General features: G+C 35.0%; 59 protein-coding genes, 1 tRNA gene and 1 pseudogene (2 of these 61 cut by a window edge). 38 read left to right on the top strand and 23 right to left on the bottom strand.

What is annotated here, in order from left to right; translation table 11 throughout:
* The 3 genes from B4N66_RS10595 to B4N66_RS10585 all read left to right on the top strand — a co-directional run.
* Positions 1 to 552: part of a gliding motility-associated C-terminal domain-containing protein coding region (locus tag B4N66_RS10595; protein ID WP_291094650.1), annotated on the top strand (this coding region is incomplete at its 5' end). 777 nt of the annotated region lie to the left of the window's left edge; the window shows 552 of its 1,329 annotated nt.
* 52 nt (positions 553 to 604) lie between these two features.
* Positions 605 to 1,516 (top strand): PorP/SprF family type IX secretion system membrane protein, encoded by a 912-nt coding sequence (locus B4N66_RS10590; RefSeq protein ID WP_291094649.1) that lies wholly within the window; start codon positions 605 to 607, stop codon positions 1,514 to 1,516.
* Positions 1,517 to 1,529: 13 nt separating this feature from the next.
* A complete protein-coding gene (locus tag B4N66_RS10585) occupies positions 1,530 to 3,470 on the top strand; it encodes an OmpA family protein (RefSeq protein WP_291094648.1) in 1,941 nt (646 codons plus the stop codon).
* A gap of 88 nt (positions 3,471 to 3,558) precedes the next feature.
* Here B4N66_RS10585 and B4N66_RS10580 read toward each other — a convergent pair whose 3' ends face one another.
* Entirely contained in the window at positions 3,559 to 3,831 is a 273-nt protein-coding gene (locus B4N66_RS10580) for a hypothetical protein (RefSeq protein WP_291094647.1), read from the bottom strand.
* A gap of 286 nt (positions 3,832 to 4,117) precedes the next feature.
* Positions 4,118 to 5,752 carry an ABC-F family ATP-binding cassette domain-containing protein gene (locus tag B4N66_RS10575; RefSeq protein ID WP_248434354.1) on the bottom strand — a complete coding sequence of 545 codons (1,635 nt, stop codon included), beginning with the start codon at positions 5,750 to 5,752 and terminating at the stop codon, positions 4,118 to 4,120.
* Between the two features lie 248 nt (positions 5,753 to 6,000).
* Here B4N66_RS10575 and B4N66_RS10570 point away from each other — a divergent pair, with 248 nt between their 5' ends.
* Complete coding sequence (locus tag B4N66_RS10570) at positions 6,001 to 7,224, top strand: MFS transporter (RefSeq protein ID WP_291094646.1); 1,224 nt, start codon at positions 6,001 to 6,003, stop codon at positions 7,222 to 7,224.
* On the opposite strand, the gene B4N66_RS10565 is transcribed toward B4N66_RS10570, so the two are convergent.
* The 9 genes and pseudogenes from B4N66_RS10565 to B4N66_RS10525 all read right to left on the bottom strand — a co-directional run bounded on the left by B4N66_RS10565 (position 7,225) and on the right by B4N66_RS10525 (position 15,365).
* Positions 7,225 to 7,530, bottom strand: coding sequence for a type II toxin-antitoxin system RelE/ParE family toxin (locus B4N66_RS10565; protein ID WP_291094645.1), 306 nt, complete (start codon positions 7,528 to 7,530; stop codon positions 7,225 to 7,227). It lies immediately after the preceding gene.
* Between the two features lie 3 nt (positions 7,531 to 7,533).
* Entirely contained in the window at positions 7,534 to 7,779 is a 246-nt protein-coding gene (locus tag B4N66_RS10560; RefSeq protein ID WP_291094644.1) for a hypothetical protein, read from the bottom strand.
* Positions 7,780 to 7,809: 30 nt separating this feature from the next.
* The gene (locus B4N66_RS10555; protein ID WP_112086990.1) at positions 7,810 to 8,028 is read right to left on the bottom strand and encodes a putative signal transducing protein; all 219 of its coding nucleotides are present in this window, start codon (positions 8,026 to 8,028) and stop codon (positions 7,810 to 7,812) included.
* 59 nt (positions 8,029 to 8,087) lie between these two features.
* Positions 8,088 to 8,699 (bottom strand): DEAD/DEAH box helicase, encoded by a 612-nt coding sequence (locus tag B4N66_RS10550; protein ID WP_248434358.1) that lies wholly within the window; start codon positions 8,697 to 8,699, stop codon positions 8,088 to 8,090.
* An 84-nt stretch (positions 8,700 to 8,783) separates the two neighbouring features.
* Positions 8,784 to 9,947 (bottom strand): sigma-54-dependent transcriptional regulator, encoded by a 1,164-nt coding sequence (locus tag B4N66_RS10545; RefSeq protein WP_291094641.1) that lies wholly within the window; start codon positions 9,945 to 9,947, stop codon positions 8,784 to 8,786.
* 868 nt (positions 9,948 to 10,815) lie between these two features.
* Positions 10,816 to 12,285, bottom strand: a pseudogene (locus B4N66_RS10540) (potassium/proton antiporter); the annotation flags it as partial.
* Positions 12,282 to 13,133: a mechanosensitive ion channel family protein gene (locus B4N66_RS10535; RefSeq protein ID WP_291094640.1), complete on the bottom strand. Its 852-nt coding sequence runs from the start codon at positions 13,131 to 13,133 to the stop codon at positions 12,282 to 12,284. The pseudogene B4N66_RS10540 and the gene B4N66_RS10535, both read right to left, overlap by 4 nt.
* A gap of 1 nt (position 13,134) precedes the next feature.
* The gene (locus B4N66_RS10530; protein WP_291094638.1) at positions 13,135 to 14,442 is read right to left on the bottom strand and encodes an ABC transporter permease; all 1,308 of its coding nucleotides are present in this window, start codon (positions 14,440 to 14,442) and stop codon (positions 13,135 to 13,137) included.
* Positions 14,442 to 15,365, bottom strand: coding sequence for an ABC transporter ATP-binding protein (locus B4N66_RS10525; protein WP_248436777.1), 924 nt, complete (start codon positions 15,363 to 15,365; stop codon positions 14,442 to 14,444). Before B4N66_RS10525 ends, B4N66_RS10530 begins: the two co-directional genes overlap by 1 nt.
* A gap of 380 nt (positions 15,366 to 15,745) precedes the next feature.
* Here B4N66_RS10525 and B4N66_RS10520 point away from each other — a divergent pair, with 380 nt between their 5' ends.
* From B4N66_RS10520 to B4N66_RS10500, 5 genes are all read left to right on the top strand, one after another.
* Positions 15,746 to 16,354: a hypothetical protein gene (locus B4N66_RS10520; RefSeq protein WP_291094635.1), complete on the top strand. Its 609-nt coding sequence runs from the start codon at positions 15,746 to 15,748 to the stop codon at positions 16,352 to 16,354.
* A gap of 128 nt (positions 16,355 to 16,482) precedes the next feature.
* Positions 16,483 to 17,631: a HEPN domain-containing protein gene (locus tag B4N66_RS10515; protein ID WP_291094633.1), complete on the top strand. Its 1,149-nt coding sequence runs from the start codon at positions 16,483 to 16,485 to the stop codon at positions 17,629 to 17,631.
* Between the two features lie 88 nt (positions 17,632 to 17,719).
* Complete coding sequence (locus tag B4N66_RS10510; protein WP_291094631.1) at positions 17,720 to 18,169, top strand: hypothetical protein; 450 nt, start codon at positions 17,720 to 17,722, stop codon at positions 18,167 to 18,169.
* A gap of 205 nt (positions 18,170 to 18,374) precedes the next feature.
* Positions 18,375 to 19,031: a hypothetical protein gene (locus B4N66_RS10505; protein ID WP_291094627.1), complete on the top strand. Its 657-nt coding sequence runs from the start codon at positions 18,375 to 18,377 to the stop codon at positions 19,029 to 19,031.
* Between the two features lie 244 nt (positions 19,032 to 19,275).
* A complete protein-coding gene (locus tag B4N66_RS10500; RefSeq protein ID WP_291094624.1) occupies positions 19,276 to 20,547 on the top strand; it encodes a PKD domain-containing protein in 1,272 nt (423 codons plus the stop codon).
* Between the two features lie 170 nt (positions 20,548 to 20,717).
* Here B4N66_RS10500 and dnaJ read toward each other — a convergent pair whose 3' ends face one another.
* Together dnaJ and B4N66_RS10490 are read right to left on the bottom strand one after the other, a co-directional pair.
* A complete protein-coding gene (gene dnaJ / locus B4N66_RS10495) occupies positions 20,718 to 21,830 on the bottom strand; it encodes a molecular chaperone DnaJ (RefSeq protein WP_291094622.1) in 1,113 nt (370 codons plus the stop codon).
* A 57-nt stretch (positions 21,831 to 21,887) separates the two neighbouring features.
* Positions 21,888 to 22,463: a nucleotide exchange factor GrpE gene (locus B4N66_RS10490; RefSeq protein ID WP_291094619.1), complete on the bottom strand. Its 576-nt coding sequence runs from the start codon at positions 22,461 to 22,463 to the stop codon at positions 21,888 to 21,890.
* Positions 22,464 to 22,642: 179 nt separating this feature from the next.
* Between B4N66_RS10490 and B4N66_RS10485 the strand changes: the two genes are divergently transcribed.
* A complete protein-coding gene (locus tag B4N66_RS10485; protein WP_291094616.1) occupies positions 22,643 to 23,302 on the top strand; it encodes a YceI family protein in 660 nt (219 codons plus the stop codon).
* Between the two features lie 54 nt (positions 23,303 to 23,356).
* Here the strand turns inward: B4N66_RS10485 and B4N66_RS10480 are convergent, their stop codons facing one another.
* Complete coding sequence (locus B4N66_RS10480) at positions 23,357 to 24,262, bottom strand: TIGR01777 family oxidoreductase (protein WP_291094614.1); 906 nt, start codon at positions 24,260 to 24,262, stop codon at positions 23,357 to 23,359.
* Positions 24,263 to 24,356: 94 nt separating this feature from the next.
* Positions 24,357 to 24,812, bottom strand: coding sequence for a DUF4442 domain-containing protein (locus B4N66_RS10475; protein ID WP_291094612.1), 456 nt, complete (start codon positions 24,810 to 24,812; stop codon positions 24,357 to 24,359).
* Positions 24,813 to 24,954: 142 nt separating this feature from the next.
* Between B4N66_RS10475 and B4N66_RS10470 the strand changes: the two genes are divergently transcribed.
* The 5 genes from B4N66_RS10470 (at position 24,955) to B4N66_RS10450 (ending at position 29,321) form a co-directional block, all read left to right on the top strand.
* Entirely contained in the window at positions 24,955 to 25,380 is a 426-nt protein-coding gene (locus tag B4N66_RS10470; protein WP_291094609.1) for a DUF4870 domain-containing protein, read from the top strand.
* A 90-nt stretch (positions 25,381 to 25,470) separates the two neighbouring features.
* On the top strand, positions 25,471 to 25,800 hold the full coding sequence (locus B4N66_RS10465; protein ID WP_112086973.1) for a PadR family transcriptional regulator: 330 nt from the start codon (positions 25,471 to 25,473) through the stop codon (positions 25,798 to 25,800).
* A gap of 5 nt (positions 25,801 to 25,805) precedes the next feature.
* Positions 25,806 to 27,539: a PspC domain-containing protein gene (locus tag B4N66_RS10460; RefSeq protein ID WP_291094606.1), complete on the top strand. Its 1,734-nt coding sequence runs from the start codon at positions 25,806 to 25,808 to the stop codon at positions 27,537 to 27,539.
* Positions 27,540 to 27,541: 2 nt separating this feature from the next.
* Complete coding sequence (locus B4N66_RS10455; protein WP_291094603.1) at positions 27,542 to 28,282, top strand: head GIN domain-containing protein; 741 nt, start codon at positions 27,542 to 27,544, stop codon at positions 28,280 to 28,282.
* A 202-nt stretch (positions 28,283 to 28,484) separates the two neighbouring features.
* Entirely contained in the window at positions 28,485 to 29,321 is an 837-nt protein-coding gene (locus B4N66_RS10450) for a GIN domain-containing protein (RefSeq protein WP_291094602.1), read from the top strand.
* Between the two features lie 53 nt (positions 29,322 to 29,374).
* Here the strand turns inward: B4N66_RS10450 and trxB are convergent, their stop codons facing one another.
* Entirely contained in the window at positions 29,375 to 30,322 is a 948-nt protein-coding gene (gene trxB / locus B4N66_RS10445; RefSeq protein WP_291094599.1) for a thioredoxin-disulfide reductase, read from the bottom strand.
* 165 nt (positions 30,323 to 30,487) lie between these two features.
* On the opposite strand from trxB, the gene B4N66_RS10440 reads away from it, so the two are divergent.
* The 15 genes from B4N66_RS10440 (at position 30,488) to B4N66_RS10370 (ending at position 44,367) form a co-directional block, all read left to right on the top strand.
* A tRNA-Pro gene (locus B4N66_RS10440) sits at positions 30,488 to 30,565 on the top strand.
* A 709-nt stretch (positions 30,566 to 31,274) separates the two neighbouring features.
* On the top strand, positions 31,275 to 31,472 hold the full coding sequence (locus B4N66_RS10435) for a hypothetical protein (RefSeq protein WP_291094597.1): 198 nt from the start codon (positions 31,275 to 31,277) through the stop codon (positions 31,470 to 31,472).
* 76 nt (positions 31,473 to 31,548) lie between these two features.
* Complete coding sequence (gene udk / locus B4N66_RS10430) at positions 31,549 to 32,157, top strand: uridine kinase (protein WP_291094594.1); 609 nt, start codon at positions 31,549 to 31,551, stop codon at positions 32,155 to 32,157.
* 2 nt (positions 32,158 to 32,159) lie between these two features.
* Complete coding sequence (locus B4N66_RS10425; protein ID WP_291094592.1) at positions 32,160 to 32,507, top strand: FtsB family cell division protein; 348 nt, start codon at positions 32,160 to 32,162, stop codon at positions 32,505 to 32,507.
* 3 nt (positions 32,508 to 32,510) lie between these two features.
* Positions 32,511 to 33,863, top strand: a complete 1,353-nt coding sequence (locus tag B4N66_RS10420; protein ID WP_291094590.1) for a methylmalonyl-CoA mutase subunit beta — start codon at positions 32,511 to 32,513, stop codon at positions 33,861 to 33,863.
* Between the two features lie 218 nt (positions 33,864 to 34,081).
* Positions 34,082 to 36,205: a methylmalonyl-CoA mutase gene (gene scpA, locus B4N66_RS10415; RefSeq protein ID WP_291094588.1), complete on the top strand. Its 2,124-nt coding sequence runs from the start codon at positions 34,082 to 34,084 to the stop codon at positions 36,203 to 36,205.
* A 73-nt stretch (positions 36,206 to 36,278) separates the two neighbouring features.
* Complete coding sequence (locus B4N66_RS10410; protein ID WP_291094586.1) at positions 36,279 to 36,845, top strand: GNAT family N-acetyltransferase; 567 nt, start codon at positions 36,279 to 36,281, stop codon at positions 36,843 to 36,845.
* Positions 36,846 to 36,940: 95 nt separating this feature from the next.
* On the top strand, positions 36,941 to 38,071 hold the full coding sequence (locus B4N66_RS10405) for a methionine aminotransferase (RefSeq protein WP_291094583.1): 1,131 nt from the start codon (positions 36,941 to 36,943) through the stop codon (positions 38,069 to 38,071).
* Between the two features lie 74 nt (positions 38,072 to 38,145).
* Complete coding sequence (locus B4N66_RS10400; protein WP_291094581.1) at positions 38,146 to 39,027, top strand: SDR family oxidoreductase; 882 nt, start codon at positions 38,146 to 38,148, stop codon at positions 39,025 to 39,027.
* A 116-nt stretch (positions 39,028 to 39,143) separates the two neighbouring features.
* Positions 39,144 to 39,908 carry a ParA family protein gene (locus B4N66_RS10395; protein WP_291094579.1) on the top strand — a complete coding sequence of 255 codons (765 nt, stop codon included), beginning with the start codon at positions 39,144 to 39,146 and terminating at the stop codon, positions 39,906 to 39,908.
* A 6-nt stretch (positions 39,909 to 39,914) separates the two neighbouring features.
* Positions 39,915 to 40,817, top strand: coding sequence for a ParB/RepB/Spo0J family partition protein (locus tag B4N66_RS10390; RefSeq protein ID WP_291094577.1), 903 nt, complete (start codon positions 39,915 to 39,917; stop codon positions 40,815 to 40,817).
* Entirely contained in the window at positions 40,817 to 41,380 is a 564-nt protein-coding gene (locus B4N66_RS10385; protein ID WP_324523082.1) for a DUF5683 domain-containing protein, read from the top strand. The genes B4N66_RS10390 and B4N66_RS10385 overlap by 1 nt, the downstream gene beginning before the upstream one ends.
* Positions 41,380 to 42,081 carry a 4-hydroxy-tetrahydrodipicolinate reductase gene (gene dapB / locus B4N66_RS10380; protein ID WP_291094575.1) on the top strand — a complete coding sequence of 234 codons (702 nt, stop codon included), beginning with the start codon at positions 41,380 to 41,382 and terminating at the stop codon, positions 42,079 to 42,081. The genes B4N66_RS10385 and dapB overlap by 1 nt, the downstream gene beginning before the upstream one ends.
* A gap of 117 nt (positions 42,082 to 42,198) precedes the next feature.
* On the top strand, positions 42,199 to 43,752 hold the full coding sequence (gene lepB / locus B4N66_RS10375) for a signal peptidase I (protein ID WP_291094572.1): 1,554 nt from the start codon (positions 42,199 to 42,201) through the stop codon (positions 43,750 to 43,752).
* A 3-nt stretch (positions 43,753 to 43,755) separates the two neighbouring features.
* Positions 43,756 to 44,367, top strand: a complete 612-nt coding sequence (locus B4N66_RS10370) for a WbqC family protein (protein WP_291094569.1) — start codon at positions 43,756 to 43,758, stop codon at positions 44,365 to 44,367.
* 1 nt (position 44,368) lies between these two features.
* Here the strand turns inward: B4N66_RS10370 and B4N66_RS10365 are convergent, their stop codons facing one another.
* The 7 genes from B4N66_RS10365 to B4N66_RS10335 all read right to left on the bottom strand — a co-directional run bounded on the left by B4N66_RS10365 (position 44,369) and on the right by B4N66_RS10335 (position 50,958).
* Positions 44,369 to 45,421: an endonuclease/exonuclease/phosphatase family protein gene (locus tag B4N66_RS10365; protein ID WP_291094566.1), complete on the bottom strand. Its 1,053-nt coding sequence runs from the start codon at positions 45,419 to 45,421 to the stop codon at positions 44,369 to 44,371.
* A gap of 263 nt (positions 45,422 to 45,684) precedes the next feature.
* On the bottom strand, positions 45,685 to 46,557 hold the full coding sequence (locus tag B4N66_RS10360; RefSeq protein WP_291094563.1) for a rhomboid family intramembrane serine protease: 873 nt from the start codon (positions 46,555 to 46,557) through the stop codon (positions 45,685 to 45,687).
* Between the two features lie 41 nt (positions 46,558 to 46,598).
* Positions 46,599 to 47,420: a rhomboid family intramembrane serine protease gene (locus tag B4N66_RS10355; protein ID WP_291094560.1), complete on the bottom strand. Its 822-nt coding sequence runs from the start codon at positions 47,418 to 47,420 to the stop codon at positions 46,599 to 46,601.
* Entirely contained in the window at positions 47,417 to 49,267 is a 1,851-nt protein-coding gene (gene mutL / locus B4N66_RS10350; protein ID WP_291094557.1) for a DNA mismatch repair endonuclease MutL, read from the bottom strand. The genes B4N66_RS10355 and mutL overlap by 4 nt, the downstream gene beginning before the upstream one ends.
* Positions 49,267 to 49,560 carry a hypothetical protein gene (locus B4N66_RS10345; RefSeq protein ID WP_291094554.1) on the bottom strand — a complete coding sequence of 98 codons (294 nt, stop codon included), beginning with the start codon at positions 49,558 to 49,560 and terminating at the stop codon, positions 49,267 to 49,269. The genes mutL and B4N66_RS10345 overlap by 1 nt, the downstream gene beginning before the upstream one ends.
* A 139-nt stretch (positions 49,561 to 49,699) precedes the next feature.
* On the bottom strand, positions 49,700 to 50,179 hold the full coding sequence (ribH, locus tag B4N66_RS10340; RefSeq protein WP_291094552.1) for a 6,7-dimethyl-8-ribityllumazine synthase: 480 nt from the start codon (positions 50,177 to 50,179) through the stop codon (positions 49,700 to 49,702).
* 2 nt (positions 50,180 to 50,181) lie between these two features.
* The gene (locus B4N66_RS10335) at positions 50,182 to 50,958 is read right to left on the bottom strand and encodes a tetratricopeptide repeat protein (protein WP_291094550.1); all 777 of its coding nucleotides are present in this window, start codon (positions 50,956 to 50,958) and stop codon (positions 50,182 to 50,184) included.
* 178 nt (positions 50,959 to 51,136) lie between these two features.
* On the opposite strand from B4N66_RS10335, the gene recF reads away from it, so the two are divergent.
* The 8 genes from recF to gap all read left to right on the top strand — a co-directional run.
* The gene (gene recF / locus B4N66_RS10330) at positions 51,137 to 52,216 is read left to right on the top strand and encodes a DNA replication/repair protein RecF (RefSeq protein ID WP_291094546.1); all 1,080 of its coding nucleotides are present in this window, start codon (positions 51,137 to 51,139) and stop codon (positions 52,214 to 52,216) included.
* A 47-nt stretch (positions 52,217 to 52,263) separates the two neighbouring features.
* Positions 52,264 to 52,938 carry a DUF2461 domain-containing protein gene (locus B4N66_RS10325; RefSeq protein ID WP_291094543.1) on the top strand — a complete coding sequence of 225 codons (675 nt, stop codon included), beginning with the start codon at positions 52,264 to 52,266 and terminating at the stop codon, positions 52,936 to 52,938.
* A 9-nt stretch (positions 52,939 to 52,947) separates the two neighbouring features.
* Complete coding sequence (gene murB / locus B4N66_RS10320; protein WP_291094541.1) at positions 52,948 to 53,961, top strand: UDP-N-acetylmuramate dehydrogenase; 1,014 nt, start codon at positions 52,948 to 52,950, stop codon at positions 53,959 to 53,961.
* Positions 53,962 to 54,033: 72 nt separating this feature from the next.
* A complete protein-coding gene (locus B4N66_RS10315) occupies positions 54,034 to 54,237 on the top strand; it encodes a membrane or secreted protein (protein ID WP_248433062.1) in 204 nt (67 codons plus the stop codon).
* Between the two features lie 15 nt (positions 54,238 to 54,252).
* On the top strand, positions 54,253 to 55,359 hold the full coding sequence (locus B4N66_RS10310; protein WP_291094538.1) for a glycosyltransferase: 1,107 nt from the start codon (positions 54,253 to 54,255) through the stop codon (positions 55,357 to 55,359).
* On the top strand, positions 55,350 to 55,898 hold the full coding sequence (locus B4N66_RS10305) for an RNA polymerase sigma factor (RefSeq protein WP_291094535.1): 549 nt from the start codon (positions 55,350 to 55,352) through the stop codon (positions 55,896 to 55,898). Before B4N66_RS10310 ends, B4N66_RS10305 begins: the two co-directional genes overlap by 10 nt.
* Before the next feature lie 117 nt (positions 55,899 to 56,015).
* Complete coding sequence (lipA, locus tag B4N66_RS10300; RefSeq protein WP_291094532.1) at positions 56,016 to 56,888, top strand: lipoyl synthase; 873 nt, start codon at positions 56,016 to 56,018, stop codon at positions 56,886 to 56,888.
* A 71-nt stretch (positions 56,889 to 56,959) separates the two neighbouring features.
* Positions 56,960 to 57,671, top strand: partial view of a type I glyceraldehyde-3-phosphate dehydrogenase gene (gene gap / locus B4N66_RS10295; protein ID WP_291094530.1) — the 5' portion only. Its footprint extends 281 nt past the window's final position; only the first 712 of its 993 coding nucleotides appear in the window; its start codon is at positions 56,960 to 56,962; the stop codon falls past the right edge of the window.

Below are 57,671 nucleotides of genomic sequence, written 5' to 3'. Positions count from 1 at the left end.
TCATGTATTGGAGATATAACAACTGTTAATTTAGATGAATTACTTCCTGACGGAACAACCGGAGGTGTTTGGGTTGATGTAAACAACACAGGAGCTTTAAATGGAAATATTTTCAGTCCGAATGAAGTTTCTTCAATTGGAAATTATATCTTGCAGTATGAAATTACTGAAGGTGATTGTCCAAGAGTATATGAAGTTACAATGAATGTAAACGATGACTGTCTTGTATTCCCATGTGATGCGATTGTTATTCACAACGCTTTTTCACCAAATGGAGACGCATTGAATCAGTATTTCTCAATTGAAAATATTGAAAATACTGAGTGTTATACAAGTAACACTGTTGAAATCTATAACCGTTGGGGCGTGTTAGTCTATGAAGTAGAAAATTATAACAACAATGATAGACGATTTGAAGGAATTTCAGAAGGTAGAGCCACTCTAAACAAAAATGCAGAGCTACCAACAGGAACATATTTCTATATCATTAATTATACTACTCCAGAAGGAAATGTTGAAAACAAATCCGGATATTTATACCTAACAAGATAAAATTAAACTCCTGAGGGTCACCCCGCCCTCAGGTTTCTAAAAAAGAAACAAAATGAGAACAAAATTTTTATTTATCGCTTTGATGTTTACAGGTTTTGCGGCACTTGCACAACAAGACGCACAGTACACGCAATACATGTACAACACAATCAACGTGAATCCGGCCTACGCGGGATCAAGAGGAGTAATGAGCATTTTTGGATTGCACAGAACCCAATGGGTTGGATTAGATGGTGCTCCGGTTACAAATGCTGCCTCGATTAACACACCAATCAACAATAGTAATCTTGGAGTTGGTCTTTCATTCGTAAATGACAAAATCGGTCCTACTAATGAAAATGCAATATCTGCTGATGTATCCTATACGGTTCAAACCTCAGAAACTTTCAAACTTTCTTTTGGTGTAAAAGGAACAGCTAATTTATTTAATCTAGATGTAAACAAATTAAACCCTCAAGATGCAGGTGATCCGCAATTTCAAAATTTGGACAACAAGTTTACTCCAAATATTGGAGCAGGAGTTTATTTTCACTCAGACAAAATGTATGTTGGGCTTTCTGTTCCAAACTTTTTTGAAACAAAACGTTATAGCGACAACGATGTGGCTATCAATGCTGAGCGAATGAACTTCTATCTTATTGCCGGTTATGTATTTGATTTGACTTATAACCTAAAATTCAAACCTGCATTATTAACCAAAGCCGTAGAAGGTGCTCCATTGCAAGTGGATGTTTCTGCCAATTTCTTATATAATGATAAGTTTATGTTAGGAGCTGCTTGGCGTTGGGATGCTGCCGTGAGTGCCATGGCTGGTTTCCAAGTTACAGACGGGCTTTTCATTGGTTATGGTTATGATCATGAAACTACCCGATTAAGACGATTTAATTCAGGTTCGCATGAGATTTTCTTACGCTTTGAATTATTCACAAAACACAATAAAATTGTATCACCTAGATTCTTCTAATAAAGCAACAGTCATGAAAATTAAATTTATATACATCGCCTTGTTTAGTTTTATTGCTGTAAATGTTTACTCGCAAAAAGCAGGTGAACGAAAAGCTACTAAAAACTATGACAAATTCGCTTACATAGATGCTATTAAAACCTATGAACGAATTGCAGAAAAAGGGTATAAAACACCTGATATGTTGCAAAAAATAGGGAATGCCTATTATTTTAATGCCGACTTAGTGAACGCAGAAAAATGGTATGGAGAACTTTTTGCAATGTCCCAAGACGTGGAACCTGAATACTATTTCCGTTACGCACAATCATTAAAAACGGTTGGAAATTATGCCAAAGCTGATGAAATGATGGCAAAATTCAACGAGAAAAGCGGAAACGATAAACGTGGTCTTTTAGCAAAAGAACAAAAAGATTACCGCGAAGCCATCAAAAAGAATTCAGGTCGTTATGACATTGAAGATGCAGGAATCAATTCTGAATACTCAGATTACGGACCGGCATTCTTTATGGACAAAGTGGTTTTTACCTCCACCCGTGATACCGGAAACTTTTCTAAAAGAAAACACACATGGACAGATCAATACTTTTCTAATTTATATGGTGCTGATTTGAGTGCAGAAGGTGCTCTTTCCAACACCGATAGATATGGCAAAAAATTGAATTCTAAATTCCATGAATCAACTCCGGCTTTTACAAAAGATGGCAAAACTGTTTATTTTACCCGAAATAATTATTTAAATGGTAAAAAAGGAAAAGATGCCAACAAAGTCACTTTATTAAAAATTTATAAAGCTACTTTGGTGGATGAAAAATGGACAGACATTAAAGAACTTCCATTTAACAGCGACAGTTATCAAGTGGCTCATCCTTCTTTGAGTGCAGATGAAAAAACTTTGTACTTTGCTTCTGATATGCCAGGAACAAAAGGTTTATCTGATATTTTTAAAGTTGATATTTTAGCCCCAGATTCCTATGGAACTCCTGTGAATTTAGCTGATATTAATACCGAAGGTCGCGAAACATTTCCATTTATTACTTCAGATAACGAACTGTATTTTGCTTCAGACGGTCATCCCGGATTAGGTGGTTTGGATATTTTTGTGTCTAAATTAGAAACTGATGGAACATTCAAACAAGTACACAATATTGGAGAACCAGCAAATAGTCCGCATGATGATTTTGCATTGATTATCAACAAAGCCAACAAAAGAGGATTTTTATCTTCTAACCGTCCAAACGGAGTTGGTAATGATGATATTTATAAATTCCTTGAAACAAAAGAATTGCAATTTGATTGCGAACAATTGTTGGCTGGAATTGTAACCGATGAAGAAACCGGAGCCATTTTACCAAATACAAAACTGACTTTGTTTGATGAGAATTTCAATAAGTTAAAAGAAACTATCTCAGGTCCGGATGGTCGTTATGACTTTGGTGAAGTGGAATGTGAGAAAAAATATTACGTTCGTGCAGAACAACCGGAATATACCACAAAAGAAGTACCTGTGATTATAGGAAAAGAAAGTGGCACAACTGAACTTCCGATTGAATTGGAAAAAGCAGTGAAAAGCATTCCAATTGGTGGCGATTTAGCGGATGTATTTGGAATCAACCTAATCTATTTTGATTTAGATAAATGGAACATCAGACCGGATGCTGCAATTGATATTGCTAAAATCTTAGATGTATTGAATGAATATCCAAATATGAAAATCGATATTCGTTCGCACACCGATAGTCGTCAAACGCATCGTTACAACGAAGTGTTGTCTGACAGAAGAGCAAAATCTACTCGTGATTGGTTAATCAAAAACGGTATTGCTGCAGATCGTTTAACTGCTAAAGGATACGGAGAAACACAATTGGTAAACAAATGTGCTGATGGTGTAGAATGTACCGAAGCCGAACACCAATTGAACAGAAGAAGCCAATTCATTATTACTGCTTTATAAATACTTGTTAATTTAAATTACATTACGAAAACATCCCGTTAGATTTAACGGGATGTTTTTTTATACGACTGTTTTGTCATTAAATTAATTAAGAACTCATTCGCATTATTAACCTGATAATAGCAATAATGACGATAATTCCCCACAGAATATTTTTCCATCCTAAACCGGACTCTTCAGTTACTTCATTTGAAAAACTTTCTTGTTGACGAAGTGATTTATCCATTTCTTTTTCTGAAGGTTTAAATTCAGGGCAAGAATCAACAAAGGTTGGTTTTTGAAGTGTTAGTCCGCACACTAAGCCTTCTGCGGAATATTTTTGGTTTTCGCAAAGTTTACAAAATTTCAATCGTTGATCCATAGCTGTAATTTTAAAATTTTTCAAATATAATTTAAAATCAATAACTTATGATTGTGTAAAGAAATTTAGAATGATTATAATCAAATTGCTTTTGTGCACGGAGGTGCGTGAGGGATTGAAGTGGGAAGCCCGGAACAAAAAAACACCAATTTTCTCAGGCCAAAAAAGCGACCAAAGGAAGCTCTTTTTTGGGTTTAAGAAAATGGTGTTTTTTGTGATCCCGATAGCTATCGGGATGTAACGACAAGCCCGACCCTTGTGGGCACGCCCATATTATTTTTAAAGCTTATTTTTCGATTTCGCGAAGATTTTCCATTTTTTTCATCGCCAAGAATCCTTTGATGTCTTCAAAATGTTCTTTGACGCGTTTGTTGCCAAATTCAAAGACTTTGGTCGCCAAGCCGTCGAGGAAATCACGGTCGTGGGAAACGAGGATCAATGTGCCGTCAAAATCCCGTAACGCATCTTTGATGATGTCTTTGGTTTTCATATCTAAGTGGTTGGAAGGCTCATCGAGAATGAGCAAATTCACCGGTTCGAGCAACAATTTTATCATTGCCAAACGAGTTTTTTCGCCACCGGAAAGTACTTTTACTTTTTTGGTGATGTCGTCGCCGTGGAACATAAATGCTCCCAAAATATTTTTGATTTGCGTTCGAACGTCGCCCACCGCAATGTCGTCGATAGTTTCAAAAATGGTTGCATTTTCGTCTAATAATGACGCTTGATTTTGTGCAAAATAACCAATTTGTGCGTTGTGACCGATTTCTACGCTTCCGCCGTTGATTTCAATTTCTTTCATGATAGCTTTGATCATGGTTGATTTTCCTTCGCCATTTTTACCGACGAAAGCAACTTTGTCTCCTCTTTCGATGACGATGTTGGCATCTTTAAAAATCAGTTTGTCGCCATACGATTTTTCTAAATCTTTTACGATTACCGGATATTGACCGGAACGAATGGCCGGTGGGAATTTTAATTTTAATGCCGATGTATCGACCTCATCGACTTGCACCAAAACGAGTTTTTCAAGCATTTTTACACGGGATTGAACGGCATCGGTTTTAGAAAAAGTTCCTTTGAAACGATCGATAAACGTTTGGTTATCGGCAATCATTTTTTGTTGTTCGTCGTAGGCTTTTTGCTGATGAATTCGTCTGTCTTTTCTAAGTTCTAAGTAATGAGTGTATTTTGCTTTGTAGTCATAAATGCGTCCCATTGTGACTTCAATAGTTCGATTGGTGATGTTATCCACAAACGCTCTATCGTGCGAAATGACCACAACTGCTTTGGCTGAATTGATTAAAAAATCTTCTAACCACTGAATACTTTCGATGTCCATGTGGTTGGTTGGCTCATCGAGAAGAATCAAATCGGGTTTGCGAAGAAGGATTTTGGCTAACTCAATTCGCATTCGCCAACCTCCTGAAAATTCGGAGGTCTGACGTGTGAAATCGGTTCTTTCAAATCCTAGTCCGGTTAATATTTTTTCTACTTCGGCTTCGTAATTGATTTCTTCAATGGCATAAAATTTCTCGCTTAAGTCGGAAACTTTTTCGATTAATTTCATATACTCATCACTTTCATAATCGGTTCTAATCGTTAATTGCTCATTGATTTCGTCGATTTCAGATTTCATTTTGAAGATTTCTCCAAATGCTTTTGACGCTTCTTCCATCACAGTTGAACCATCTTGCGTTAACAAATGCTGTGGCAAATAGGCAACTACGGCATCTTTTGGTGCAGAAACATTTCCGGTTGACGGTTTACTTTCGCCTGCAATTATCTTTAAAAGTGTGGATTTTCCGGCACCGTTTTTTCCCATCAAGGCAATTTTATCGTTTTCGTTGATGGCAAAAGAAACATCGCTGAACAAAGTGGTTCCGCCAAAGTGAACGGAGATATCGTTTACTGTAATCATTGTGGATTATTCGATTGTTAGATTATTTGATTATTCGAATGCTCGAATTTTTTTCAAGGTGCAAAGATAATCGATTTGTGGAATCTTGAAGTTTGAAAATGATAATTAGTATGACAATTATTTTTGGTATTGCTAAAATGCGTCAACAATTGTTGAAAAATAGCTAATTCGTTTGCCAATGAAATCAAAATCAAGCGTAAACCCTATTTTTTTAATTAATTTTGCTACCTCAATCAGCCAATAAACCTATGCCTTTATTTGACTACAGTTTTCTCGGGAAGATTATTCCGCAACAAAAGCATAAAAAAAGCTATCGGAAAGCGAAACAAACGTATTTGAACAGAATTCGTTTGGCGATGTCTTTTTTCTATTTTGGAATGGGATTTTGTTTTGCTTCTTGGGCGAGTAGAATTCCGGATATTAAATCGTTTTTGAATTTGAGCGAAGGAGAATTGGGTACGATTTTATTTGCTCTCCCAATTGGTCAATTAACAGCGATGCCTTTTTCAGGAAAATTAGTTACCCGCTTTGGAAGTAGAAAAGTATTGCTATTTTCTTTAATTCTGTATGCATTTTGCTTAACAAATATTGGATTGGCAGAAGAAACGTGGCAATTGGCTTTAGGTTTGTATTTATTTGGAATTTGCGGAAATTTCAGTAACATTTCCATCAATACGCAAGGCGTTTATACGGAACAAGTTTTCGGAAAACCTATTATGGGTTCTTTTCATGGATCGTGGAGTTTAGCCGGATTTTGCGGAGCTTTGGTTGGATTGGTGATGTTGGCTTTTAAACTTACTCCCTATCAACATTTCATCATCGTGTTTGCAATTGTTGGTTTAATCGTTTTTATCAATTATCGGTTTTTGATTAAAGTGAAAGCGGTTAAAAAGGAAATTGACATTGCAAAACCTAAATTTAAAATGCCTGACAAGTCGTTGATTTGGCTTGGCGTAATTGGTTTTTGTTGTATGGCAAGTGAAGGAATTATGTTTGATTGGAGCGGTGTTTATTTTAAAGATATTGTCAAGGCACCAGGAGCTTTAGTGATTTTAGGTTATACTTCGTTTATGATAACAATGGCTTCCGGACGATTTTTGAGTGATATTTTAGTTCGTAAATACGGTGCAAAAAATATTCTAATTGTGAGTGGTATAACTATTTCGTTGGGATTGTATACTGCTGTTGTTTTTCCGTTTTTGATTCCGAGTACGATTGCATTTATGATGGTTGGCTTTGGTGTTTCAAATGTTATTCCCATCATTTATAGTGCGGCAGGAAGAAATACAACGATTCCAACCGGAGAAGCGTTGACAATTGTAACCGGAATTAGTTTCTTAGGATTTTTGATTGGACCGCCAGTTATTGGTCACATTGCTGAACTCACCAGCTTGCGGTATTCGTTTGGTTTTATTGGAATTTTTGGCGTTTTTATTTCGGTTTTGACTTATTATTTGAAGATTTTTAGGTGATTACTCTTTGCCTTTCAGTATGATAGGGTTTTGACGAGTATCAAAAATTTGAAGAATTCTAATTTCAGATTCAGATTGAATTTTATAGATTATCTTATAATTTCTTACGACAATTCTTCTGTAAGGCTCACCAAGAATTTCGTCAACTTGATATTGTTGTGTAAACTTTATGTTCTTTGTATTTGTAACAATATCGTTAATGACATTTTTTGCTCCTTGTGGCGATTTTAATTTTATGAAATCATAAATTAATTTTAAATCAGTTTTTGCATTATTATCCCAAATAATTCTAATTTGACTCTGCATCTTCTACCAATTCTCAATTTCTTTTTCTAAATCTTCCATTGTGGTATATTTTCCCGAGGATATTCTTTCATCAGCTTCATTGACCATATTGATGTATTCTTGCTTATCAATTGGATAACCACTGACGGTATGAGCAACAACTTCATTATCTATTATTGATTTAAAAGCAATTAATTTTTTTAGCTTACTTTCATCTTTAAGATGAAGCAACCAATCTAAAAGTTCCGATTTTTTTGCAGCTAAATCCATACTAATCAATTTAATAACAAATATACAAATTTAAATACTCATTCTAAATTTCTCAACAACTTCCGTCACTTTACCATAATATTTTTCGTCAATAAATAATTCTACGGCTAAATCCAAGTTGCCAAAACCACCCAAACGAGCGGATTGAATGTTGTCTTTTTGGAGTACTTCTACCCCTATTTCTTCTATTTTTTCTTTTAATGCGGAAGCTAAAATTTGACTTCCGGAAAATATTTTCATCATTCCCATAGTATTCGGTTTTAAGGTTTAAAAGTTGCGGGTTGCGGGTTGCGGGTTTTTTCGGTTAACTAATCTGCTTCGAAGAAGACGGGTTCTATCATTATTTTATCGGCTAATACTTCAACTCTTTCAGTAATCGTTGAACAAAAGAAAACCCGTTGTGTTTTTTCTACGCTTAATGAAAGTCGGAGAATGATGGCATCCATTCGGTTTCTAAACATCACTTCGGCATCATCCACTACAAACATTTTGATGGTATTCATATTAAATCCCGCAGATGAAAACATATCATTAATTTTAGTTGGTGTTCCAATTAACACATCCATTCCTAACGAGATTTGGTTTTTATCATAATCAATATCACCTTTTTCGTGAACGCCAATGACTCTTAAATCAAGGAAATCACCAAACTTTTCAAATAAATCAACCATTTCGGTTACTTTATCTCTGTTTTCTACTACGATTAAGGCTCGTGTGCTTTCACCGACAGCTTTTTCCAATCGTTGAATAACATTCAGCACCAAAGTCGTCGTTTTACCACTTCCGCCAGGAGATTGAATAACTGCATCTGCCCCACTTTTTAAAGTAGAAAACGTTTCTTGTTGAATTTCATTCGCTTCAGTTAAACCCAATTCGATAAGGGCTTGTTGAAGTTTTGGGTTTATTTTTTTTAATTGCATATTTTAAAAGGTGATGGGTGATGGGTAAATGGTGATGGGTGATGGGATTTCCTTTCACCTATTACTAATTACCTTTTACCATTTTTATTTACTAGCAAACATCTTCACATCATTCTCCGAAATTTCACTTCCGCCAAGAATAATCAAACGTTCTACCACGTTGCGAAGTTCGCGAATATTTCCGGTCCAATCGTATTCTTGCAATAATTTAATTGCATTGGCTGAAAATTGTTTGGCCGTATTTCCTTGTTCTTCCGAAATTTTGTTTGCAAAATGTTCAATCAATAACGGAATGTCATCTCTTCTTTGGTTTAAAGCCGGAACTTTAATTAAAATCACCGCCAAACGATGGTACAAATCTTCCCGAAAACGACCTTCGGTAATTTCTTTTTGTAAATCTTTATTTGTTGCGGCAATCACACGAACATTGACTTTTATATCTTTATCAGCACCAACTCGTTGTACCAAATTTTCTTGCAAAGCACGTAGAACTTTAGCTTGTGCGGCTAAACTCATGTCGCCAATTTCATCCAAAAAAATCGTTCCGCCATCAGCTGCTTCAAATTTTCCGGCACGGTCTTTCACGGCTGAAGTAAAGGCTCCTTTCACGTGTCCGAATAATTCACTTTCGATTAATTCAGACGGAATGGCAGCACAATTCACTTCCACAATTGGATAAGCCGCACGTTCGCTTTTTTCGTGCAATTGATGAGCCACCAACTCTTTCCCTGTTCCGTTTGGACCGGTAATAAGCACACGAGCATCGGTTGGAGCCACTTTTTCAATCATTTCTTTGATGTGATTAATCGGTTCCGATTGACCAATCATCTCATAATTTTTGCTGACTTTTTTCTTTAAAATTTTATTTTCAACCACCAATTGTTTTCGGTCTAATGCATTTCGAACCGTATTCAACAATCGATTTAAATCCGGTGGTTTTGAGATATAATCAAACGCTCCCAATCGCATTGTATTGACAGCCGTTTCCAAATCGCCGTGACCGGAAATCATCACCATCGGAATTTCGGGCTTTATTTTTTTAACGGCTTCAAGCACTTCTACCCCATCCATTTTGGGCATTTTGATGTCGCAAAGCACTAAATCGTAGTCTTCGTTTTTAATTTTTTCAACACCGGAAAGTCCGTCTTCAGCTTCTTCCACTTGATAGGTGTCATTTTCTTCCGAAAGAATTTTGGTTAACACTCTTCGGATGGCTGCTTCGTCTTCAATAATTAATATTTTTGGCATAATTCTAATTTTATATTTTTTAATCCACCAATGTCACTTCGTTGTGCGGAAGAATGATCATTGGAAATTTTCCTTCGTAAACAAATTCATTCGTAAAATAATTTCTAAACATTTTATCCGAAAAATTTCTTGCTCCTTTTTGAATCACTAATAGTTTGTTGGTATGATCTTCGGAACATTCAATCGTTTCTTTTAATTTTTCCTTATCGGAAATTACTCTATAAGTCACTTCAAATTCCATATTTTTAGGATGGTGCACTTTATCCAAAATATCTCGGGAAAGCAATTGATTATCCGAATTATTTGAAATCGTAAACAAATTTACTTTTTCCAAATTAGGAAAAAATTCAATCGTTTTATTCAGAGCATCAAAGTTAAAGTTTTCCGTGTTACTGATTCCAACAAAAAACTCTTCTATATCAAACTTTGATTCTCTAAAGGGTAACGCAAAAACAGTGGAATTAATATTATCTGTAATTTGCGTAGCAATACTTCCTATTAAATGTTTTTTGATGTAACTCGTTCCTTTCAATCCAACAAAAATATAATCTTCATATTTCGGATTTTTGAGCTGCTCATACAATTGATTAATCTTTTCTTCCGAAACCAAAAACTCCACGTTTTCAGCAGGAAAATCTTCTTTCGCAATTTCCTTTAATTTGATTAATGCTTCGGTTTTATCTTTTCTGATGGCAATTAATCGCTCAGTAGCATCCATTATTTTAGGAAGAAAACTGTTCGATTGATGCACCAAACAAAATTTAATATCTTGATTATTAGCAATTTTTAACGCATTTTGTATGAGCGAATGACTCAATTCTGTAGTTTCTACAAAAATAATAAAACGTTTTTTCAATATAATTTCATTCCGTTTTAAACTTTCTTCAATAAAATCAATGCTTTCTTTTTTATCGGAAAGAACGATGAGCTTATCACCCGATTCCAAAATAGTCGAACCACTTGGTGTAATATACTTCTCATTCCGTTTAATCATCGTAATCAAAGCATTCTTAGGAAAACCAAGGTTTACGACTTTTTTTCCAACGGCAAAATCATTTTCAACTAAATTAATTTCACCGATTTCGGATTTTGGATTCTCATCAAAAAAGATTTCGAGTGGTCCTTTCAACTTCACTTTTTCCGGTAACGAAACGTGCAACCAATGAGCAAAAACAGACAACGTTGTTCCTTGAATTAAAATAGAAGTTAACGTAATTAAAAACACAATATTAAAAATCATTTCAGCCTTTTCAATTCCAGCCAAAAGCGGATAAGTAGCGAACACAATCGGAACAGCACCTCTTAATCCGACCCAAGAAATGAATGCTTTTTTTCTGTTCTTGATTTTAAATGGAATTAAACTTAGAAAAACACCAATTGGTCTGGCTACAAAAATCATAAAGGCAGAAATCAATAGTCCAACTCCAATAACCGGAACAATATTCGACGGAAAAACCAATAACCCAAGCGTTAAAAACAAAACGATTTGCATTAACCACGCCAAACCGTCGAACATTTTCAGAATTGTTTTTTTGTGAATGATATCCTGATTACCTAAATAAACTGCACATAAATAAATAGCTAAGAAGCCATTTCCACCCACAAAATCAGTTGCGGAAAACGTGATGAACATCAACGCAATCACCAAAACGGGATACAATCCTTCAAAATCTAATTTGAGACTATTAATAATGTATTTGCTCGCTTTTCCAAACAAAAGTCCGGCAATTGCACCAATAACCATTTGCTGAAGAAAAAGCGGAATGACCGACAAAATATTTTGGCTTTGCTCCTGATCTTGATTAATAACCAATCCTAAAAAAGCAATCGTTAACACATACGCCATCGGATCGTTACTACCACTTTCTAACTCTAACGTGGGTCGAATATTTGATTTTAAAGCTAAACTCTTCGATCTTAAAATAGAGAAAACCGCTGCCGCATCCGTGGAAGAAACAATCGAACCCAGCAACAACGATTCATAAATCGTAAAATCAGTAATGTAATAAACAAATGTTCCAACGGAAACGGCCGTAATCAAAACGCCTAACGTTGACAAAGCCACACCTTGCCACAAAATCGGTTTAATGGAACTCCAAGTCGTATCTAAACCTCCGGAAAACAGGATGAAATTCAGCGAAACAATTCCGATGAACTGAGCTAATTTTGGGTCATCAAATATAATTCCACCCGGTCCTTCAGAACCCGCCAACATTCCAATTCCAAGGAACAAAACTAATGTTGGAACCCCAAATTTATAGGAAGTTTTTCCGGCAATGATACTGATTAAAAGTAAAAGTGAACCGATTAATAATATATTTTCAATACTTAAATTCATTCACTTTTATTTTCCGGTTTAGAAATTAAATGCAAATCTCTTTGCGGGAATGGTATCGAAATATTGTTTGCTCTAAACTGTTTATCAATTTCAAATCGGAGTTCGCTTCGCACTCTCGGAATCGAAAGACCGTCGTCCACAAAGAAATAAAGTCCGAAATCAAGTGAAGAATCACCAAAATTCTCAAACATCACAATAGGTTCGTGCGTATCTAGTGTACTTTTATTATTTTTTGCACATTCCAATAAAATCTTCTTGACCAGTTCGGTATCAGAACCATACGCCACACCAACTGTAACGCTTTCGCGGATGATATCGCTGTTTTGTGTCCAATTGAACAAAACATCGGTCATAAATTTATGATTCGGAATGACCAAAACCCGTTCGTTTCTGGTCACTGCTTTGGTTGAACGAAGACTGATTTTTTCTACTTGGCAAACTCTTCCATCAATTTCAATAATATCACCAACTTTCAACGATTGATCGAGAATCATTAGAATTCCCGCAATTAAATCCTGAAATAATTGTTGCAACGCAAAACCTAAACCAATGAAAATCGCTGCCGAAGCCGTGAGCAAAACACTAATGTTAATACCCGAAGCATTCAACGTAAACATTATCACAAACAAATAAACCAAGTACTTGGCAAACTGAAAAATACTGACAAATTTATTTTTGTCTGCTACAGGCAAATTCCGTGTAGCAAATTTTCTGAAAAATTTTAATATAAAACTGGTAACAACAAACGCTACAATCAGAGCAACAACAGCACCTACAGTTAAGTTTACATCTTTTGTTTTGATTAAACTTAAACCGAAAATGTCTATTATTTTGTTTATGATTTCCATATTAATATTTCATCCATTTATATAATTCTTTCCAGGTTGGTTTCTTTCCGTACATCAAAATCCCAACACGGTAAATTTTCGCTGCAAACCAAACCACGCCTAAAAATGTAGCATACAGCAAAACCATCGACAGCACAAGTTGCTCCCACGGCACGCCAAAGGGAATCCGCATCAACATTACAATCGGCGACGTTAATGGAATTATCGAAAACACCGTTGCCACCGTTCCGTGCGGGTCATTCAACACCGTGAAAAATCCAATATAAACCCCCAAAATCAAAGGCAAAATAATCGGTAACAAAAACTGTTGCGAGTCGGTTTCGTTGTCCACTGCAGCACCAATAGCCGCATAAAACGAACTATACAAAAAGAATCCGCCAATAAAATAAATAACGAAAGAAATCAATAAAGTCACCAACGGCAAGCTCTTCAATTCTTCATAATACAAAGGCAATTTCTCCATCAAACCATTTTGGCTGGCTGCCGCAACAGCTTCTCCCGAAGCATCTGACGAAGCTCCCATTTGCATCCCAAAAACAGTCGAAAAAATAAAGAAAAGCACCAATCCCAAAATCGTCCAAATTAAAAACTGAAGAATTCCTGCCAACGAGTTTCCAATGATTTTACCCATCATCAACTGAAACGGTTTTACCGACGAAATAATAATTTCAATAATTCGATTCGTCTTTTCTTCAATCACACTTCGCATCACAAAATTGCCGTAAATAATAATGAACATCATAATTAAATAACCGAAAATTCCACCGATTACTAGTTTAATTTCGTTCAAACCCTTCACCGTATCTTCGCCCGAAGCTTTCTTCAAAACAATATCAACCTTCGATTTTGCCAAGCTAATTCGAGCCGTATCAATCGCTAATTTTTCATAATTATATTGTGTAATTTTCTTCTCAATCACATCCTCCACATCCAAAATATAATCCATCGACGGACTATCATTCGAAATAAACTGCACCTGATTTTGAACCGTCGATAAACTATCCGTTTTCGGAATATATATCAACCCTTCATAGCTCTCTTTCAGCACACTGTCTTTCACAAATTGCAAATCAATTTTCGACAAATCGTGATACGAATACTCTTCGTCATTCACAAATTCGTTTACAAAATTGCCGCCTTCGTCGTGAATCGCAATGCGTTTCAAATCAGCTTTCATAGAAGCCAAAAACCCAACAAAAACAGCAATTCCAACAAACAATAGCGGACTCAAAAAAGTCATCACAATAAACGATTTGTTGCGAACCTTGGCAATAAATTCTCTTTTGATAATTAAGCTCAGAATACTCATTAGTTTTGACTTACAGTTTTAATAAAAATATCATTAGCAGTTGGAATTTTCTCCACAAAATGCGTCACTTGACCGCGTTGTGTCAGCAATTGAAGCAACTCGTTTGGTGTCGCTGTTCCCAGTCCGATTTCTAACTTCAAATCATCGTTCAACGATTTAAAACTCGCCTGATCCACCGTGAATTTCTGCGTCAAATCATACATCAACCCTTCCACATTGGCGGTCACAATGCCCACCTCAAAATGGTTCGTTCTAAACTCGCGTTTCACATCCGTCAATTTGCCTTCAATCAGCTTATTCGATTTGTGAATCAACGCAATATCATCACACAATTCCTCCACACTTTCCATTCGATGCGTCGAAAAAATAATCGTCGCACCCTGCTTTTTCAATTCCAGAATTTCGTCTTTAATGATGTTCGCATTCACCGGATCAAACCCTGAAAAAGGCTCGTCAAAAATCAGCAATTTGGGTTTGTGCAAAACCGTCACCACAAACTGCACCTTTTGAGCCATCCCTTTCGAAAGCTCTTCAATCTTCTTGTTCCACCAGCCCTCAATACCAAACTTTTCAAACCAATAATCCAGCTGTTTTTTGGCCTCTTGTTTCGATAAACCCTTCAACTGAGCCAAATACAAACACTGCTCGCCCACTTTCATCGATTTATACAAACCGCGTTCCTCGGGCAAATAACCAATGTGCTGAATATGCTTGGGCTCAAGCCTTTCGCCATCCAACAAAATCTCGCCGCTATCCGGCATTGTAATCTGATTAATGATTCTGATAAGCGACGTTTTCCCGGCACCATTCGGACCCAAAAGTCCATAAATGCTCCCCTTCGGAACCGCCAGCGAAACACTGTTCAACGCAGTATAATCGCCATATTTTTTCACTACATTCCTAACTTCTAAGATGTTGCTCATACTAATTTTCGAGTTTTGGTAAATATAAGAAATAACAGCCAAAGCCGAAATAGAACCCCGTAAATAAAGTACATTTTTTTTAGGTGGGCGTGTCCCCGTTGCAGGAAATCCAAGTTCAAAAGAAATTAGTCTTCAGCAACGGGGTCGGGCTTTCCACTGCAAGTCCTCGCCCCAACTCCGCAAGCTCCGTCGTGGCTGTGGGCTTTCCGCTGCAATCCCTCACGCGGGTTGGGTGCTAGGAAGAGAATTTGAGAAGAGGAAGTGTTAAATTGTTCGGGATTTGGTATATTAGCAGGAATAAAAAATGGAGTAGCTATTATTTTAACCAACTAGGAGCTATTTAAATAACCTTTTAATAAATAAGATTAAATCTTAAAATCATGAATATACATATTGATTTTCCAGAGTATTATTCGGTAGAAGCTATACAAAAAGACATCAAACCTTTTCTTATAAATGGAATTCAGGTTGAATATAAAATAAAAGAGATGAGAGTTTTTGCAGCACTTGAATGGACAATTCCCACTGCAATTGTTGTATACATTTTAAAACCATATTTTGATGCTTTTCTAAAAGAAGCCGGAAAACAACATTTTGATGTTTTGAGCAAGAGCCTAAAATCTTTAATAAACAAAGGCAAAGAAATGAATGTCAAATTAATAACATCATCGGAAACCCCTGAAAAATTGAGTAAAAATTACAATCAATCTTTAGCTATTTCTGTTTTATTTGAGACTAAAAAAGGAAAAATCATAAAATTACTTTTTGATAATGATTTAGAAAAAGAAGACTGGGATTATGCAATTGATCAAATGATGGAATATGTTGTTGAAAATTATGAAAATGAAAGCACAAGCAAACTTTGTGATGTTATTAAAGATTTTAATAAAGAAAGGGCCTATAAAATTTATGCAATCATTGATAAAAAAACGAAACTTTTGAATATTTATGATGATAAAGAATTCATAAAATATAATCGGGAAAAATAAACATTGAGAATTATAATTTTGTTAATGAGTAATAAACCAAATCACAAAAAAATTAAGTTAAAGTTACTTATAAGATGATTATTAAAGGTGTTGAAAGGAAAAAGTATTGAATACTTAAATTAAACATAATGAGAAAATTTTTATGGTTTACGCATACAAATATTGATTGCACATCAAGAAAAGATTTTTCGTTTGATTTGACATCATATTTAAGTATTTTTATTGAAAATGAATTATGGAAAAAGAAGAGATATCGAACAGAGTATAACTATGAATTTGAAAGGGAAGATTTAGAAAAAATAAAATCATTAAAAGTAAATTTTCACATACAAAATTCACCATATTCAAATTTTCATGAATATGAGATAATCCTAAACGAATATTTCCAACTTGGAAAAGTTGAACAACTAAAAATAATTTCATCAGGAATATCTGAAGCTCTTCGAATTGGAGTTGTCGAGGTTGAATTTGAAACAAAACAAGTAATCCTTAAAAATTTAGAATATAAAGATGAGAAAAATTACGATAAAGTTTTTGAACATATTACTAAAGAAAATCTTGAATCTTCGAGAGAGTCTGACATAATAAAATCAATTGTTTCTGAATTTATCCAGTTTTTAACTTTCAATTTACATTTAAACTTTTTAACTCATACATATTCGTTCAGTTTCACAGACAAACCTAATCTTTCAGGCTTTTCTCTGGTGATTGAAAATGAGAATTATTTTTATGAAACCAATAGAATGGAATTGCTATCTCATTATATTCTTTATGAAGAAAAAAATGATAATTTGAATTATTTAATGCAAAAAACTTCAAGATTTTGGGTAAAAGATATTAATTCAATTCACTTTTTCTTAGATGCATTAAAAAGTAATTATGTAACTTCAACAAACTTTATTAAACTAGTATTTACACTAGAAACTTTTTTTGGTAAAAACATATCAAATGATTATGTTTCGCTTGTAGTGCCTTTAATTATTTCGCAAAATATAAGTGAAATGAAAAGAAATAGAGAAATTATTAAAAAATGTTTCTCTCTACGGAATGAAATTGTTCATGGTAATACACTTTTTGACTTTAATTTTTCTGCAAAACCCTTTTTCAAAGATATTAAAAATGATGAACTTTTTTTTGAATTAAAAAACTTGATTATTTATATTTTCTATTTTTATATGAATAATGATTTGTATTTAAGAACTAACAATGTAAATCTAAGTCATGAACTTATATTTGAATTTTTTCCAACTGGATTCAAACAAGAAAAAAAGAAATAAGTCCAATTTATGTAGCCATCCGCTCAACGAAGTCTCACGACTTCGCAGAAAAACTCTCAAAATGAAAACTTTCTAAAAATCCACAAAAATGATTGATGAAAAATTAGATTTTAAATTTCTTAAAATAAAAAATGGAAAACCTTTTTTTGCAATAATAAATCTTGAAATTATAAAGAGCGAAAGTGAAAATGAAATTATTGAAGAATATACTGGCGTAGGTTGGACAAGACAAGGATACCTAGAAAGTGTTCCTCCGAAAGGGTATGAACCTTGGAAAAAAGCAGTTAGAAGTGGATTAGAATTTGTTTTTTTACATAGCAGTCAGAAATGGAAAGTTACAATAAAAAAAGTAGAAGGAAGAGTTTGCACTGATACAAACCCAACAATTATTGGCTATACCACAATACTAGCTTTTTGCGAACAAACTAATTTGGAGTTAGCTATTGATATAAAAAGTAAGCTTGAAGATTTTACATTTAGGAGTTGGGAAAATGAAAACGATACAAAAATTCCTGATTTCATAAATTTTAGAATATGAAAATTAAATTCATATTCAAAGTCTCCAGCCTGTGTCATTTCGACGCAGGAGAAATCACATAACGCTTATAAATAATACGTTTTCTACTTTATGTGATTTCTCCTACGTCGAAATGACACGGTCAACAATGTTCTTCGTAATCGCGTACTGAACCACAACAACATAAACTTATTTAAATCGTTGTAAGTAAAAATTTAAAAACCATATGAAAATACTATTTTTTTTATTCATCCCTTTCTTTACTTTTTCTCAAAATGAAAGTATTGAGAAAATGAAAAAACTTCCTAAACTAGAATTTGAAAAAGCATTCAATGATAGTATTCAAAAATTAGAATCATTAGTTTTATGGAACTTTATAAAAACGGCTCAAGAAAGCGAAATAGATTTAAAAGATTATAATTCAACCTTTATAAAAAGATTTGAAATTGCAGAATCGTCAATTGAAATGATTTTTCTATTAGAAATACTAATTGATCAAAAAACTGAAAAATCATTGATAGAAAAATCATTAAACGACAAAAAAGAAATTTGGGACAAAGGCGAATGGGCTGAAAAATTCTGGAAAATCATTCGAGAAAATGATTTTAAAATTATAGAAAGTAATCATTACACCATCAATGAAAAAGGAGAAAAAAAGTATAACGTAAAACTTTTTATTGAAGAAAAAATAAAGCTAAATGAAATCGGTGAAAACCCACTTTTACAAGTTAATAATTCCATAACTAAATATTCAGAAAACACACTTTTGGAAACATTGGAAAAATTAGAAATCAAAGACATTCAAATTATTCCAAAACAAAAAAGCGTTTCTCTTTTCGGAAAAAGAGGAGCTGATGGAATGGTCAATGTGTTGACGAGGTAGAATATTCGTCCGCTTGTGTCATTTCGACGCAGGAGAAATCACATAACACTAAGCAAGATTCGTTAACAACTTTAAGTGATTTCTCCCTCTGGTCGAAATGACACGGTGAACACAGCTCTACGGAAGTAAATCTCCTCTCTCTGAATTCTCCCGACTTCGAGGTATCTCAAAAACCGCTCACTTAACAAATCATTTCAACCCATTTTTTTGTACCTTCCGCCTTGTAAATGCTTATCCATTGAACATGAAGATAAAATTACACTTAGTATGGTTGAGTTTTTTTGGTTGTTTTTCCATCATGTGCGGACAAAACAGTACGAAACGCACCTTATTTTTGGGAAACAGTTATACCGCTTCCAATAATTTACCACAAATGATTGACAATGTCGCTAACTCCACCGGCGATGATTTGATTTATGACAGCTACACACCCGGCGGTTACACGTTTATGGGTCACAGCACCAATGCTACTTCGCTAAACAAAATAGCTCAAGGCAATTGGGATTATGTGGTCTTGCAAGAACAAAGTCAACTCCCATCCTTTCCGGATTCACAAGTTGAAAACCAAGTGTATCCGTATGCTCAACAGTTAAATAATCTTATCAACCAACAAAACCCCTGTGCGGAAACCGTTTTTTACATGACTTGGGGAAGAAAAAACGGCGATGCTTCCAATTGTGTCAATTGGCCACCGGTTTGCACCTACACCGGCATGGATGATTTATTAAATGAACGCTACCGTTTTATGGCGGAAGAAAATGAAGCGATCCTTTCTCCGGTGGGTGCCGTTTGGCGATACATCAGAGCTAATTATCCAACCATCGAATTATACTCTTCCGATGGAAGTCACCCTTCTGTGGCCGGAACTTATGCCTCTGCGTGTAGTTTTTATGCCACTTTATTCCGAAAAAATCCTGAGCAAATTACCTTTACTGCCGGACTTTCAACTGAAGTAGCCACGGCTATTCGAACGGCTGCTAAAGTGATTGTTTTTGACCAACTTTTAGAATGGCACATTGGCGAATATGACCCGATTGCTAATTTTGTGGTTGAAGAATTGGGTGACGGACAATTTTCGCTTACGAACACCTCCGAAAACGCTACTTCCTATCACTGGAATTTTGGGGATGGAACGACTTCCACAGAGACAAATCCTTCGCATACTTATACAACTACGGGAGAATTTACCATTGAATTAACGGTAGAATCATGTGGAAAAACGGCTACTTATGCTCAAACAGTTATAGTGACTACTTTATCTTTGGGAGAAGTAGATAATCCAAAAAAAGAAGTACAAATTTACCCGAATCCGACACATGATTTTATAATGATTGAATCTTCAGAAGAGTACATTGGAAAATCCTTCTATTTAATTGATATCACGGGAAAAATGGTTGTGAAAGCAAATATCAACTCACTAAAGACATTTCATGATCTTTCCAATTTAACGGATGGCGTTTACTTTTTAAAGGTTAATGACAGCTCTAATTCTTCGGTTAAAATTGTGAAAAAATAAATGCATACTGCTTTTACAATGTCTGAAACTAACTTCATGGATTTCAATCTTCATGGTAATTCAAAACCAAAAAAAAACCCACCCTTATTTGCACAAGGATGGGAAAAATTGCTATGAAAAAGAATCTACTAGTTTCCTAGTAAAGTTCAAATGTAAATATTTTTTTCAAATTATGAAAACATATCCTTAACTTTTTCAAAAAAAGATTTGTCTGTTTTTTCAGGGTGCGGAATGAAGTTCTCATTCGTGAGCATTTTCTCAAAAAACTGGCGTTGCTCTTTGTTCAAAGTCTTTGGTGTCCAAACATTTATATGTACCAACAAATCGCCATTTCCATACGAATTAATACTCGGAATTCCTTTTCCTTTTAATCGCAAAATCTTCCCGGATTGAATTCCTTCTTCCAGTTTAATTCGCACTTTTCCGCCCACGGCTTCAATCTCTTTGGAAACACCCAAAGCTGCTTCGGCCACACTGATATATAAATCATAGTGAAGATTTTCACCTTCACGTTTCAAAAATTCGTGTTCTACTTCTTCAATCGCAACAATCAAATCGCCCGGAATTCCGTTGCCCGGAGCATCATTTCCTTTTCCGGAAACTTTTAATTGCATATCATTCACCACTCCTGCCGGAATTTTGATGGATACCGTTTCATCTTCCAAAATCATTCCTTGAGCATCGGCATTCGCAGGTTTCGAACTAATCGATTGTCCTGCTCCACCACAGGTTGGACACGTAGTTGCCGTTTGCATTCTACCCAAAATTGTATTGGTTACTCTCAAAACCTGACCCGAACCATTACAGGTTCCACACGTTTTATAAGAGACTCCCGGAGCTTGAATTTTACGTTTTACTTTGACTTTCTTTTCAACGCCATTGGCAATTTCTTCTAAAGTTAGTTTCACTTTAATTCGCAAATTGCTTCCTTTCATTCGTCGCTGACCTCCGCCACCGCCAAATCCGCTGAAACCGCCAAAACCACCACCAAAAATGTCACCAAACTGACTGAAGATGTCATCCATATTCATTCCGCCACCGCCACCAAATCCGCCATTTCCATCAAAAGCAGCATGACCATATTGATCATATTTTGCTTTTTTATTTGGATCGCTCAAAACTTCATAAGCCTCTGCAGCTTTCTTGAAATTTTCTTCGGCTTCTTTGTTTCCGGGATTTTTATCAGGGTGATACTCGATTGCCTTCTTGCGATAGGCTTTCTTAATTTCCTCTGCAGTAGCACTTTTGGAGATGCCTAGTATTTCGTAATAATCTTTTTTCATAATTTAAAATTCCAAATTTTCAGTTCCTTTTCCACAAAGAAAAGTCGCAACAACTCATTACTGACCAATTACAACTTTAGGAAAACGGATTATTTTATCGCCTAATTTATATCCTTTTTCAACCACATCAACAATTTTACCTTTCAAATCATCCGATGGAGCAGGAATTTGCGTAATCGCTTCAGCAAAATCGGCGTTAAAATCGTCGCCTGCCTTAATGTCAACTTGCTCTAATCCTTTGGAAACAAGCGTTGATTTTAATTTTTCGTGAATTAATTCCACACCTTTTAACAACGTTTCATCTTCTGTTTTAGAAATTTGAATCATTGCTCTGTCAAAATCGTCCATAACCGGCAACATGGCTTGTAAAACTTCTTGGTTGGCAGTTTTAAACAAATCCATTCGTTCTTTGGCTGTTCTTCTTTTAAAATTTTCAAACTCGGCAAAAAGGCGTAAAAACTTGTCTTTTTCTTTGGCTAATTCCTCTTCCAATCTTTCTTCGTTTGACAATTCTTCAGCCGGAGGTATTGAATTCTCTTGCGTTTGCTCGGTTGAAACTTCATTTTCATTAATTTCCTTTTCGATATTATCTGTATTCTCCTGATTCATATTCTTAAAAAATTTTTTGAACATTTTGTTGATGGATTTTGGATTGCAAAAGTACTGCCATTTGTTTAAAAATGTCAAATTGTCAGCGTAAATTATTTTTTCAACTCACTACTTTAAAATCAAATAACCAAAATTTAATATTTCTTTAAGAATAAACTCCCTGTTGGTTTTCTACTTTTGTTCAAACTTAAATCTTAAAAACTATGAAAAAAATCATTTTAAGCTTAGTAGTATTAGCTACACTTTCTTTAACTTCTTGTAAAAACGAAAAAGCAGAAACGACTGAACCGGTTGACGCAGCTGTTGCTACTGAAACTGCCAGCACATACAAAGTTGATGCTACAAAATCTACTATCGAGTGGGTTGGTTCTAAACCGGCAGGAAAACATAATGGAACAATTGCTCTTTCCAGTGGAGAATTGGCTTTAAACAACGGAAAAGTTGAAAGCGGTAAATTTACAATTGACATGAACAGTATTACTGTTTTAGACTTAAAAGCTGGCGACGGAAAAGAAGATTTAGAAGGTCACTTGAAAGGATTAGGAAAAGAAGAAGATGCTGATCATTTCTTCAATACTAAAAAATTCCCAGAAGGAACATTTGAAATCACTTCTGTTGCAACAGTTGATGCAGTTACTACAGTTTCAGGTAACTTAACTTTAAAAGGAATTACAAAACCAGTTTCTTTCCCGGCTACAATTGCTGTTGATGGAGATACTGTGATGTTGAATAGTGAATCATTCAAAATTAACAGAACAGAATGGAGTGTAAACTACGCTTCAAAATCTGTTTTTGATGATTTAAAAGATAAATTTGTTGATGACGAAATCGAATTAAAAGTTAGTGTTACTGCTACGAAATAATTATTACTTCATCTTACTTTAAACAAGAAGCTCCTCAATTACGAGGAGCTTTTTTTATGCTAATAAGTTATCTAATGTTTTGGTTAAATCGCGGTAACGAAATTGAAATCCGTTTTTCTCTGCTTTTTCCGAGCTAACATTTTGACTCGAAAAAAGCAATTGATGCATTTCTCCCAGCACTAATTTCATAGCAAACTTGGGAATATTAGGCATAAACAATGGTTTATTTATGGTTTTGGCGATGGCTTTCGTTAATTCGGCATTGGTAACCGGATTGGGAGCCACAGCATTAAACGTTCCCTCCCATTGGTTTTGAATGGCGAAGAGATACATTTTGGCTAAATCTTCCACGTGAATCCACGATTGCACTTGTTTTCCTGAACCAAAAGGAGAACCTAATCCCATTTTGATGGGTTTAAGCATTTCGGTTAATGCTCCGCCTTTTTTGGATAAAACCAAACCTGTTCGAAGTTTACAAACTTTGATGTTTAGTCGACTGAAGACATCAACGCTTTCCTCCCACTTTAACACAACTTGTCCTAAAAAGTTGTCATCTACACTTTTATTATCTTCAGTATAAATTTGCATTAGACTGTCAGGATAAAATCCAATCGCAGAAGCAGAAACAATTTGCTTCACTTGATTGGGATGATTTTTTAAACACGTGTATAATAAATTAGACGAAAGTGTTCTGCTTTCAATAATTTCCTGTTTATAATTTGTTGTCCAACGTTTGGAAACGGTTGCTCCGGCCAAATGAATGATGGCATCCACGCCCATCAAACAATTTTCATCAATAAAACTTTGTTCCGGATTCCAATAGAAACCCTGATAATGCGGTTTACTTTCGATTTTAGATTTAGAAGTTGTGAGGTAATGAATTTCATTTCCGTTTTCTAATAACAGGGCAATCAATTCTTTACCAACCAGTCCAGTAGCACCTGTGATTAATATTTTCATAGCTTATTTTTATACAAAGTTACAGGCAATCGGTCTAAAAGTAAAGTTAATTAGGATTAGTTTAAGGGTTGTTAACGAATACAATTTGAATGAATTATTGTTTTATACGAACACTCCATTCGAATTCCATTTCAGAAACTTGATCACCTTTTTCATCTTTCCCGATGGATTTCATCCAGAAGGTTTGACCTTCGCCTGTGGCAATAGTTTGTTGAATGGCTTGCTCAATTAAATGTCCGTCTTGGCAAACAAAAGTGATTCTTCCGGTAGCTTTTTTAGTAAAGTTACCTTTGTTATTGGCTACAAGCATGGATATTTTCTTCCCGCTTTTCTTAATTTGATACATCACTAAAGCTCCCGTTGAAAGTTCTGCAGCCATTGCCTGAACTGCAAAATACATTGAATTAAAAGGATTTTGGTTAAACCATCTGTGCTTCACTGTCACTGTACATTGGTCACTATCCAACGATTTTGCCCTAACGCCACACCAAAAAGCGGAAGGTAATTTGAAAAATAAAAACGTATTGATATTTCCGGCTGTAAACTGCATAAACACTGAATTTTTGGTAAATATAAGCTTTATTTCTATAATTTTAAATTGTTAATTTTATGTTAAATATCAGTACTATGCGTAACACAATACCTTCTTTTAGACATATATTTGCATAGGATATTATTATATACTTTTAATTATGACATCACAAAACGAAAAAACAACAGCAGCATTATTGCATTTAAGTGCATTTGCAAAGTATCTTATTCCTTTTGCAGGAATAGTAGTTCCCTTGATTATTTGGCAAACAAAGAAACATCAATCTGAATATGTTGATGAAAACGGAAAAGCAGTTGTCAATTTTCATTTAAGTATTTTGGCATACAGTATAGTTATTGCCATTGTATTAGGTATCTTTTTTATTGGCTCAATAGCAAACTACATCGAAATTGAAAATGCAGGTGGCGATGTTATTCCGATTGATTTAATCACAGTTGGTATTATCGCTGCATCCGTTTTAGGAATTTGGACCATTGCAGAATTCATTTTAGTAATTTTAGGAACCGTGAGAGCTAACGAAGGATCAGTTTACAAATATCCGTTTACAATCAATTTTATTAAATAAGAGTTTCAATCATCAATCAATCATCGCCGAAAGGCAAATCAATCAAATCAAAAAAACGAATTAGTTAAACTAAAAATCTTATCATGAATTATGAATATTGAAAACACAAAAGCCCAGATGCGAAAAGGTGTTTTAGAGTTCTGTATACTTTCAGTCTTAAAAGAAAAAGAAGCCTATACCTCTGAAATTTTAGACACCTTGAAAAACGCTAAATTGTTGGTTGTGGAGGGCACGGTTTATCCGCTCCTAACCAGATTAAAAAATGACGGATTACTCAACTATCGTTGGGAGGAATCAACTTCGGGACCGCCTAGAAAATACTACGCACTCACCGAAATAGGAAAACAATTTTTAACCGAACTAAACAGCACTTGGGGAGAATTATCAAACGCTGTGAACACCATAACCAATCAAAAATAATCGTCATGAACAAAACAGTAAATATAAATTTAGGAGGTTTATTCTTTCACATAGACGAAGATGCCTTTCAAAAATTAAATCGTTATTTCGATGCTATAAAACGTTCGCTTTCTAACTCATCCGGTCAAGATGAAATTATGAAAGACATCGAAATGAGAATTTCGGAAATTTTTACCGAAAACAAAGAAGCAGACAAACAAGTTATCAACCTCAAAGATGTTGATGCTATGATCGCCGTAATGGGTCAGCCTGAAGATTACCGAATTGAAGAAGAAGGAGAAGCTACTCAATCTAACTTTAATAACACGACAAAATCTTCTAAAAAATTATACCGCGATATTGATAAAAACATTTTAGGTGGAGTTTCTGCCGGCTTAGGTCATTATTTTGGTATTGATGCGTTGTGGATTCGTTTAGCGTTAGTGTTAATCGTAATTGCCGGAGTTGGATTTCCAATCTTGCTTTACATTTTATTGTGGATTTTAATCCCTAAAGCACAAACCACTACCGAGAAACTTCAAATGACCGGAGAACCGGTAAATTTGAGCAACATCGAAAAAAAAGTTCGTGAAGAATTTGCCTCTTTTTCAGATAAAGTAGAAAATGCTGATTATGCAAAAATGGGAAACCAAGCTAAATCCGGAGCAGAAAAAGTAGGTTCTGCAATAGGTGAAGTGTTTATGACAATTTTCAACATTTTCGCTAAATTTATTGGAGCAATCATTTTAATATTTTCAATATTTGTATTGGGTGGCGTATTGATTGGTGGGTTTACATTCGGTTCAACCACTTTTGTTGACATGCCATGGCAAAGTTATTATGATGCAGTAATCGTAAGCGAATTCCCTATTTGGTTGGTAGTTATACTAGGTATTCTTGCCATTGGAATTCCGTTTTTCTTCCTTCTTATTTTAGGATTAAAACTGCTGATTACCAATATGAGATCAATCGGAAATGTTGCAAAGTACACGTTATTAGCATTATGGTTAATTGCAGTAGGAATTTTAATTTCATTCGGTATAAAACAAGCAACAGAAATTGCGTATGACGGTAAAATTGTGCAAAAAGAAACATTAAATCTGATGCCAAATGATACATTAAACATTCAGTTTAAATTCAACGACTATTATGCCAAAGGTTTTCACTATAATGATTTTGAAGTGACTCAAGATGAGAATGGTAACGATATCATCTATTCAAACGACATCAGCATAGAACTTATTTACACCGATGAAGCACAACCTTATTTGCAAATTGAAAAAAGAGCAGAAGGAAAATCAATGACTGAAGCCAAGAAAAGAGCAGAAAAAATAAATTATGCTTTTAAATTTGAAGGAAATAAATTAATTTTAGACAATTATTTCATCACCGATTTAAAAAACAAATACAGAAGTCAGGAAGTTGAATTGTTTCTTTACTTACCCGAAGGCACAATCATCAAACCTGACAGTTCGGTGCAACAATACGATCAATCGGGCAACCATTTTTTCAATCTACATTTTAGTTCAGACAGTTTTTTATACAAAGTATCCAAAGACCAAATCAAATGCTTGAACTGCCCGATTGAAGAAAACGAATACAACGACGTTGACTTTAATTCCAATGAAGATTCTGTTACTTCAACTGTAACAATCAACCGAGATGGCATACATATTAAAGAGACTAATAAATCGGAAGAAAAAAGAGATTTCAAAGGTTTAGAAATCAATAAAGAAGGTGTAATCATAAAAACAAACTAACCATGATCAAGTTTATCGTTTACCTTACCAAAACCATTGTAGCGTTAATCACAGCTTTACTATTCGCTTCTTGTCAATACTCTATTGATTTAGGAGATGCAGTCAAAGGAAGTGGAAACGTGACAACCGTGAACCGACCCGTATCCGGTGAATTCACAAACATAGAAGTATCAAACGGAATTGACGTAGAAGTAACCCAAAGTAATTCCAAATCAATCGAAGTGAAAGCCGATGACAACATTATCGACTTGATTAAAACCGATATTGTAGACGGAACTCTTAAAATCGCAATGGAAAAAAGTGTCAAAAACACCAAATCCAAAACCGTATTTGTTTCGTTGCCAAACATAGAGTCACTCAGAACATCAAGCGGAGCTTCTATAAAAAGTAAAAACACTCTTGTTGTGAGCTCACTTGAAACAAAAGCATCCAGCGGAAGTGAAATAAAAATTGATGTGGAAGTAGAAAAATTAACATGCGATTCTAGTAGCGGAAGCGAAATCGAAGTCAAAGGAAAAGCCCTAAAACTTGAAGCAGAATCGTCCAGCGGAAGCGACATCGAAGCCGATGAATTGCAAACCAACGATGTTACTGCCAAATCGTCCAGCGGAAGTTCCATCGATGTACATCCCATTTTGAGTTTAGACGCAAAAGCTTCTAGCGGAAGCGATATCAAATACCACAACACACCTAAAACGTTGACCAAAGTAACCTCATCAGGCGGTTCGGTTCGTTCAAATTAATTAGGAGCGAGTGGCTTGGGCTTCTATGCCATCCATGTTCCTGCCCTCCCTATTATCCACGCAAAAGCGTGGGATAGCCGGTCGGTCAGGGCTAGAAAGTGAACTATAGGCTACTAAAAGCGTGCAAAAAATCATATCTTTACAAACATCCCGTTTAAAAATCGGGATGTTTTTTTATATTTGCTTTATAAACTACATCAAAATGAAAAAATTTCTAATCCTATTCGCTGCTATTCTTTTTCCCACCGTAACTTGGAGTCAAAAAAAAGAAAAACTCAAAGCCTCTAAAATTGTAACCATCTCACAAAAAGAAATTGGCAACTTCGACAGCCTTGAAGTAGAAGACGACATTGATGTTTTTATCGTAAAAGGCGATCAACCTTCCATCGAAATTGAAGCAGACGACAATACGCACGAATCATTTGACATTAAGCTAAACGGAACTACACTTCGCATCGGATTAGTACACAATATTTCCGGAGCAAAAAAAACCAGTATCCGTATAACTTACACCGACGATTTTAAAATGTTAGTTGCCAAAGGTGATGCCAATGTAACTGCTTTAGCAGATGTAAAACTTAGCCAAGTTACTTTCAAATGTTATGACGATTCACGTTTATTTTTAAATGCAGATTGTGCTAATTTCACTTTAATTGCTAACGATAAATCAAAAATTGAAATCAATCTAAAATCCGACGATGCTATTTTTGAATTAAGCAAAAACACAAACATAAAAGCCTTAGTTCGTTCTTCCAATTTTAAATGCGACATGTATCAAAAAGCATCCGCAAACATTGAAGGCGACATCAACGATTTAAAACTAAGAATGGATAACAGCTCCGATTTTATTGGAAAAAATTTGGTTGCTCAAACGGCTTCAGTTATTGCAGAAGGAAGTTCAAAAAACAGTGTTCAAGTAGCCACAAAACTCCTTTTAGAATCTTCCGGCAAATCCGAAACAAATTTATACGGTAACGCAACCATAGAAATAAAACGATTTGCAGACGAATCATCATTGAACAAAAAACTTCTCAAATAAAAGCATAAAAAAATCCAACTTTTCAGTTGGATTTTTTTATCTATAATTTCTATTTAATCTTTACTTGCCAAATAACGTTCGGCATCCAATGCAGCCATACAACCGGTTCCGGCAGCAGTAATTGCTTGTCTGTAAACGTGGTCAGCAGCGTCTCCGGCAACAAAAACACCTTCCACATTTGTCAATGCTCTTCCCGGAACATTGATGATATATCCTGTTTCGTCTAGGTTTAAATAATCTGCAAAAATGTCCGTGTTTGGCTTATGTCCAATGGCAACGAAAAATCCTGTGGCCGGAATTTCAGTTTCCACGCCGGTAGTTCTTTCTTTTACTAAAACGGAAGTTACAACTTGTCCGTCTCCTTTTACCTCAACGGTTTCGGTATTTAATAAAATCTCGATATTTTCAGTTTTGCGAACTCTCGCTTCCATGATTTTTGACGCACGGAATTTTTCGCTTCGCACTAACATCGTTACTTTTTTACATAATTTTGATAAGTAATGAGCTTCTTCACAAGCCGAATCCCCTGCTCCAACGATGACAACTTCTTGATTTCTGTAGAAAAATCCGTCACAAACCGCACAAGCAGAAACGCCACCACCCATTTGCAAATAATGTTGCTCCGATGGCAATCCTAAATATTTTGCCGAAGCTCCGGTAGAAATAATTACAGTTTCACAGTGAATTTCTTTGGTATCATTCACCCAAACTTTATGAATTGGCCCCGAAAAATCAACTTTGGTTGCCCAACCATCACGAATATCCGTTCCGAAACGTTTGGCCTGTTCCTGCAATTGAATCATCATTTCCGGTCCGGTCACGCCATCAGGATAACCTGGAAAATTCTCCACTTCATTAGTTGTTGTCAACTGACCACCGGGTTGTGTTCCTTGGTATAAAACCGGAAACATATTGGCTCTGGCAGCATAAATCGCAGCAGTATAACCTGCAGGACCTGAACCTATAATCAAGCACTTTACTTTTTCTATTGTATCAGACATAATTTTGATTTCTAAATTTCGATGCAAATGTAAGTTTTAAATAAAAATTAATCCTTAATTGTTGATTAGTTTTAATAATTTTTGAATAGTATAATTTTATTTAAAATTAGGTTTGGTAAAACTAATTTTAGTTCTATATTTGCACCCTCATTCGAGTTTTGAATGCGGGGTGTAGCGTAGCCCGGTTATCGCGCCTGCTTTGGGAGCAGGAGGCCGCAGGTTCGAATCCTGCCACCCCGACCACCAAAATCCTTTCCACTTCGTGGGAGGGATTTTTTTTTGCCACGAAGAAGGAAAGGCAAAAAGTTTTTGATGATTTTAAAAATTCCTACGGAATGACAAAATTGGGTGAGAACTGAGACTTCAATTAGAAACTTAAAAATGGAACACGGACCTGCCTGCCGGCAGGCAGGTTGAACGGATTTGCTAATGCAAAACGCAGGTTTTCACTGATCTTGATAGCTTCGCTATAATGGATTTTGGCGGATTCGTTAGGCGAACATTTTCTTATTTAATGGAAATTGATACTCTAAAAAAGTGAAAACTTACATTCTTTTGAAATGATAAAATTGAGAGAAAGCTTGAAACCTGACACGAGCCCAAAGGGCGACTGGCGAAGCAAACCTGAAACTTGAAACATAATAAAAAATTCCACTTGAAAAACTGGGTTACCACTGAGTCGCGTGAGGGACTGCAGCGGAAAGCCCGGAGCAAAAAACGCCAATTTTCTCAAGCCAAAAAAGCGACCGACGGAAGCTCTTTTTGGGTTGAAGAAAATGGTGTTTTTTGCGAGGACTTGTAGCGGAATGCCCGACCTGTAGCTTGCGGAGGGGCACGCCTAAAAAAATTGTTAGATTGTTAGATTGTTAGATTGTTAGATTGTTAGATATTGGGATTTTAACAACTTCTTGATTTTGTGCTTATTATTTTGTAAATTGAAAACAAAAAAGAGATGAAAAAATATATAAGATTATTTATTCTATTGATTTCAGGATTTGTTTTTGCTCAAAAACCGAGTGAAATTCCGGGTGATACGGGTAAAGTTGAATTAACGGAAACCAGTGATGTAATTATTTATATTTTGATTCCGGTTGTGGTTACTATTTTATATTTTGTTTGGCGAAAACGAAAAAAGAATCGTGCAGAATAATTAAATTTTAATTTGAAAATGTGAATTCTTGCGATTATAATTTCTACTTTTGTTGAACTTAAACAAACGAAAAAACATGTTGATTATTGGCATTGCAGGTGGCACCGGAAGTGGAAAAACAACGGTTGTACATCAGATTATGAATGAACTTCCGGAAACTGAGGTGGGAATTATTTCTCAAGATTCGTATTACAAGGAGACGAATAATTTGAGTTATGAGGAGCGTACAAAAATTAATTTTGATCATCCACGTGCGATAGATTTTGAATTATTGGTGGCTCATTTGAAGGAATTGAAAGCCAATAACGTGATTCATCAACCGGTTTATTCATTTGTAACGCACAACCGAACGGACGATACGATTGTGACGCATCCGCGAAAAGTGATGTTGGTGGAAGGAATTTTGATTTTGGCCAATCCGGAACTTCGGGATATGTTTGACATTAAGATTTATGTTCACGCCGACTCAGACGAGCGTTTAATCAGACGTTTGAAACGTGATATTGCCGAAAGAGGTCGTGATATGGATGAAGTAATTAATCGCTATCAAAACACGTTGAAACCGATGCACGAACAATTTATTGAACCCACAAAAGCGTTTGCCGATATTATTATTCCGAATGACAAATACAACACGGTTGCCATTGACGTTGTTCGGGCTGTAATTAACCAACGAATTCTTTAATTATGAAGTTTTTCCAACGTTTAGAAGAGAAATATCCTTGGTTTAAATATGTCGGAAACCGGTATGTTTTAGTGTTGATTTTCTTTTCTTTATGGATGCTTTTTTTTGATAATTACTCTTATTTGGAACATCGTTTTTTGAACAAAGAACTCGATGAACTGGAAACCAATAAAAAATACTACCAAGACGAAATTAAAAAAGATTGTCTTGACATTAAACGACTCAACAATCCGGATCAAATTGAAAAATATGCTCGTGAAAAATATTATATGAAACGCGACAGCGAAGACATTTATATTATTGAATTTGAAGAGGAAATGATTGAAGAAGAAAATAATAAATCGCTATAAATTATGGCAGAAAATTTATTCAATGAATTTGACCCAGTTACATCGAAACAATGGAAACAGCAAATTCAGTATGAACTCAAAGGTGCAGATTATAACGAAACGTTGGTTTGGGAAAGTCCGGAAGGAATTAAGGTCAAACCCTTTTATCACAGTGATGAATGTGATTTTAATTTTGAATTATCAGGTTCGAATGGATTTAAAATCATTCAGAACATTTATGTTTATGATGTAAAAAAATCGAATGAACGAGCGATTGATTCATTGAAAAGAGGTGCGGAATCTGTTCGATTTACGATTGAAAGTGAAGCTATTTCTTTGGATGAATTGATGGGGAATCTTCCGAAAGAGAATGTGACTTATTATTTTAATTTATTATTTCTTTCTGCTGAATTTGTCAAAAAAGTTGGTGCTTTTTCAACTCAAAATCAATTTAAAATCGTCATTCTACAAGATGCTGTTGGTCAATTAGCCAAAGACGGGAATTGGTTTGCTTCGTTGGAAAAAGATTTTAATGAATTGAAATTAATTTCGGATTTAAACATTCCTTTTTTAAGTTGTAAAACGGATTTGTATCAAAATGCGGGAGCAAATATTGTGCAGCAATTGGCTTATTCATTAGCTCACGTGAATGAATATTTTAATCGAATTGAAAATATTTCGTCGCAAATTACTTTTGAAGTTTCAGTTGGCACGAATTACTTTTTTGAAATTTCTAAATTGCGAGCTTTGCGTTTACTTTTTAGTTCATTGGCTAAAGAATACAATCACACTTTCGATTGTCACATTGTTGTTACTCCAACCAAACGCAACAAAACTTTATACGATTACAACGTCAATATGCTTCGCACTACAACCGAATGTATGAGTGCGATTTTGGGTGGAGCAGACGGAATTTCGAATTTGGGTTATGATGCCATTTATCACAAAGACAATGAATTTGGTGATCGAATTGCACGCAATCAATTGTTGGTTTTAAAACACGAAAGTTATTTTAATCAGGTGAATAATCCGGCTGACGGAGCTTATTATATTGAAACGTTAACGGAACAATTAGCCGAAAAAGCATTAGAATTATTTAAAGATATTGAAGCCAATGGCGGATTGATTACGCAATTGATTGAAGGCACAATTCAACGAAAAATCAACGAAAGTGCTCAAAAAGAGCAAGATTTATTTGATAGCGGAAAAGAAGTTTTGTTAGGAACAAATAAATATCCGAATAAAAATGATAGAATGGCGAATGAGTTAGAGTTATTTCCTTTTGTGAAAAATAATCCGAGAAAAACACTGGTAACGCCAATTATTGAAAGAAGATTGGCGGAGAAATTGGAACATGAACGGTTAGCATCGGAATAATATGGAAACCTTATTTTTCATTTCTTGGTTTATTTCAGCGGTTACTATAATTTTTGGGTTAATTTACCTGATAATAGGAATCACTTACAAGAATTGGAAAAAAGTTTCGATTTCGATACTATGTATCATAATTGCAATAATACTTTTTTATCTACCTTATTACTTAATTATAAATGAGTTGATAAAAAATTAGAAATTACATTCAAAGTGATTTACAAATGAGAAAAAACATCCAACATATAAAATTAGAAAGTAAAAATCAGGCTTTAGAAAATCCTGAAAATGATAATTTTCTAACCGCCGAAAGCATAGAATTAAAATCTTTTTATACCAAAGATGATGTGAAAGACTTGGAACATCTTGACTTTGGTGCCGGATTTGCTCCCAATCTTCGTGGTCCTTATGCTACAATGTATGTTCGCCGACCGTGGACAGTTCGCCAATATGCCGGATTTTCTACTGCCGAAGAAAGCAATGCTTTTTACCGAAGAAATTTAGCCGCAGGGCAAAAAGGACTTTCGGTTGCGTTTGATTTAGCCACACACAGAGGATATGATTCTGATCACGAACGTGTAGTTGGCGATGTTGGAAAAGCAGGCGTAGCGATTGATTCAGTGGAAGATATGAAGATTTTGTTTGACCAAATTCCACTAGACGAAATGTCGGTTTCCATGACAATGAACGGAGCGGTTTTGCCGATTATGGCTTTTTATATTGTGGCTGCCGAAGAACAAGGTGTGGCTCCGCATTTACTTTCCGGAACGATTCAGAATGATATTTTGAAAGAGTTTATGGTGCGAAATACATACATCTACCCACCTACTCCTTCGATGAAAATAATTGCCGATATTTTTGAATATACGAGCAAAAATATGCCGAAATTCAATTCGATTTCGATTTCAGGTTATCATATGCAAGAAGCCGGAGCAACCGCAGATATTGAATTAGCTTATACGTTAGCCGATGGTTTAGAATACATTCGAACCGGATTAGCAGCCGGAATGGATATTGACACCTTCGCACCTCGCCTCTCGTTTTTCTGGGCGATTGGTATGAATCATTTTATGGAAATCGCCAAAATGCGTGCGGGTCGAATGTTATGGGCAAAATTGCTCAAACAATTCAATCCAAAAGATGAAAAATCATTGGCATTGCGAACACATTGTCAGACTTCGGGTTGGAGTTTAACGGAGCAAGATCCGTTTAATAATGTGGCTCGAACCTGTATTGAAGCGGCTGCAGCTGCTTTTGGCGGAACACAATCGTTGCATACCAATGCCTTGGATGAAGCGATTGCATTACCAACCGATTTCTCTGCTCGAATTGCCCGAAATACACAAATCTTTTTGCAAGAAGAAACTAAAATCTGCAAAACAGTTGACCCGTGGGCAGGAAGTTATTATGTAGAAAGTTTAACAAATGAAATTGCTCAAAAAGCATGGGCGTTGATGGAAGAAGTGGAAGAATTAGGCGGAATGACCAAAGCCATTGAAGCCGGAATTCCGAAACTGCGAATTGAAGAAGCCGCAGCCAGAAAGCAAGCCAGAATTGATAGCAGTCAAGATATTATTGTTGGTGTAAACAAATACCGTTTGGAAAAAGAAGATCCGTTGATGATTTTGGATGTGGATAACCAAATGGTTCGCAAGCAACAATTGGAACGATTGGCAGAAATAAAATCGTCTCGTGATACGGAAAAAGTAAAAGCCAGTTTGGCAAAATTGACTGAATCTGCAAAATCAGGTCAGGAAAATTTATTATCTTTAGCCGTAGAAGCAGCCCGAAACAGAGCAACTCTTGGCGAAATCAGTGATGCCTTAGAAGCCGTTTTCGGACGTTATAAAGCACAAATTAGAACCTTTAGCGGCGTGTATAGTAAAGAAATTAAAAACGACGAAAGCTTTGAAAAAGCGAAACAATTAGCCGATGCTTTTGCCAAGAAAGAAGGTCGTCGCCCGCGGATTATGATTGCGAAAATGGGACAAGACGGTCACGATCGTGGTGCAAAAGTAGTGGCAACTGGTTATGCCGATGTAGGTTTTGATGTGGATATTGGTCCGCTATTCCAAACCCCACAAGAAGCAGCCAAACAAGCCGTGGAAAACGACGTACACATTTTAGGTGTCTCGTCTTTAGCTGCCGGACACAAAACTTTGGTGCCACAAGTCATTGAAGAACTCAAAAAATACGGTCGCGAAGACATTATGGTGATTGTAGGTGGCGTAATTCCTGCACAAGATTACCAATTTTTATTTGATGCCGGAGCAGTTGCCGTTTTTGGCCCGGGAACGAAGATTAGTGAAGCGGCGATTAGTATTTTGGAGGTTTTACTAGAGGATTAATATCTAAATTATATTTTTGAAAAACACTGACTGAGAGGTTGGTGTTTTTTTTATATTTACAAAAACAAAAAAAATGCTCACCCTCTCCTTCACCCCATTCCCAATCCTAGAATCCAATCGTTTGTTGTTACGAGCGGTTACTGTTGATGATGTCAACGAAGTAATGGAACTTCGTGGCAATCCGGAAACGATGAAATTCATTCCGAGACCGTTGGTAACTTCACCCGAAATGGCATTGGAACACATCGCAATGATTATAGAAAAAATTGACAACAACACCGGAATCAATTGGGCGATTACGTTAAAAGGAAATCCGAAATTACTTGGTGTCATTGGTCATTATCGCATTCAACCTGAAAATTACCGGTCGGAAATTGGATATATGTTGTTGCCGCAATACCAAGGTCAAGGAATCGTAAGCGAAGCCATCAATACCGTTTTAGATTATGGTTTTAATGTGCTGAATTTCCATTCTGTGGAAGCCGTGGTTGATCCGGAAAATTATGTTTCTGCCAAAGTGCTAGAAAAAAACGGATTTGTAAAAGAAGCTCATTTTTTGGAAAATGAATATTGGGATGGAAAATTTTGGGATTCAGTGGTTTTTTCACTTTTAAAACGGAACTTTGTTAAGAAATTTTAATCCTATTGTTTTTACTTCCAATTTTTAGAAATAGGATTTCTTAATGAACCTTAATTTCTAAATGGTTTTAAAAAAATAAAAAAATGTTTTAAAAAATGTCAAAACTCCCCAACACGCCCATCAGTATTTTCACTATAATGTCTAAAATGGCAACCGATTATCAAGCGATTAATCTCTCGCAAGGTTTTCCGAATTTCCCCATTGATGTGCGAATGACAGAAATTGTGGCTCGTTTAGCCAAAACAGACATTCATCAATATGCTCCGATGGCTGGTTATCCGCCGCTGTTGGAAAAAATTAGTCAATTGACTTTGGATCATTATCAGCGAAAAGTAAATCCGTCAACTGAAATTTTAATCACTGCCGGTGCAACCGAAGCGATTTTTGTTACAATTCAAGCTTTTGTGCAACCGCAAGACGAAGTTATTATCCTCGATCCGAGTTATGATTGTTATGAAATGCCGATTTTATTGAGTAATGCAAAACCAATTCGGATTTCGTTAAAAGAAGATTATTCGCCCGATTTTGAGGCAATAAGCCAACATTTATCGACTAAAACTCGAATGCTGATTTTGAATAATCCGCACAATCCATCCGGAAAAATTTGGACAGAAAATGATTTCATGCAACTCGAAAAAATTATCGAAAATTATACTGATTTATTGATTTTATCGGATGAAGTCTATGAATTTATTACGTTTGAAAATAAGCATATTTCCATCAATACCAGAGAAAAACTAAAAGACAGAAGTTTGATTGTTTCTTCTTTCGGAAAAACACTTCACTTAACCGGTTGGAAAATTGGCTATTTAATCGCTCCTGAAAATTTAGTAAAAGAAGTCAAAAAAGTACATCAATACTTGGTTTTTAGTGTGAATAGTTTGGCTCAAGCTTCGATTAATGAATACTTAAACGTTTTTCACATTGAAGAAGTTTCTAAACTCTATCATCAAAAAAGAGATTTCTTTCAAAACCTTTTAAAAAATACCGCTTTTGAATTGTTGCCTTGTGAAGGAACGTATTTTCAAACTGCCTATTATCAAAACATTTCCGATGAAAATGATATCGATTTCACCAAACGATTAGTGACCGAATTTGGTGTTGCAACCATTCCGCTTTCGGTATTTTATAGTGATCAAACCGACTTAAAACGCATACGGTTTTGTTTTGCTAAAGATGATGAAACGTTAATGAAAGCAGCGGAACGACTTTTAAAAATAAAATAATTTTGTTAGCTAAATGCTAAAAATATTTCATACTTTAACTGAATTAATATCTTTACAAAAAAACTATATTTTATATGAATTTTTCTGCAAAAATGCTCCGTGATAACGCCTTAGAAGGCAAAGTAATTGTTGTAACCGGAGGCGGTAGTGGACTCGGAAAAGCGATGACCAAATACTTTTTAGAATTAGGTGCAAAAGTTGCCATTACTTCCAGAGATTTAGATAAATTAAAAACCACCGCATCCGAATTAGAAAAGGAAACCGGAGGAACTTGTTTGCCGTTGCAATGCGATGTTCGTTTTTATGAACAAGTGGAAGCAATGCTTGAGGAAGTATTAAAAAATTTAGGAAAAGTGGATGTTTTACTAAACAATGCAGCCGGAAATTTCATTTCTCCTACCGAACGATTATCCGCGAATGCGTTTGATACCATCATCGATATTGTTTTAAAAGGATCCAAAAATTGCACGTTAGCTTTCGGAAAACATTGGATTGATACCAAACAAGAAAGTTCAGTGATTTTGAATATTGTCACAACCTATGCTTGGACCGGTTCTGCATATGTAGTTCCAAGTGCCACTGCCAAAGCCGGCGTTTTAGCGATGACCAGAAGTTTAGCTGTTGAATGGGCAAAATACGGCATCCGAAGTAATGCCATTGCTCCGGGACCATTTCCAACCAAAGGAGCTTGGGATCGATTACTTCCGGGCGACTTAGCCGAAAAGTTTGATATGGCAAAAAAAGTACCGTTAAACAGAGTAGGTGATCATCAGGAATTAGCCAATTTGGCGGCTTATTTAGTTTCTGATTTTTCTGCGTATGTTAATGGCGAAGTGATTACAATTGATGGTGGCGAATGGCTCAAAGGAGCAGGTCAATTTAACTTGTTAGAACAAATTCCTGAACATATGTGGGATATGCTCGAAGCAATGATTAAATCGAAAAAGAGCAAATAAAATCCATCGCTTTTTAGCTAATTAATTGTACACAAAACAATTAACATTTGTTAACAACTTGACGTTGAAAAACCCATAAATAATCGTAATTTTACGGCTCAAATTTAATCGAATCAATGGGCAAAATTATTGCAATTGCGAATCAAAAAGGAGGCGTTGGAAAAACCACAACAACCGTTAATTTAGCGGCCTCACTAGGTGTTTTAGAAAAAAAAGTATTACTAATTGATGCTGATCCTCAGGCAAATGCCAGTTCGGGTTTAGGCATTGATGTAGATAGTGTTGCGATTGGATCTTACCAAGTTTTAGAGCACAGCAACACGCCACAGGAAGCGGTGATGAAATGTTCTGCTCCCAACGTAGATGTTATTCCGGCTCACATTGATTTGGTTGCCATTGAAATTGAATTGGTTGATAAAGAAAATCGTGAATATATGCTCAAAGAAGCATTGGCATCCATCAAAGATCAATATGATTATATTTTGATTGACTGTGCTCCTTCATTGGGATTATTAACGTTGAATGCCTTAACCGCAGCCGACAGTGTTGTAATTCCGATTCAATGCGAATATTTTGCGTTGGAAGGTTTAGGTAAATTATTAAACACCATCAAAAGTGTTCAAAAATTACATAATCCGGATTTGGATATTGAAGGGTTATTGTTAACAATGTATGATTCCCGTTTGCGTTTATCGAACCAAGTGGTGGAAGAAGTACAAAAGCATTTTAACGATATGGTTTTTAAAACCATCATTCAACGAAATGTGAAATTAAGTGAAGCTCCAAGTTTTGGCGAAAGCATTATTAATTTTGATGCAACCAGTAAAGGAGCCAACAATTATTTGAGTTTAGCAGAAGAAATTATCAAAAAAAATAGCTAGGATTTTATGACACAAGCCACTAAAAAACAAGCATTAGGAAGAGGATTATCGGCTTTATTAAAAGACCCGGAAAACGACATCAAATCGGTAAATGATAAAAATGCCGATAAAGTGGTTGGGAATATTATTGAGCTTGAAATTGAGGCAATCGAAATAAATCCGTTTCAGCCCAGAAGCAATTTTAATGAAGAAACGCTTCAGGAATTAGCAACATCCATTAAAGAATTGGGTGTAATTCAGCCGATTACTGTTAGAAAATTAGATTTTAATAAATACCAATTAATTTCCGGTGAACGAAGACTTCGTGCTTCAAAAATAGCGGGATTAACTGTTATTCCATCTTATATCAGAATTGCCAACGACAATGAATCGCTAGTGATGGCTTTGGTGGAAAATATCCAACGTCACGATTTAGATCCGATTGAAATTGCACTTTCGTATCAACGTTTGATTGACGAAATTCAGTTAACGCAAGAACAAATGAGTGATAAAGTGGGTAAAAAACGATCTACGATTGCTAATTACCTTCGTTTATTGAAATTAGACCCGATTATTCAAACCGGAATTCGTGATGGATTTATTTCGATGGGACACGGTCGTGCATTGATTAACATTGAAGATGAAGATGCTCAATCAGACATTTATCATAAAATCATAAGTCAAAATCTTTCTGTTCGTGATACCGAAACATTGGTAAAAAACTATCAGGAAGGATTAAAACCGAAATCAGGAAAAGCTGCAAAATCCGCATCAGCATTTGTGGTTGCAGAATCTGATAAAAAAGAAATCGGAACAGTTTTAGGCACAAAAGTGGACGTGAAAATTGATGCCAACGGAAAAGGGAAAATTACAATTCCGTTTAAATCTGAAGCTGACTTTCAACGAATTATTTCCATAATCAGAGGATAGTGAATATTTCCAAAATCATATTTATATTATTTTTCCTTTTGGGAACCACTTCCTCATTTTCACAAATTATAATTGAAGAGGCTGTTCAAACTAATGATACGTTAAAATATAAACCCATCGACCCATTAACTCCTGCAAAAGCAGCTTTTTATTCTGCTGTAATTCCTGGATTAGGACAAGTTTACAACAAAAAGTATTGGAAAGTACCTATCGTTTATGGCGGCTTAGCCATTGGATACTATTTTTATAATGATAATAACAAAAAATATAAAGAATTCCGAGACATTTACAAAAGGCGTTTAGAAGGCTATACCAACGATAAATATCAAGGAGTTTACACTGATGCCGTTTTAATCAATGCTCAACGTACTTTTGAACGAAATCGAGACATTTCTACAGCTGTAATGATTGGTTTTTATGTCTTAAATATTATTGATGCCAATGTTGATGCTCACTTACTTCAATTTAACGTAAACGACAATTTATCTTTAAAACCGGATGTCGGCAGAAATGAAATTGATTACAAATACAACGTTGGATTAACTTTGAATTACAGATTTTAATGAAAATTGCACTTTTAGGATACGGAAAAATGGGAAAGGTAATCGAACGAATTGCCTTAGAACGCGGTCATGAAATCGTGTTGCGAAAAGGAAGTTCTGATTCCTTTGAAGGTTTAGAAAATACGGATGTTGCCATTGATTTCAGTGTGCCTGATTCGGCCGTAAACAATATCTCAACTTGTCTTGAAAACGGAATTCCGGTGGTTTCCGGAACAACAGGTTGGTTAGAAGATTATCATAAAATGGTTAACCTTTGCAAAGAAAAAAATGCAGCGTTTATTTACGGCTCTAACTTTAGTTTAGGCGTAAATTTATTTTTTGAATTGAATGATTATTTGGCTAAGATGATGTCAAAATTCAATCAATATAACGTTTCGATGGAAGAAATTCATCATACCCAAAAACTAGATAAACCTAGCGGAACAGCAATTTCGTTAGCTAATTCAATCATCAATCATACAAACAAAAATAACTGGAGTATCGAAAATCCAAAATCAGATGATTTGTTTATTGATGTCAAAAGAGAAGACAATGTGCCCGGAACACACAGTATTTTCTATCAATCGGAAGTAGATACCATAGAAATCAAACACACCGCTCACAACCGCGATGGTTTTGCGTTTGGTGCCGTGATTGCTGCCGAATGGATTGTAGGTAAAAAAGGTGTTTTTACCATGAAAGATGTTTTAGATTTAAAATAATTCATAGCAAAATCATTATAAATAAACGTTAAATTGGTAACGTTTTCTATATTTAAGAACTAATTAAGAACTTGACTTTCGTTTACTAGTAAAAACGAAATTAAAAAAATAATAAAAATGACATTATATCAATGGTTTATATTCTTTTTAGTGATACAAATTGTACACTATTTAGGAACATGGAAATTATATCAAAAAGCAGGTAGAAAATCGTGGGAAGCTGCTGTTCCTGTCTACAATGCAATCGTTTTGATGAAAATTATAAACCGTCCTTGGTGGTGGGCTTTTTTACTTTTTATACCGATTGTAAACTTAATTATGTTTCCTGTTGTTTGGGTTGAAACCTTGAGAAGTTTCGGGAAAAATTCACAATTAGACACGATTTTAGGTGTTGCTACTTTAGGTTTATACATCTATTATGTGAATTATACACAAGACGTTACGCATATCAAAGATCGTTCATTACATCCCAAAAATGCAACAGCAGATTTTATCAGTTCAATTCTCTTTGCAATTGTTGTGGCAACAACTGTTCACACGTATGTGATGCAACCGTTTGTTATTCCAACATCTTCCTTAGAAAAATCATTGTTAGTTGGAGATTTTCTTTTTGTAAGTAAATTTCATTACGGTGCCAGAACTCCAACTACAGCAGTTGGTTTACCGATGGTGCATGATTCTATTCCGATAGTTCGAACAAAATCCTATTTAAGTTGGCCGCAACTACCTTCTTTCCGTTTTCCGGGTATTGAAAGTATTGAAACAAACGACATTGTCGTGTTTAACTGGCCAATTGATACGGTTTATAAATTCAGAGATAGATCAGGCAGAAGAGTGGATAAGCCACTTGATAAAAAATCAAATTATGTAAAACGTTGTTTAGGAATTCCCGGAGACAGTCTTCAAATAAAAAACGGAGATGTTTATGTTAACGGAAAAATGCTTCCAATGCACGACCGTCAAAAAGTGCAATTCTCTTATGATGTTGAAACAGATGGATCGCAATTTAATCCGGATTATGTTTACAATGAACTACAAATTACTGATGGTGTAAGAGTTAATTCGCAAAATTCATATACCTTTTTTGCTATAACCGATGAAAATGCAGCTCGATTAAAAAACAATCCAATCGTAAAATCAGTTACAAAAAGAATTGATACTGAAGGAACAACCAGTGTTTTTCCTCATACCAAAAATTGGAATACCGATAATTATGGTCCGATATACATTCCACAAGCCGGAAAAACTGTTGCTTTAAATAAAGAAACATTGCCTTTTTATAAAATGATCATTACCGATTATGAGAAAAATGATTTACAAGTAAATGGCGATGAAATCCGTATCAACGGAAAAGTTGTGAAAGATTACACTTTTAAAATGGATTATTATTGGATGATGGGAGACAACCGCCACAACTCGGAAGACAGCCGTTATTGGGGTTATGTTCCAGCTGATCATATTGTTGGAAAACCCGTATTCATTTGGATGAGTTTAGACCAAAATGTTCCATGGGGTAAAGCAATCGATAAAATCCGTTGGAATAGAATGTTTACAACTGTTGGTGGAAGCGGCGAACCGGTTTCTTATTTTATTTACTTTGTAATTCTTCTTGCGGGCTGGTTTGGCTTTGATTTCTACAGAAAAAGAAAGAAAAAGAAGGCTGATTTATAACTAATGAGAGTACTCGTTCATCCTACCTATTTCCCGTCAATTAGTCATTATGCCGCTATTGTTCAGGCTGAAGAAGTTGTGTTTGAAATGGATGATAACTTCCAGAAACAAACCAACCGCAACAGAATGTACATTTATAGTCCGAACGGAATTCAAATGCTTAACATTCCAATTAAGCACAGCAAAATAGCCAATCAAAAATATAAAGATGTAAAAATTGAACCCGACTTTAATTGGCAAAAACAGCATTTCAAATCATTAGAAGCTGCCTACAGAACCTCCCCTTTTTTTGAATATTTTGAAGACGACATCGCTCCTATTTTTCAAAAAAAACATACTTTTTTAATGGATTTGAATTTGGAAGTTTTTGAACTACTCAATCAATGCTTAGGCATTTCCATTTCTCCCGAAAAAACAATAGAATATTTTCACGAAGCGAATGATGTAACCGATTTTCGTTTTTTAGCAAACGGAAAAAAAGATCAAACCAAATGCAAACCATACACACAAGTATTCGGAGAAAAGCATGGATTTCTAAATAATTTAAGTGTTTTAGATTTACTTTTTAACGAAGGTAGATATGCGTTAGATTACTTAAAAAAGCAGCAATTATAACTTACTTTTCTGTTTCAAAAGCCAATCGGGTAACAATCGGAAAGTGGTCTGAATTCCTAAAATTAGGAAAAGAACTAAACTGTTTCACCACAAATTTTTTATCTGCAAAAATATAATCAATTCGGGCTGGATAGTATTTAAAACTATATGTTGTACCAAAACCGGAACCGGCTTCTTCAAATGCATCATTCAAGTCGCCTTTCACACTGCGGTAAACGAACGAAAACGGACTATTATTCAAATCACCGCAAATTATAATTGGAAATTTACAATCTGCTTTGTGTTTCTTTATAACTTCTGCCTGATTTTGTTGCGATTTAAACGATGTACTCATTCTGCGAAGCATTCGTTTTGACTGATCTTGCGAAACACCTTGAATATTTTCATCAATTTCATGCACGTCAGGCGTAATTTTAATCGACTGCAAATGCATACTGTACACCCGAATCGTATCTTTCCCTCTTTTAATATCAGCATAAATTGCATTGTTCGTTGAATTCGGAAACGGAATAACTCCCTCATTCACAATAGGATATTTAGAAAAAATAGCCTGTCCAAGCTTTGTGTTCTTACCTTCAATAAAAACGTATTTATGTTTATAAACTCGAAAATCGACTTCATTCGTATTCGAAAATTCCTGAATACACAAAATATCCGGAGTTTGTTCTTTAATAAAATCTGAAATTGACAAGCTCACATCACGCTCAATCCAATCATACAAATTAAATAGGCGAACGTTGTAACTCATCACAATAAAATCCTCGTCCTCGATGGGTAAATTAGTTTCAGAAAATTTATAAAACTTGTTTATAAACGTAATTCCCAACAGCAAAACAATCCCAGACAACAACATTTGTCGTTTAAATTGAATGAGCCAATAGCCAAAAAACAATAAATTAAGAATCAACATCAACGGTAAAAAAAGCGTCAAAACGGAGAGAATCGGAAACAATCTAGGTGCCAAAAACGGTAAAATATAAGCAACAAAAGTCAATACAGTGAGCACTATATTAAAAAACAAAATCACTTTATTAAACCATCCTAGGTTCTTCATTCCGTTATATTAAACATTCAAAAATTAAAAATAATTATGTGCCTAATCCCGCTTTTCACTGCAAGATTTTTTGTCTTGTCGGCATTTTCTAAGCCCAAAAATGTGCTCCCAAGGTCGCAATTTTTTAGCAAGAAAAATGTCCGCCAATCCTGCAAAATGCTTTCCGTTTCAACCTGCCTGCCGGTAGGCAGGTCGGGGGCAGAATCCTTGCTACTTCACAAGTCCCAACAAACCTGAACCTGAAACTTGAAACTTTCAACCCTCTAACTCTTCCCCGCCTTAAACAAAAACTCCTTCTCTTCTTTTGTTAAACTATCATAACCCGATTTACTGATTTTATCTAAAATCTCATCAATTTGTTGCTGTGTTTTATCTTTCGCTGCAGGTTTTGGCTTTGCATACGATTCATTTTTATGCACTTTTTTAAACGGTGCCGATTTTCTTCCTCTAAATAAATTCACTAAACCATCCACAAAAGAAGTAAACGGTTTTGTGACATCCGTACCGTTTTTAAGCTGAGAACTATATAAATAACCAAACAAAGCACCACCCAAATGAGCAATATGACCGCCAACATTATTAAAAGATAGACTTATAAAGTCGATAATCAAATAAAATACGGCAATATGCCAAAGTTTCACAGTTCCAATTAACAACAAACGAATTTGCATGTGCGGAGCGTATGTAGTAGTTGAAAAAACCACCGCCATGATTGCTCCCGAAGCTCCAATTAACAAAGCATTTTTATTTATCAAAGCGGGAAAAATCAAATAGCTAATGATAAAAATGACTCCTGAAAAAATGGCTCCCATTAAATATAAACTCAACAATTGCTTTTGGGTAAAAAATGTGAGAAACAATCGTCCGGCAAAATTCAATACGATTAAATTAAACAAAATGTGAAAAAAATCGGCATGAAAAAAAGCATACGTCAAAACTGACCACGGTTTCCATAGCAAATCTGATGGATTGGAAGACAAACTAATGTATTCTGTAAAACCGAAACCAATTCCAAAAAGCGACAAAATTCCTTTTAAAATCCAAGGCACTGCAAACAAAATCACATTGAGATAGATTAACTTTTCAGTTACACCACCCATTCTATATTGTTGCTTAATTTCGTTTAAAATACTCATTTCTATTTCCTTTTACCAATTACCTTTCACCTTTTTCCTGTCTAATTCCACCGCTTATCATTAAACTGATTTTTCTTCCACATCCACATCATCAAAAATCCGGTTAAAGCACCACCTACGTGAGCAAAATGGGCAATTCCACCACCTCCAAAAATAGAGTTACCGCTAATTCCCATAAACAAATCACCTAAAACCAATACCGGCACAAAATACTTTGCTTTGATTGGAATAGGAATAAAAATCATCATTAATTCTGCATTTGGGAACATAAATGCAAAGGCAACCAAAATTCCGTAAAGTGCACCCGAAGCTCCTACTGCTCTTCCATCTGCAATCATAGAAGCATCAAAAAGTGCTTTAAAATTCACTTCATTCAACAACTGATATTTGCCAAGTGGTTCAAGAATTGGTTTAATATTTTCGGCTAATAACTCACCTTTATAAACATTTCCCTCTCTAAACGGAACATTAATTATCTGATGAATAGTTTCGGAAGACAACTGCAAATCGGCAGCCGCTTCCAGAACTTTTTGAAATTGATAGTACTCCATTCCCAAATGAATCAAAGCGGCACCTAATCCGCAGGAAATATAAAAAAACAGGAATTTTTTCCATCCCCAAAAATGTTCTAAGGCAGAGCCAAACATAACCAATCCAAACATATTAAAGAAAATATGCATTAAATTAGGCATTTCTGCATGCATGAACATGTGTGTGATAGGTTGCCACCAAGCAAATTCATTGCTTAATGGAAAATGAATTGCCAACAAATCATTTGCCGCAGGAGCAATTGTGTTTGCACCAATGTAAAAAAGTACATTGATAATCACTAATTGCTTTACTGTTTCGGTCATTCGCATCATATCGCAAATTTTTTATCTAAATCATCTACACTAATGGTGATGAAAGTGGGTTTATTAAAAGGAGAAACATCCGGTTCTTTGCAAGCAAAAAGTCCGTTTACAATGTTTTCCTGTTCTCTTTCGGTTAAATATGTGCCGGTTCGCACGGCTAAACTTCTGGCCATCGATTTGGCAATACTGTCGTTTAAGCTAAAACTACTGTCAGGGATGCCGTTTTGTAAATCGTTCATCAATTCTTCCAGAACGATAGCTACTTCACTCTCGGTAACCAAAATAGGAATTCCTGAAATGGTTAATTTATCATTTTCAATCGAATCAAAAACAAATCCGGTGTTTTCCAGAGACATTTTTAAATCCTTAATTAATTCAATTTCATTCACCGAAAAATACAACTCAATTGGAAACAACAAATGCTGACTCGATGCTTGTTGTACTGTTATATTTTTTAAATATTGTTCATACAAAATCCGTTGATGAGCCCTTTGCTGATCGATCACCATCATTCCGGACTTGATAGAACTTACAATGTATTTTTTATGAATTTGATAGGTTCGGTTTTTGTTTTCTTCAATTTCATTGTCATTAAATAACGAACTCGTAACCGCATCTTGTTCAAACGTAATACTTTCAATTTCTTGTGTGTCGTTTTTTAAACCAACGTATAAACTTTCCCAATTTGCCGTTTCGGATTTTCTTTCCCGATAACCTGAACCCGAAAAAGATTTTGTAGGTTTATCTTCTGCAAACGGATTAAAATTAGCATCCACTTGAATCAACGGCATCGAAGCATCTTTTTCTTGATAATGATACGGTGTGTCCAAATTCGGATCGCGTTCAAAATCCAACACCGGAGCGACATTAAACTGACCTAAACTATGTTTAACAGTAGAACGCAAAATGGCATACAACGCATGCTCGTCATCAAATTTGATTTCCGTTTTGGTTGGATGAATATTGATATCGATGGTATTTGGCGGCACATCCAAATAAATAAAATAACCGGGTTGCATTCCGTCTTTCAACAAACCTTCATAAGCAGCCATGACAGCATGATGCAAATAACCACTTTTGATAAATCGATTATTCACAAAAAAGAATTGTTCGCTTCTACTCTTTTTAGAAAATTCGGGTTTAGAAACAAATCCTTGTGCTTTTACAATTTCAGTTTCTTCAGAAATAGGAACTAATTTTTCATTGGTTTTGCCTGAAAACATGGCTACAATCCGTTGCCTTAAATTGGAAGATGGTAGATTAAACAATTCACCACCATTGTGAATAAACGTAAAATGAATGTTCGGATGAGCTAATGCAACTCGCTGAAATTCATCTACAATATGACGATGTTCCACCGTTTCCGATTTAAGAAAATTTCGTCGAGCCGGAATATTGAAAAATAAATTCTTCACAGCAAACGAAGTACCTTTAGGTAACACAGAAGGATCTTGCGAAATAAATTTACTTCCTTCAATAATAATATGCGTTCCTAGCTCGTTTTGTTCTTGTTTGGTTTTGAGTTCCACATGAGCAATCGCCGCAATGGAGGCCAACGCTTCTCCTCTAAAACCTTTTGTATAAAGTGAAAATAAATCTTCCGCATGACGAATTTTGGAAGTAGCATGTCGTTCAAAACACATTCTAGCATCGGTCACATTCATACCCAGACCGTTATCAATCACTTGAATAAGTGATCTTCCGGCATCTTTTACAATCAACTTGATGTCAGTTGCTTTGGCATCTACGGCATTTTCCAATAGCTCTTTTACCACTGATGCGGGTCGCTGAACGACCTCACCGGCGGCAATTTGATTGGCTACGTGATCGGGAAGTAAATGAATGATACTCGACATTATCTTTGTCTAAATATGGATAAATCGAAATCGATTACGAATAAAAATAACAACACTAAAACTAAAATAATAGCAATAAGTCGAAAATTAATTTCTCTATTTCCGCGGTGGCGACTTTCATTACGAGCGTCATTCCAATGCGAACGATAATCGTTGTAATTTACAGTTTCACGGTTTTTGTAGAACTTAGATTCAAAATCATAAATATTGCCCTGCTCCTTTCCTTCGTAATAACGGGGAGTGTAATTAAAACTTTTGTTTTTGGGCAATTTGAATAATGATCTTTTCAGCATGTTTTTAGTATTATCATTCAAAGTTAATGAATTCTGAAATGACTAGAAAATATAACCGTGTGAAAGTTTTGTTAGTTTTTAACTAAAAAAGCCAAAATCAAACGACTTTGGCTTTAAATTATAAATAAATTACATTTTTCTATAAAGCAGTCATTTTAATTGCCGCTACAGCAGCTTCTACACCTTTGTTGCCATGCTTTCCACCACTTCTGTCAAGAGATTGCTGCATGTTATTATCGGTTAGAACACAAAAGATAACAGGCATTTTACCTAAAATATTCAAATCTTTGATGCCTTGTGTTACGCCTTCGCAAACAAAATCAAAATGCTTGGTTTCACCTTGAATTACACTTCCAATGGCAATGATTCCGGCTAAATTTGGATGTTTGTCCATCATTTTTTTACAGCCGTAAATCAATTCAAAACTTCCCGGAACATTCCACCGAATGATGTTTTCTGGGTTTACATTACAATCCAAAAATGTATCCAAAGCTCCTTTATAAAGACCTTCAGTAATTGTTTCGTTCCACTCTGAAACAACAATCCCAAACGAAAGTTGACTAACGTTTGGGAGTGTGTTTTTATCGTATTGTGATAAATTTTTATTTTCGGTTGCCATATTTATTGAGCCATTCCGATTAATCCATCAATGTTTCTAGCTTCTGGAGCCGATTCATATTTTTCTTTGATTTCAGTAAAATATTTTAACGCATCCGCTTTTTGTCCTAAAGTGTAAGCCGTTTGACCTGCTTTTAACAAAAATCGTGGCGTTGTTAAATCGTTTACATTCATTTCAGCAGCTTTCTTGTAATAGTCTAATGCTTCTTTCAACTGATTTTTTTGAGCAAAAGCATCACCAATAGCTCCTTGTGCTAAAGTACTTAAAATCATATCATCTGAAGAAAACTTATCCAAATAAGCAATCGCTTCTGTATTTTTTCCTGTGTTCAAATAAGCAATTCCGGCATAGTAGTTTGCTAAATTTCCGGCATCAGTTCCAGAATATTCTTCGGCAATTTTAATGAAACCAAATTTTCCTTCAGCACCATTCAAAGCCAAATTAAACAAACTATCTTGACCAGTAGTTGCGTCAATTGCTTTTTGAAAATTTTGTTGTGCAACAAACATTTCGTCTGCAGCTTCCAACTGTTTTGGCTCAACAACAAATTTTTGATACAATAGGAAACCAACAGTTACCACTGCAATTGCACCAACTATACCGAAAATATATTTTTGATTTCTAACAACCCATTCTTCTGCTTTAGAAGCTCCAACGTCTAATGTATTGAAAACCTCTGCCGTAGTACTGTCTTTTGCATCAACATCTACATTCTCTTCAATATCTTCAATTTCTTTTGGTTTAGGCGATTTAAATCCTCTTTTATTGTATGTTGCCATTTATATTTAATTTAATGAGCCGCAAAAATAAAATTTTTATTGATATATAAAAGTCATTTTTTTGGATATTTTTGAATAATTTTTGTGACTTCATATTTAAATAGCATTTATTCCTTTAAAACAGTTTATTTTTGCAGTGCTAAAATGAGATTTAATCAAACTTATAAACCCATTCACCTTGTTTTTAAAACAAATTTCGCTTTTTAACTATAAAAATTTTTCTGAAACTCAATTTGAGTTCGACAGTAAGATTAATTGTTTTGTGGGAAAAAACGGTGTAGGAAAAACCAATGTTTTAGATGCGATTTATCATTTGGCTTACGGAAAAAGCTATTTTAATCCAACAGCAATACAAAATATCAAGCACGGTGAAGAATTTTTTGTGATTGATGGTGAATTTGAAAAAAACGAACGAACCGAACAAATTGTTTGCAGCGTAAAAAAAGGATTAAAAAAAGTTTTGAAAAGAAATGGCAAGATGTATGACAAATTTTCGGAACATCTTGGTTTTATTCCGCTTGTAATTATTTCTCCTGCTGATACTGATTTGATTATTGAAGGAAGCGAAACCAGACGAAAATTCATGGATAGCGTGATTTCGCAACTAAATTCGGTTTACTTAAATCAGCTTATTCACTACCAAAAAATCATTTTGCAACGCAATGCTTTGTTGAAATATTTTGCTTTAAATCATGTTTTTGAAAAAGATACTTTACAGATTTACAACGAACAGTTGAATGAGTTAGGTCAATCGATTTTTGAAAAAAGAAAACAATTTATCGAAGAGTTTTTGCCTATTTTCAACAAACATCATCAAACCATAACCAATTCGGCCGAAGAAGTTCAATTGGTTTATGAAAGTCATCTTTTTGAAAAGAATCTTCAAACTCTTTTAGACGAAAACTTATCGAAAGACAGAGCTTTGCAATACACTAGTGTTGGTATTCACAAAGATGATTTATCGTTTGAAATTGCAAATCATCCCATTAAAAAATTTGGATCACAAGGTCAGCAAAAATCATTTTTAATTGCGTTGAAATTGGCTCAATTTGAATTCTTAAAAAAGCAAAGTGGTCAGAAACCAATTTTATTATTAGATGATATTTTCGATAAATTGGACGAAACCAGAGTTGGAAAAATTGTAGAAATGGTAAATGATGATGAGTTCGGACAATTATTTATTTCTGACACACATCCTGAACGAACTGAAAAAATTGTGAAATCTACACTTCAGAGTTATAAACTTTTTCACTTGTAAATTAATATCTTTACCAATCATAAAAGCATCCTTTAAATAAAAATAAAATGGCACAAAAAGAAGCACTCCAATTTATTGAAGATTTAAAAAACAATAACAACAAAGAATGGTTTCACGAGAATAAAAAGCGATACGAACTTTTTAAAAAAGAATACCAAAACATCATTGCAGAAATTCTTCAAGAAATGAAACCTTTGGATGCTTCGCTTGCCAATTTAGAAGTAAAAAACTGCACATTCAGAATCAATCGAGACATACGTTTTTCCAAAGATAAATCGCCTTATAAAAGCAATATGGGCATTTGGCTTTCTACTAATAAAAACAGTAAAAATTCACCCGGATATTATATTCATTATGAAAAAGGAAGCAGTTTTATTGCCGGCGGATTATATTGTCCGGAAGCGGAAGAGTTGAAAAAAGTGCGAAAAGAAATTGCTTTTTTTCATGAAGATTTGGAAAAAATTTCGTCTAATTCCACCTTTAAAAAAGAGTTTGGAGCTTTAGATCGTGATGAAGCAAATGTGTTGAAAAAAGCCCCAAAAGATTACGATCCAAATCATCCTGCCATCGAATTCTTAAAATTAAAAAGTTTCACCGCTACTCAAAAAATAAGCGATGAATTGTTTACCGATAAAGATTTTGCTAAAAAAATCACTCAAAAACTCATTGCTTTAAAACCTTTAAATGAATTTTTAAACAGAGCTTTAGAAACTGTTGAATAACTTTCCGTCATGCAAATTCACACTAATTTTTCGTTAAAAAATTACAATACTTTTGGTATTGAAGCCAAAGCAAAAGAATTCGTCACCGTTCATTCTACTGATGAGTTGATTGAAATTCTGCAACAATATCCTACTTCCAAAAAATTTATTTTAGGAGGCGGAAGCAATATGCTACTTACGCAAGACATTGATGCTTTAGTTATTCATTTAGACTTAAAAGGCAAAAAAGTAATCGATGAAAACGACGAATTTGTTTGGGTTGAAAGTCAAGCCGGAGAAAATTGGCATGAATTTGTGTTGTGGACCATCGAGCAAAATTTTGGTGGTTTAGAAAATCTTTCGCTCATTCCGGGAAATGTTGGCACCACGCCTATTCAGAATATTGGAGCATATGGAGTAGAAATTAAAGATACCTTCGTTTTGTGCGAAGCCATTCATATAGAAACACAGGAATTATTGGTGTTTACGAATGAAAAATGCAAATTCGGTTATCGCGAAAGCATTTTTAAAAATGAAATAAAAGATGAATTTATCATCACTTCAGTTGTTTTTAAACTAACGAAACGCAATCATAAACTCAACACTTCCTACGGTGCAATTGAAGCTGAATTGGAAAAACAGCATATCAAAAATCCAAGTTTAAAAGATGTGAGTAATGCCGTAATCGCAATACGACAAAGCAAATTACCTAATCCAAAAGAACTGGGAAACAGCGGAAGTTTCTTTAAAAACCCTGTGATTTTGAAAAGTGATTTTGAAAAAATTCAGCAAAATTTTCCCGATATGCCACATTATGTTGTGTCGGAAACCGAAGTAAAAGTTCCCGCCGGATGGCTCATTGAACAAGCCGGATTTAAGGGGAAACGTTTTGGCGATGCAGGAATTCATAAAAATCAAGCACTGGTTTTAGTCAATTATGGCAATGCAACCGGACAAGAAATTTTAGCCGTTTCCAAAAACATTCAAAAAACGATTTTTGATACCTACGGAATTTCAATTGAAGCAGAGGTTAATGTTATTTAAAATTATCAAATTTCAATCTGTTAAATAACTCTTTTTTTGTACCTTTGTAGTTCAAAAAAATTCAATTGAACGATGAAATTGATACTCCTTACCATCGGGTTGCTAGCAATCGCTTTTGCTGGAATTGCTATTAAAATTTGGGCGAAAAAAGACGGAAAATTTGCAGGAACTTGTGCCAGCCAAAGTCCGTTTTTAAACAAAGACGGTGAAAACTGTGGCTTTTGTGGCAAAACACCCGAACAAATGAAAGATTGTTCAGAACCTTCTCATTCTTAAAATCACCAATACATTATGCTTGACATATTGTTTTATAGTTTGATTGGTATAACGGTCATTCAATTGCTCTATTATGTAGTGATTTTTGGAAAATTTTCGTTTGCTAAGATTCAAAAAAGCAATCCAAAACGTATTCCGATTTCAATTATAGTTTGTGCTAAAAATGAAGGTGAAAACGTTAGAAAATTCGTTCCTTTACTACTCGAACAAAACTATCCTGATTTTGAAATTGTATTGATAGATGATTCATCTTCAGACAATACGTTAGACCTTTTTGAAGAATTTGAAAAACAACATTCCAATATCAAATTGGTAAAAGTGCAAAACAACGAAGCCTTTTGGGGAAATAAAAAGTTTGCACTTACGTTGGGAATAAAAGCAGCTAAAAACGAATATTTGCTCTTTACTGATGCCGATTGTTATCCAAATTCTAAAGAATGGATAAAAGAAATGAGTTCCAATTTTACACTCAAAAAAACAATTGTTTTGGGTTATGGAGCGTATGAAAAAATTCCGAATTCATTTCTAAACAAACTTATCCGTTTTGAAACATTGTTGACTGCTACGCAATATTTTGGATGGGCAAAAATCGGGAAACCATATATGGGCGTTGGGCGTAATTTAGCTTACAAAAGAGACGAATTCTTCCGAGTAAACGGATTTATCGACCACATGAAACTACGTTCCGGTGACGATGATTTATTTGTGAATCAAGCATCTAATTCAGAAAATACAACCGTTTGCTTTTCTAAAGAAAGTTTCACATATTCCATGCCAAAAACCAGTTTCAAGGAATGGTTTGATCAAAAAAGAAGACATGTTTCTACCGCAACCTATTACAAATCATTTGACCGTTTTCAATTGGCATTGTTTTTCTTATCACAATTATCATTTTTAATTCTTGCTATCATTTTGTTGGCTTTTCAACACCAATGGATGTTTGTGTTGCCAATTGTTTTGTTTCGCTATATATTCACTTGGACATCCTTGGGTTATGCAGCCAATAAATTGAACGAAAAAGACGTTATCTATTGGTTTCCAATTATGGAAATTGCCTTAATTTTTACGCATTTGAATGTGTTTTTTACCAATCTTTTTTCAAAACCTGTTCATTGGAAATAAAAAAAATCATAGAAAAAGCCACCAATGGTGATCAAGTTGCCTTTACTTCTCTTTTGGATATGTATTGGAACGAAGTCTATGGTTTTATGCTCAAAAGAACAGAGAATGAAACGGATGCAGAAGACATTACCATCGAAACCTTTGCAAAAGCTTTTGACAAAATAGCCAATTACAATCCGGAATTTCAATTCAATACATGGCTCATTGCAATTGCTAAAAATGTGCATATTGATATGCTTCGCAAAAAGAAAATTTCTCTTTTTGTAGACATTACGGACGAAGAAGATCATCAGGCTTATAATGTGGCAGACACAACGCCATCGGCAGAAGATAAATTAATTACCGAACAAAATTTGTCTCGCTTGTTAGAATACATAAAAGAATTAAAACCTCATTATCAAGAAGTTATTCAACTTCGTTACTTTCAAGAAATGAGTTATCAGGAAATTGCAGAACAGTTAAACGAACCTTTGAGTAACGTAAAAGTTAAACTTCTTAGAGCCAAAAAATTGTTAGCAGAAATCATTCAAGGAAGATAATTATATTGATTTGATATTTTTATTGAACGATTCTTTACTATACAATTGTTCAATTTTAGTTAAATCAACACTTAATTCCTCAATCTTTTCTATCTTTGCAGTTCTAAAAATTGCAACATGGAAAGTGTTTTAGATAGCGTTCAGCCACCAATAGGAAAACCAAAATGGTTGCGAGTAAAACTGCCAACCGGACAAAAATATACCGAACTTCGAGGATTAGTTGACAAGTACAAATTAAACACAATTTGTACCTCCGGAAGTTGCCCGAACATGGGCGAATGTTGGGGTGAAGGAACAGCAACTTTCATGATTCTCGGAAACATTTGTACCCGTTCGTGCGGATTTTGCGGTGTAAAAACCGGAAGACCGGAAACAGTAGATTGGGATGAACCTGAAAAAGTGGCTCGTTCTATCAAAATCATGAACATTAAACACGCCGTGATTACCAGTGTAGATCGTGACGACATCAAAGATATGGGTTCAATCATTTGGTATGAAACCATTCTGGCCATCAGAAGAATGAATCCTGAAACCACGTTAGAAACATTGATTCCTGATTTTCAAGGTGTAGAAAGAAATATTGACCGAATTATTGAAGCCAATCCCGAAGTTGTTTCGCACAATATGGAAACTGTTCGCAGATTGACTCGTGAAGTACGAATTCAAGCGAAATACGACCGTAGTTTAGAAGTTTTGCGTTACCTGAAAGAAAAAGGCATCCGCAGAACCAAATCAGGAATTATGTTAGGTTTAGGTGAAACGGAAGAAGAAGTAATTCAAACCATGAAAGACCTTCGTTCTGTAAATGTTGATATTGTAACAATAGGACAATACCTTCAACCGAGTAAAAAACACTTACCTGTAAAAGAATTCATTACACCGGATCAATTTAAAAAATACGAAGAAATCGGAAAAGAATTAGGTTTCCGTCATGTAGAAAGTGGTGCGTTGGTGCGATCATCTTATCATGCTCAAAAACATATACTTTAAAAATTTGTTTCAAGTTTCAGGTTTCAAGTTAAGTTCCGAAAACCTGAAACTTGAAATTTCAAACTTGAAACTTGAAAACAAAAATAGCCATCAACGGTTTTGGAAGAATTGGAAGAAATTTATTCCGATTATTGCTCAATCATCCCACAATTGAAGTAGTTGCCATTAACGACATTGCCGATACGAGAACGATGTCTCATCTATTGAAGTACGACAGTATTCATGGCGTTTTACCAAACGAAGTTACTTTTGATGAAGAACATATTTTTGTAGATGGAAAATCGTATTCCTTTTTCAGAAAAAAAAACATCTCCGATTTGAATTGGCAATCTATTGATGTTGTGATTGAAAGTACAGGAAAATTTAAAACTTACGAAGAAGCCTATCAACATATTTCTGCCGGAGCCAAAAAAGTTATTCTCTCTGCTCCACCAGAAGATGATCAAATCAAAACAGTCGTTTTAGGTGTGAATGAATCGATTTTAGATGGTTCTGAAGTGATTATTTCCAATGCGAGTTGCACGACCAACAATGCGGCTCCAATGATTAAAACTATTGACGAGTTATGCGGAATTGAGCAAGCTTACATTACCACCGTTCACTCCTACACCACCGATCAAAGTTTGCACGACCAACCACACAAAGATTTACGAAGGGCTCGTGGTGCAGCTCAGTCAATCGTTCCAACCACAACCGGAGCTGCAAAAGCGTTGACTAAAATTTTTCCGAAATTGGATGGAAAATTAGGTGGAAGTGGCATTCGTGTTCCGGTTCCAGATGGTT

Origin of the sequence: Flavobacterium sp. UBA2787, from assembly GCA_002352205.1 — a bacterium.
Taxonomy (GTDB): domain Bacteria; phylum Bacteroidota; class Bacteroidia; order Flavobacteriales; family Flavobacteriaceae; genus Flavobacterium.
Note: the sequence above shows the minus strand (reverse complement) of the source record. Positions and strands in the feature narration are given on the sequence as shown.

Coding starts and splice junctions, on each gene's coding strand:
- B4N66_RS10590 (WP_291094649.1), top strand. CDS start 605: ATGAGAACAAAATTTTTATTTATCGCTTTGATGTTTACAGGTTTTGCG.
- B4N66_RS10585 (WP_291094648.1), top strand. CDS start 1,530: ATGAAAATTAAATTTATATACATCGCCTTGTTTAGTTTTATTGCTGTA.
- B4N66_RS10580 (WP_291094647.1), bottom strand. CDS start 3,831: ATGGATCAACGATTGAAATTTTGTAAACTTTGCGAAAACCAAAAATAT.
- B4N66_RS10575 (WP_248434354.1), bottom strand. CDS start 5,752: ATGATTACAGTAAACGATATCTCCGTTCACTTTGGCGGAACCACTTTG.
- B4N66_RS10570 (WP_291094646.1), top strand. CDS start 6,001: ATGCCTTTATTTGACTACAGTTTTCTCGGGAAGATTATTCCGCAACAA.
- B4N66_RS10565 (WP_291094645.1), bottom strand. CDS start 7,530: ATGCAGAGTCAAATTAGAATTATTTGGGATAATAATGCAAAAACTGAT.
- B4N66_RS10560 (WP_291094644.1), bottom strand. CDS start 7,779: ATGGATTTAGCTGCAAAAAAATCGGAACTTTTAGATTGGTTGCTTCAT.
- B4N66_RS10555 (WP_112086990.1), bottom strand. CDS start 8,028: ATGGGAATGATGAAAATATTTTCCGGAAGTCAAATTTTAGCTTCCGCA.
- B4N66_RS10550 (WP_248434358.1), bottom strand. CDS start 8,699: ATGCAATTAAAAAAAATAAACCCAAAACTTCAACAAGCCCTTATCGAA.
- B4N66_RS10545 (WP_291094641.1), bottom strand. CDS start 9,947: ATGCCAAAAATATTAATTATTGAAGACGAAGCAGCCATCCGAAGAGTG.
- B4N66_RS10535 (WP_291094640.1), bottom strand. CDS start 13,133: ATGGAAATCATAAACAAAATAATAGACATTTTCGGTTTAAGTTTAATC.
- B4N66_RS10530 (WP_291094638.1), bottom strand. CDS start 14,442: ATGAGTATTCTGAGCTTAATTATCAAAAGAGAATTTATTGCCAAGGTT.
- B4N66_RS10525 (WP_248436777.1), bottom strand. CDS start 15,365: ATGAGCAACATCTTAGAAGTTAGGAATGTAGTGAAAAAATATGGCGAT.
- B4N66_RS10520 (WP_291094635.1), top strand. CDS start 15,746: ATGAATATACATATTGATTTTCCAGAGTATTATTCGGTAGAAGCTATA.
- B4N66_RS10515 (WP_291094633.1), top strand. CDS start 16,483: ATGAGAAAATTTTTATGGTTTACGCATACAAATATTGATTGCACATCA.
- B4N66_RS10510 (WP_291094631.1), top strand. CDS start 17,720: ATGATTGATGAAAAATTAGATTTTAAATTTCTTAAAATAAAAAATGGA.
- B4N66_RS10505 (WP_291094627.1), top strand. CDS start 18,375: ATGAAAATACTATTTTTTTTATTCATCCCTTTCTTTACTTTTTCTCAA.
- B4N66_RS10500 (WP_291094624.1), top strand. CDS start 19,276: ATGAAGATAAAATTACACTTAGTATGGTTGAGTTTTTTTGGTTGTTTT.
- dnaJ (WP_291094622.1), bottom strand. CDS start 21,830: ATGAAAAAAGATTATTACGAAATACTAGGCATCTCCAAAAGTGCTACT.
- B4N66_RS10490 (WP_291094619.1), bottom strand. CDS start 22,463: ATGTTCAAAAAATTTTTTAAGAATATGAATCAGGAGAATACAGATAAT.
- B4N66_RS10485 (WP_291094616.1), top strand. CDS start 22,643: ATGAAAAAAATCATTTTAAGCTTAGTAGTATTAGCTACACTTTCTTTA.
- B4N66_RS10480 (WP_291094614.1), bottom strand. CDS start 24,262: ATGAAAATATTAATCACAGGTGCTACTGGACTGGTTGGTAAAGAATTG.
- B4N66_RS10475 (WP_291094612.1), bottom strand. CDS start 24,812: ATGCAGTTTACAGCCGGAAATATCAATACGTTTTTATTTTTCAAATTA.
- B4N66_RS10470 (WP_291094609.1), top strand. CDS start 24,955: ATGACATCACAAAACGAAAAAACAACAGCAGCATTATTGCATTTAAGT.
- B4N66_RS10465 (WP_112086973.1), top strand. CDS start 25,471: ATGAATATTGAAAACACAAAAGCCCAGATGCGAAAAGGTGTTTTAGAG.
- B4N66_RS10460 (WP_291094606.1), top strand. CDS start 25,806: ATGAACAAAACAGTAAATATAAATTTAGGAGGTTTATTCTTTCACATA.
- B4N66_RS10455 (WP_291094603.1), top strand. CDS start 27,542: ATGATCAAGTTTATCGTTTACCTTACCAAAACCATTGTAGCGTTAATC.
- B4N66_RS10450 (WP_291094602.1), top strand. CDS start 28,485: ATGAAAAAATTTCTAATCCTATTCGCTGCTATTCTTTTTCCCACCGTA.
- trxB (WP_291094599.1), bottom strand. CDS start 30,322: ATGTCTGATACAATAGAAAAAGTAAAGTGCTTGATTATAGGTTCAGGT.
- B4N66_RS10435 (WP_291094597.1), top strand. CDS start 31,275: ATGAAAAAATATATAAGATTATTTATTCTATTGATTTCAGGATTTGTT.
- udk (WP_291094594.1), top strand. CDS start 31,549: ATGTTGATTATTGGCATTGCAGGTGGCACCGGAAGTGGAAAAACAACG.
- B4N66_RS10425 (WP_291094592.1), top strand. CDS start 32,160: ATGAAGTTTTTCCAACGTTTAGAAGAGAAATATCCTTGGTTTAAATAT.
- B4N66_RS10420 (WP_291094590.1), top strand. CDS start 32,511: ATGGCAGAAAATTTATTCAATGAATTTGACCCAGTTACATCGAAACAA.
- scpA (WP_291094588.1), top strand. CDS start 34,082: ATGAGAAAAAACATCCAACATATAAAATTAGAAAGTAAAAATCAGGCT.
- B4N66_RS10410 (WP_291094586.1), top strand. CDS start 36,279: ATGCTCACCCTCTCCTTCACCCCATTCCCAATCCTAGAATCCAATCGT.
- B4N66_RS10405 (WP_291094583.1), top strand. CDS start 36,941: ATGTCAAAACTCCCCAACACGCCCATCAGTATTTTCACTATAATGTCT.
- B4N66_RS10400 (WP_291094581.1), top strand. CDS start 38,146: ATGAATTTTTCTGCAAAAATGCTCCGTGATAACGCCTTAGAAGGCAAA.
- B4N66_RS10395 (WP_291094579.1), top strand. CDS start 39,144: ATGGGCAAAATTATTGCAATTGCGAATCAAAAAGGAGGCGTTGGAAAA.
- B4N66_RS10390 (WP_291094577.1), top strand. CDS start 39,915: ATGACACAAGCCACTAAAAAACAAGCATTAGGAAGAGGATTATCGGCT.
- dapB (WP_291094575.1), top strand. CDS start 41,380: ATGAAAATTGCACTTTTAGGATACGGAAAAATGGGAAAGGTAATCGAA.
- lepB (WP_291094572.1), top strand. CDS start 42,199: ATGACATTATATCAATGGTTTATATTCTTTTTAGTGATACAAATTGTA.
- B4N66_RS10370 (WP_291094569.1), top strand. CDS start 43,756: ATGAGAGTACTCGTTCATCCTACCTATTTCCCGTCAATTAGTCATTAT.
- B4N66_RS10365 (WP_291094566.1), bottom strand. CDS start 45,421: ATGAAGAACCTAGGATGGTTTAATAAAGTGATTTTGTTTTTTAATATA.
- B4N66_RS10360 (WP_291094563.1), bottom strand. CDS start 46,557: ATGAGTATTTTAAACGAAATTAAGCAACAATATAGAATGGGTGGTGTA.
- B4N66_RS10355 (WP_291094560.1), bottom strand. CDS start 47,420: ATGATGCGAATGACCGAAACAGTAAAGCAATTAGTGATTATCAATGTA.
- mutL (WP_291094557.1), bottom strand. CDS start 49,267: ATGTCGAGTATCATTCATTTACTTCCCGATCACGTAGCCAATCAAATT.
- B4N66_RS10345 (WP_291094554.1), bottom strand. CDS start 49,560: ATGCTGAAAAGATCATTATTCAAATTGCCCAAAAACAAAAGTTTTAAT.
- ribH (WP_291094552.1), bottom strand. CDS start 50,179: ATGGCAACCGAAAATAAAAATTTATCACAATACGATAAAAACACACTC.
- B4N66_RS10335 (WP_291094550.1), bottom strand. CDS start 50,958: ATGGCAACATACAATAAAAGAGGATTTAAATCGCCTAAACCAAAAGAA.
- B4N66_RS10325 (WP_291094543.1), top strand. CDS start 52,264: ATGGCACAAAAAGAAGCACTCCAATTTATTGAAGATTTAAAAAACAAT.
- murB (WP_291094541.1), top strand. CDS start 52,948: ATGCAAATTCACACTAATTTTTCGTTAAAAAATTACAATACTTTTGGT.
- B4N66_RS10315 (WP_248433062.1), top strand. CDS start 54,034: ATGAAATTGATACTCCTTACCATCGGGTTGCTAGCAATCGCTTTTGCT.
- B4N66_RS10310 (WP_291094538.1), top strand. CDS start 54,253: ATGCTTGACATATTGTTTTATAGTTTGATTGGTATAACGGTCATTCAA.
- lipA (WP_291094532.1), top strand. CDS start 56,016: ATGGAAAGTGTTTTAGATAGCGTTCAGCCACCAATAGGAAAACCAAAA.